56 protein-coding genes (2 of these 56 cut by a window edge) are annotated in these 55,088 nt (G+C 61.5%); 31 read left to right on the top strand and 25 right to left on the bottom strand.

From position 1 onward, the window contains the following. Both C0058_RS07490 and C0058_RS07495 read left to right on the top strand, forming a co-directional pair. A protein-coding gene (locus C0058_RS07490; protein ID WP_003211904.1) for an MFS transporter crosses the window boundary here: on the top strand, positions 1 to 616 show its final stretch. It extends 707 nt beyond the left edge of the window; only the last 616 of its 1,323 coding nucleotides appear in the window; the start codon falls outside the window, past its left edge; it ends in the stop codon at positions 614 to 616. A 59-nt stretch (positions 617 to 675) separates the two neighbouring features. Then, the gene (locus C0058_RS07495) at positions 676 to 2,001 is read left to right on the top strand and encodes an MFS transporter (protein ID WP_102368305.1); all 1,326 of its coding nucleotides are present in this window, start codon (positions 676 to 678) and stop codon (positions 1,999 to 2,001) included. Here C0058_RS07495 and C0058_RS07500 read toward each other — a convergent pair. Next, complete coding sequence (locus tag C0058_RS07500) at positions 1,956 to 2,201, bottom strand: hypothetical protein (RefSeq protein WP_023659101.1); 246 nt, start codon at positions 2,199 to 2,201, stop codon at positions 1,956 to 1,958. The genes C0058_RS07495 and C0058_RS07500 overlap by 46 nt on opposite strands. A gap of 61 nt (positions 2,202 to 2,262) precedes the next feature. On the opposite strand from C0058_RS07500, the gene C0058_RS07505 reads away from it, so the two are divergent. The 3 genes from C0058_RS07505 (at position 2,263) to C0058_RS07515 (ending at position 4,845) form a co-directional block, all read left to right on the top strand. Continuing rightward, positions 2,263 to 3,198 carry a LysR substrate-binding domain-containing protein gene (locus C0058_RS07505; RefSeq protein ID WP_087692586.1) on the top strand — a complete coding sequence of 312 codons (936 nt, stop codon included), beginning with the start codon at positions 2,263 to 2,265 and terminating at the stop codon, positions 3,196 to 3,198. Between the two features lie 26 nt (positions 3,199 to 3,224). Then, positions 3,225 to 4,412, top strand: coding sequence for a low temperature requirement protein A (locus tag C0058_RS07510; RefSeq protein WP_102368306.1), 1,188 nt, complete (start codon positions 3,225 to 3,227; stop codon positions 4,410 to 4,412). Between the two features lie 70 nt (positions 4,413 to 4,482). Beyond that, positions 4,483 to 4,845, top strand: coding sequence for a 5-carboxymethyl-2-hydroxymuconate Delta-isomerase (locus tag C0058_RS07515; protein ID WP_102368307.1), 363 nt, complete (start codon positions 4,483 to 4,485; stop codon positions 4,843 to 4,845). Positions 4,846 to 4,892: 47 nt separating this feature from the next. On the opposite strand, the gene C0058_RS07520 is transcribed toward C0058_RS07515, so the two are convergent. The 4 genes from C0058_RS07520 to C0058_RS07535 form a co-directional block, all read right to left on the bottom strand. Beyond that, positions 4,893 to 5,828 (bottom strand): LysR family transcriptional regulator, encoded by a 936-nt coding sequence (locus C0058_RS07520; RefSeq protein WP_087692583.1) that lies wholly within the window; start codon positions 5,826 to 5,828, stop codon positions 4,893 to 4,895. Positions 5,829 to 5,965: 137 nt separating this feature from the next. Beyond that, the gene (locus tag C0058_RS07525) at positions 5,966 to 7,153 is read right to left on the bottom strand and encodes a cyanate transporter (RefSeq protein WP_102368308.1); all 1,188 of its coding nucleotides are present in this window, start codon (positions 7,151 to 7,153) and stop codon (positions 5,966 to 5,968) included. A gap of 231 nt (positions 7,154 to 7,384) precedes the next feature. Beyond that, entirely contained in the window at positions 7,385 to 8,827 is a 1,443-nt protein-coding gene (locus C0058_RS07530) for an aldehyde dehydrogenase family protein (protein ID WP_102368309.1), read from the bottom strand. After that, positions 8,824 to 10,449, bottom strand: coding sequence for a 5-guanidino-2-oxopentanoate decarboxylase (locus C0058_RS07535; protein WP_102368310.1), 1,626 nt, complete (start codon positions 10,447 to 10,449; stop codon positions 8,824 to 8,826). The genes C0058_RS07530 and C0058_RS07535 overlap by 4 nt, the downstream gene beginning before the upstream one ends. A 111-nt stretch (positions 10,450 to 10,560) precedes the next feature. Here C0058_RS07535 and C0058_RS07540 point away from each other — a divergent pair, with 111 nt between their 5' ends. After that, on the top strand, positions 10,561 to 11,439 hold the full coding sequence (locus C0058_RS07540; protein ID WP_008437911.1) for a LysR substrate-binding domain-containing protein: 879 nt from the start codon (positions 10,561 to 10,563) through the stop codon (positions 11,437 to 11,439). A gap of 118 nt (positions 11,440 to 11,557) precedes the next feature. On the opposite strand, the gene C0058_RS07545 is transcribed toward C0058_RS07540, so the two are convergent. Both C0058_RS07545 and C0058_RS07550 read right to left on the bottom strand, forming a co-directional pair. Then, a complete protein-coding gene (locus tag C0058_RS07545; RefSeq protein ID WP_102368311.1) occupies positions 11,558 to 12,172 on the bottom strand; it encodes an NAD(P)-dependent oxidoreductase in 615 nt (204 codons plus the stop codon). Positions 12,173 to 12,206: 34 nt separating this feature from the next. Further along, entirely contained in the window at positions 12,207 to 13,079 is an 873-nt protein-coding gene (locus C0058_RS07550) for an MBL fold metallo-hydrolase (protein ID WP_102368312.1), read from the bottom strand. A gap of 104 nt (positions 13,080 to 13,183) precedes the next feature. Here C0058_RS07550 and C0058_RS07555 point away from each other — a divergent pair, with 104 nt between their 5' ends. Together C0058_RS07555 and C0058_RS32755 are read left to right on the top strand one after the other, a co-directional pair. Further along, positions 13,184 to 14,089 (top strand): LysR family transcriptional regulator, encoded by a 906-nt coding sequence (locus C0058_RS07555; protein ID WP_003210653.1) that lies wholly within the window; start codon positions 13,184 to 13,186, stop codon positions 14,087 to 14,089. A 100-nt stretch (positions 14,090 to 14,189) separates the two neighbouring features. Beyond that, positions 14,190 to 14,366, top strand: a complete 177-nt coding sequence (locus tag C0058_RS32755) for a hypothetical protein (RefSeq protein ID WP_162835184.1) — start codon at positions 14,190 to 14,192, stop codon at positions 14,364 to 14,366. Here the strand turns inward: C0058_RS32755 and C0058_RS07565 are convergent. Beyond that, positions 14,350 to 15,246: a helix-turn-helix domain-containing protein gene (locus C0058_RS07565; protein ID WP_102368313.1), complete on the bottom strand. Its 897-nt coding sequence runs from the start codon at positions 15,244 to 15,246 to the stop codon at positions 14,350 to 14,352. The two genes, C0058_RS32755 and C0058_RS07565, sit on opposite strands and share 17 nt — an antisense overlap. Before the next feature lie 189 nt (positions 15,247 to 15,435). Between C0058_RS07565 and pobA the strand changes: the two genes are divergently transcribed. Further along, positions 15,436 to 16,620, top strand: coding sequence for a 4-hydroxybenzoate 3-monooxygenase (gene pobA / locus C0058_RS07570; RefSeq protein ID WP_174717795.1), 1,185 nt, complete (start codon positions 15,436 to 15,438; stop codon positions 16,618 to 16,620). A gap of 74 nt (positions 16,621 to 16,694) precedes the next feature. Further along, entirely contained in the window at positions 16,695 to 18,206 is a 1,512-nt protein-coding gene (locus C0058_RS07575) for an MDR family MFS transporter (protein ID WP_008437917.1), read from the top strand. A 144-nt stretch (positions 18,207 to 18,350) separates the two neighbouring features. On the opposite strand, the gene C0058_RS07585 is transcribed toward C0058_RS07575, so the two are convergent. From C0058_RS07585 to C0058_RS07595, 3 genes are read right to left on the bottom strand one after another with little or no spacing between them, the layout of a single operon-like run. Beyond that, positions 18,351 to 19,190: a cache domain-containing protein gene (locus C0058_RS07585; RefSeq protein ID WP_102368316.1), complete on the bottom strand. Its 840-nt coding sequence runs from the start codon at positions 19,188 to 19,190 to the stop codon at positions 18,351 to 18,353. Positions 19,191 to 19,245: 55 nt separating this feature from the next. Further along, complete coding sequence (gene cynS / locus C0058_RS07590; RefSeq protein WP_003210659.1) at positions 19,246 to 19,716, bottom strand: cyanase; 471 nt, start codon at positions 19,714 to 19,716, stop codon at positions 19,246 to 19,248. A gap of 29 nt (positions 19,717 to 19,745) precedes the next feature. Then, the gene (locus C0058_RS07595; RefSeq protein ID WP_003210660.1) at positions 19,746 to 20,387 is read right to left on the bottom strand and encodes a carbonic anhydrase; all 642 of its coding nucleotides are present in this window, start codon (positions 20,385 to 20,387) and stop codon (positions 19,746 to 19,748) included. A 112-nt stretch (positions 20,388 to 20,499) separates the two neighbouring features. On the opposite strand from C0058_RS07595, the gene cynR reads away from it, so the two are divergent. Next, positions 20,500 to 21,366: a transcriptional regulator CynR gene (cynR, locus tag C0058_RS07600; RefSeq protein ID WP_003210662.1), complete on the top strand. Its 867-nt coding sequence runs from the start codon at positions 20,500 to 20,502 to the stop codon at positions 21,364 to 21,366. Here cynR and C0058_RS07605 read toward each other — a convergent pair. Beyond that, positions 21,341 to 22,117 carry a transporter substrate-binding domain-containing protein gene (locus tag C0058_RS07605; protein ID WP_087692574.1) on the bottom strand — a complete coding sequence of 259 codons (777 nt, stop codon included), beginning with the start codon at positions 22,115 to 22,117 and terminating at the stop codon, positions 21,341 to 21,343. The two genes, cynR and C0058_RS07605, sit on opposite strands and share 26 nt — an antisense overlap. 387 nt (positions 22,118 to 22,504) lie before the next feature. Between C0058_RS07605 and C0058_RS07615 the strand changes: the two genes are divergently transcribed. The 6 genes from C0058_RS07615 (at position 22,505) to C0058_RS07640 (ending at position 30,866) form a co-directional block, all read left to right on the top strand. Next, positions 22,505 to 23,878 carry a glutamine synthetase family protein gene (locus tag C0058_RS07615; RefSeq protein ID WP_003210664.1) on the top strand — a complete coding sequence of 458 codons (1,374 nt, stop codon included), beginning with the start codon at positions 22,505 to 22,507 and terminating at the stop codon, positions 23,876 to 23,878. A gap of 145 nt (positions 23,879 to 24,023) precedes the next feature. After that, positions 24,024 to 24,674, top strand: coding sequence for a class I SAM-dependent methyltransferase (locus tag C0058_RS07620; protein ID WP_003210665.1), 651 nt, complete (start codon positions 24,024 to 24,026; stop codon positions 24,672 to 24,674). A 122-nt stretch (positions 24,675 to 24,796) separates the two neighbouring features. Continuing rightward, complete coding sequence (gene rnd / locus C0058_RS07625; protein ID WP_003210666.1) at positions 24,797 to 25,930, top strand: ribonuclease D; 1,134 nt, start codon at positions 24,797 to 24,799, stop codon at positions 25,928 to 25,930. Next, positions 25,927 to 26,220, top strand: coding sequence for a YcgL domain-containing protein (locus tag C0058_RS07630; protein ID WP_003210667.1), 294 nt, complete (start codon positions 25,927 to 25,929; stop codon positions 26,218 to 26,220). Before rnd ends, C0058_RS07630 begins: the two co-directional genes overlap by 4 nt. Before the next feature lie 117 nt (positions 26,221 to 26,337). Further along, positions 26,338 to 27,270 carry a D-2-hydroxyacid dehydrogenase gene (locus C0058_RS07635; protein WP_003210668.1) on the top strand — a complete coding sequence of 311 codons (933 nt, stop codon included), beginning with the start codon at positions 26,338 to 26,340 and terminating at the stop codon, positions 27,268 to 27,270. Between the two features lie 209 nt (positions 27,271 to 27,479). After that, positions 27,480 to 30,866 (top strand): hypothetical protein, encoded by a 3,387-nt coding sequence (locus C0058_RS07640; protein WP_256579561.1) that lies wholly within the window; start codon positions 27,480 to 27,482, stop codon positions 30,864 to 30,866. 80 nt (positions 30,867 to 30,946) lie between these two features. On the opposite strand, the gene C0058_RS07645 is transcribed toward C0058_RS07640, so the two are convergent. Then, a complete protein-coding gene (locus C0058_RS07645; protein WP_102368319.1) occupies positions 30,947 to 31,546 on the bottom strand; it encodes a nitroreductase family protein in 600 nt (199 codons plus the stop codon). Between the two features lie 153 nt (positions 31,547 to 31,699). On the opposite strand from C0058_RS07645, the gene C0058_RS07650 reads away from it, so the two are divergent. Then, a complete protein-coding gene (locus C0058_RS07650; RefSeq protein WP_102368320.1) occupies positions 31,700 to 32,149 on the top strand; it encodes a YcgN family cysteine cluster protein in 450 nt (149 codons plus the stop codon). A gap of 12 nt (positions 32,150 to 32,161) precedes the next feature. Further along, on the top strand, positions 32,162 to 33,400 hold the full coding sequence (locus C0058_RS07655; protein WP_102368321.1) for a hypothetical protein: 1,239 nt from the start codon (positions 32,162 to 32,164) through the stop codon (positions 33,398 to 33,400). A 106-nt stretch (positions 33,401 to 33,506) separates the two neighbouring features. On the opposite strand, the gene C0058_RS07660 is transcribed toward C0058_RS07655, so the two are convergent. From C0058_RS07660 to C0058_RS07675, 3 genes are all read right to left on the bottom strand, one after another. Then, positions 33,507 to 33,857: a DUF2892 domain-containing protein gene (locus C0058_RS07660; protein ID WP_003210673.1), complete on the bottom strand. Its 351-nt coding sequence runs from the start codon at positions 33,855 to 33,857 to the stop codon at positions 33,507 to 33,509. Between the two features lie 69 nt (positions 33,858 to 33,926). Next, a complete protein-coding gene (locus C0058_RS07665; protein WP_003210674.1) occupies positions 33,927 to 34,394 on the bottom strand; it encodes an RNA methyltransferase in 468 nt (155 codons plus the stop codon). 271 nt (positions 34,395 to 34,665) lie between these two features. Beyond that, on the bottom strand, positions 34,666 to 35,040 hold the full coding sequence (locus C0058_RS07675) for a YajD family HNH nuclease (RefSeq protein WP_003210675.1): 375 nt from the start codon (positions 35,038 to 35,040) through the stop codon (positions 34,666 to 34,668). A gap of 148 nt (positions 35,041 to 35,188) precedes the next feature. Between C0058_RS07675 and C0058_RS07680 the strand changes: the two genes are divergently transcribed. Beyond that, entirely contained in the window at positions 35,189 to 36,103 is a 915-nt protein-coding gene (locus tag C0058_RS07680) for a ParB/Srx family N-terminal domain-containing protein (protein WP_102368322.1), read from the top strand. A gap of 573 nt (positions 36,104 to 36,676) precedes the next feature. Beyond that, complete coding sequence (rarD, locus tag C0058_RS07685) at positions 36,677 to 37,561, top strand: EamA family transporter RarD (RefSeq protein ID WP_023659097.1); 885 nt, start codon at positions 36,677 to 36,679, stop codon at positions 37,559 to 37,561. A 34-nt stretch (positions 37,562 to 37,595) separates the two neighbouring features. Here rarD and C0058_RS07690 read toward each other — a convergent pair whose 3' ends face one another. Continuing rightward, positions 37,596 to 38,282 (bottom strand): spermidine synthase, encoded by a 687-nt coding sequence (locus tag C0058_RS07690; protein WP_102368323.1) that lies wholly within the window; start codon positions 38,280 to 38,282, stop codon positions 37,596 to 37,598. A gap of 78 nt (positions 38,283 to 38,360) precedes the next feature. Here C0058_RS07690 and C0058_RS07695 point away from each other — a divergent pair, with 78 nt between their 5' ends. Continuing rightward, positions 38,361 to 38,648 (top strand): hypothetical protein, encoded by a 288-nt coding sequence (locus C0058_RS07695; protein WP_003210679.1) that lies wholly within the window; start codon positions 38,361 to 38,363, stop codon positions 38,646 to 38,648. Here the strand turns inward: C0058_RS07695 and C0058_RS07700 are convergent. After that, complete coding sequence (locus C0058_RS07700) at positions 38,645 to 39,118, bottom strand: cyclic nucleotide-binding domain-containing protein (protein WP_003210680.1); 474 nt, start codon at positions 39,116 to 39,118, stop codon at positions 38,645 to 38,647. The two genes, C0058_RS07695 and C0058_RS07700, sit on opposite strands and share 4 nt — an antisense overlap. A gap of 82 nt (positions 39,119 to 39,200) precedes the next feature. Next, a complete protein-coding gene (locus C0058_RS07705) occupies positions 39,201 to 41,255 on the bottom strand; it encodes a S9 family peptidase (protein ID WP_008437939.1) in 2,055 nt (684 codons plus the stop codon). A 21-nt stretch (positions 41,256 to 41,276) separates the two neighbouring features. Between C0058_RS07705 and C0058_RS07710 the strand changes: the two genes are divergently transcribed. The 3 genes from C0058_RS07710 to C0058_RS07720 are packed head-to-tail and all read left to right on the top strand — an operon-like array spanning position 41,277 to position 43,186. Continuing rightward, the gene (locus C0058_RS07710) at positions 41,277 to 41,825 is read left to right on the top strand and encodes an MFS transporter (RefSeq protein ID WP_102368324.1); all 549 of its coding nucleotides are present in this window, start codon (positions 41,277 to 41,279) and stop codon (positions 41,823 to 41,825) included. Positions 41,826 to 41,855: 30 nt separating this feature from the next. Beyond that, on the top strand, positions 41,856 to 42,632 hold the full coding sequence (locus C0058_RS07715; RefSeq protein ID WP_102368325.1) for a class II glutamine amidotransferase: 777 nt from the start codon (positions 41,856 to 41,858) through the stop codon (positions 42,630 to 42,632). 11 nt (positions 42,633 to 42,643) lie between these two features. Then, positions 42,644 to 43,186, top strand: coding sequence for a DUF2937 family protein (locus tag C0058_RS07720; RefSeq protein ID WP_003210684.1), 543 nt, complete (start codon positions 42,644 to 42,646; stop codon positions 43,184 to 43,186). Positions 43,187 to 43,296: 110 nt separating this feature from the next. Here the strand turns inward: C0058_RS07720 and C0058_RS07725 are convergent, their stop codons facing one another. Continuing rightward, on the bottom strand, positions 43,297 to 44,235 hold the full coding sequence (locus tag C0058_RS07725; RefSeq protein WP_102368326.1) for a LysR family transcriptional regulator: 939 nt from the start codon (positions 44,233 to 44,235) through the stop codon (positions 43,297 to 43,299). A 176-nt stretch (positions 44,236 to 44,411) separates the two neighbouring features. Here C0058_RS07725 and C0058_RS07730 point away from each other — a divergent pair, with 176 nt between their 5' ends. From C0058_RS07730 to C0058_RS07740, 3 genes are read left to right on the top strand one after another with little or no spacing between them, the layout of a single operon-like run. Continuing rightward, the gene (locus tag C0058_RS07730) at positions 44,412 to 45,155 is read left to right on the top strand and encodes a 5-oxoprolinase subunit PxpA (RefSeq protein ID WP_102368327.1); all 744 of its coding nucleotides are present in this window, start codon (positions 44,412 to 44,414) and stop codon (positions 45,153 to 45,155) included. Further along, positions 45,152 to 45,856, top strand: coding sequence for a 5-oxoprolinase subunit PxpB (pxpB, locus tag C0058_RS07735; protein WP_102368328.1), 705 nt, complete (start codon positions 45,152 to 45,154; stop codon positions 45,854 to 45,856). Before C0058_RS07730 ends, pxpB begins: the two co-directional genes overlap by 4 nt. Further along, positions 45,853 to 46,776 (top strand): biotin-dependent carboxyltransferase family protein, encoded by a 924-nt coding sequence (locus C0058_RS07740; protein ID WP_003210688.1) that lies wholly within the window; start codon positions 45,853 to 45,855, stop codon positions 46,774 to 46,776. The genes pxpB and C0058_RS07740 overlap by 4 nt, the downstream gene beginning before the upstream one ends. 136 nt (positions 46,777 to 46,912) lie before the next feature. On the opposite strand, the gene C0058_RS07745 is transcribed toward C0058_RS07740, so the two are convergent. From C0058_RS07745 to C0058_RS07755, 3 genes are all read right to left on the bottom strand, one after another. Next, positions 46,913 to 48,091, bottom strand: coding sequence for a VWA domain-containing protein (locus tag C0058_RS07745; RefSeq protein ID WP_003210689.1), 1,179 nt, complete (start codon positions 48,089 to 48,091; stop codon positions 46,913 to 46,915). 11 nt (positions 48,092 to 48,102) lie between these two features. Then, entirely contained in the window at positions 48,103 to 48,948 is an 846-nt protein-coding gene (locus C0058_RS07750; protein ID WP_003210690.1) for a MoxR family ATPase, read from the bottom strand. A gap of 142 nt (positions 48,949 to 49,090) precedes the next feature. Then, the gene (locus C0058_RS07755; RefSeq protein WP_102368329.1) at positions 49,091 to 50,167 is read right to left on the bottom strand and encodes a DUF748 domain-containing protein; all 1,077 of its coding nucleotides are present in this window, start codon (positions 50,165 to 50,167) and stop codon (positions 49,091 to 49,093) included. Between the two features lie 123 nt (positions 50,168 to 50,290). On the opposite strand from C0058_RS07755, the gene cysK reads away from it, so the two are divergent. The 3 genes from cysK to C0058_RS07770 all read left to right on the top strand — a co-directional run bounded on the left by cysK (position 50,291) and on the right by C0058_RS07770 (position 53,667). Continuing rightward, positions 50,291 to 51,265: a cysteine synthase A gene (cysK, locus tag C0058_RS07760; RefSeq protein ID WP_102368330.1), complete on the top strand. Its 975-nt coding sequence runs from the start codon at positions 50,291 to 50,293 to the stop codon at positions 51,263 to 51,265. A 186-nt stretch (positions 51,266 to 51,451) separates the two neighbouring features. Next, a complete protein-coding gene (locus C0058_RS07765) occupies positions 51,452 to 52,390 on the top strand; it encodes an aspartyl/asparaginyl beta-hydroxylase domain-containing protein (RefSeq protein WP_003210693.1) in 939 nt (312 codons plus the stop codon). 416 nt (positions 52,391 to 52,806) lie between these two features. Beyond that, positions 52,807 to 53,667, top strand: a complete 861-nt coding sequence (locus tag C0058_RS07770) for a DMT family transporter (protein WP_023659095.1) — start codon at positions 52,807 to 52,809, stop codon at positions 53,665 to 53,667. 31 nt (positions 53,668 to 53,698) lie between these two features. Here the strand turns inward: C0058_RS07770 and C0058_RS07775 are convergent, their stop codons facing one another. Both C0058_RS07775 and C0058_RS07780 read right to left on the bottom strand, forming a co-directional pair. After that, complete coding sequence (locus tag C0058_RS07775; RefSeq protein WP_102368331.1) at positions 53,699 to 54,595, bottom strand: DMT family transporter; 897 nt, start codon at positions 54,593 to 54,595, stop codon at positions 53,699 to 53,701. Between the two features lie 72 nt (positions 54,596 to 54,667). Then, positions 54,668 to 55,088 carry the 3' end of a methyl-accepting chemotaxis protein gene (locus C0058_RS07780; protein ID WP_023659094.1) on the bottom strand. Its footprint extends 1,205 nt past the window's final position, so only the last 421 of its 1,626 coding nucleotides appear in the window; its start codon lies off the right edge, out of view; the stop codon is at positions 54,668 to 54,670.

The following is a 55,088-nucleotide window of genomic DNA, read 5'->3' on the forward strand; positions in this document are numbered from 1 at the left end:
GCGCACGTTTATCGCCACATTGCGCAACCGCAATATCGCCCTGACGGCGGGTAATACGATGCTGACCCAAGTGGTGTACATGGGCGTCAACATCGTGCTGCCGGCCTACCTGTACAACATCGCCGGGCTGTCCCTGGCCGAGTCGGCGGGGATGAGCGTGGTGTTCACCTTGACCGGGATTCTCGGGCAACTGGTGTGGCCGTCGCTGTCGGACATCATTGGCCGGCGCGTCACCCTGATCATCTGCGGGGTGTGGATGGCCGCCAGTGTCGGTGCGTTCTACTTCGCCAACACCCTGACCCTGATCATCGTCGTGCAACTGCTGTTCGGCCTGGTGGCCAACGCAGTGTGGCCGATCTACTACGCGGTGGCCTGCGACTCGGCCGAGCCGTCGGCGACCTCCACCGCCAACGGCATCATCACCACCGCGATGTTTATCGGTGGCGGCCTGGCGCCGGTGCTGATGGGCAGCCTGATTGCCATGGGCGGCGGCTGGACCACCTTGCACGGCTACACGGTGTGCTTCTTCGTGATGGCCGGCTGTGCCCTGGGCGGGGCGCTGCTGCAACTGTTTTCCCATCGCCCGCCGGCGCTGGTTGCGCAACTCGAACCCTAGAACAACACCGATGCGTCCCCCAGCCGTTACGCTGGCGGGGCGCCAAGAGGAATTGCCCGATGAAGACTGCCAACACCGCCCGTGAACCACGGGAGTTGAACAAACTGATGTTCGTCAAGCTGATGCCCTTGCTGATCATCGCCTACGTGCTGAGCTTCCTGGACCGCACCAACATCGCCTTGGCCAAGCACCATCTTGACGTTGACCTGGGGATTTCAGCAGCGGCCTATGGCCTGGGCGCCGGGCTGTTTTTCCTGACCTATGCACTGTCGGAAATCCCCAGCAACCTGATCATGCACAAGGTCGGCGCGCGGTTCTGGATCGCCCGGATCATGGTGACCTGGGGCCTGATTTCGGCGGCCATGGCGTTCGTCCAGGGTGAGACCTCGTTCTATATCCTGCGCCTGCTGCTGGGCATTGCCGAAGCCGGCCTGTTTCCCGGGGTGATGCTGTACCTCACCTACTGGTTCAACCGCGAGCAACGGGCGCGGGCTACCGGGTATTTCCTGCTCGGCGTGTGTTTTGCCAACATCATCGGTGGCCCGGTGGGCGCGGCGTTGATGCGCATGGACGGGCTGCTCGGCTGGCACGGCTGGCAGTGGATGTTCCTGCTCGAAGGGCTGCCGGCAGTCGCGTTTGCCTGGGTGGTGTGGTGCAAGTTGCCGGACCGTCCGAGCAAGGCGCCATGGCTCTCGGCCGCAGAGGCGCGCGGGATTGAACAGCGCATCGCGATGGAGACCGAAGAGGGCGCAGGCGAGGGCGGGCATTCCCTGAAGAACTGGCTGACACCGCAGATCCTGCTGGCGATCTTTGTGTATTTTTGCCATCAGATCACCATCTACACCGTGATCTTTTTCCTGCCGAGCATCATCAGCAAATACGGTGAATTGAGCACCATGAGCGTCGGCTTGCTGACCTCATTGCCGTGGATTGCCGCAGCGGCCGGCGCTGTGTTGCTGCCGCGCTTTGCGACCACGCCCACCCGTGCCCGACGGCTGTTGATTACCGGTTTGCTGACCATGGCGTTGGGGCTGGGGATTGCCTCGGTGTCGGGGCCGGTGTTCAGCCTGCTGGGCTTTTGTGTGTCGGCGGTGATGTTCTTTGTGGTGCAGTCGATCATCTTTCTCTACCCGGCCTCGCGCCTCAAGGGCGTGGCGCTGGCGGGCGGGCTGGGCTTCGTCAATGCCTGCGGATTGCTCGGCGGGTTTGTCGGGCCGTCGGTGATGGGCGCGATCGAGATGAGCACCGGCAATGCCACGAATGGCTTGAAAGTGATTGCCGTGGTGCTGGTGGTGGCCGCGTTGGCCGCCTTGCGTTTGCGTCAGGGGCAGGAGCCCGGTCACACCAGCAACGAGGTAGGAAACCCCGAAGCCAGCACCAGGTAAGCCACGACTGCCGCCAGGCACAAACCGACAAATACCCGTAACAGTGTCCTGGCGGTGGGATGAGCGATGAATTTGATGGCCCAGAGCAAAATCCCGGCAACCAGGACGCTCAAGGCAGAAATGACCAGCACGATGGTGTTCTCGCAAGCCTTGGAAGCTGCTTTATAGTCCCAAAGGCCCGTGTTGAACAGTGTGCGCATAGACGCAGGGCCCCGGGTGTTTCTAAACTGCGACTTATCCAGGGCAGTGGGGCGGTCGCCGATGAATCGCAATGAATTACGCAAGGCCGACATCAATTTGATGGTGGTCTTTGAAACCTTGATGCTCGAACGCAACGTGACCCGGGTGGCGGAGAAGCTGTTTCTCGGGCAACCCACCATCAGTTCGGCCCTCAACCGCCTGCGTACGTTGTTCAATGACCCGCTGTTCATTCGTGTCGGCCATCGGATGGAACCTACCGCGCGGGCCGAGGAAATCATCAAGCACCTGTCGCCGGCCCTCGACTCCTTGTCGTCGGCCCTGAGCCTGACCCACGATTTCGACCCGTCCATCAGCACCATGACCTTTCGCATCGGCCTGTCCGATGACGTCGAGTTCGGCCTGCTGCCGCCGCTGCTGCGCGCCTTGCGCCAGGAAGCGCCGCAGGTGGTGTTCGTGGTGCAGCATGTGGATTACTGGCGCATCCCTGACCTGCTGGGTTCCGGGGATATCACCGTCGGCATCACCCAGACCCGCGGCCTGCCGGCCAATGCCAAGCGCAAATTATTGCGGCATATCCGCCCGTGCCTGCTGCGGGCGGATGCCTCGGACAAACCCCTGACCCTCGACGAATATTGCGCACGGCCCCATGTGCTGGTGTCCCACACCGCCAACGTGTCCGGGTTTGCCGATGAGTGGCTGGCGGAAATCGGTCGCAAGCGCCACGTGGTGCTCTCGGTGCCGCAATACAGCGCATTGCCGGCGCTGCTCGCCGGCACCGACATGATCGCCAGCCTGCCGGATTACACCGCCCAGGCCATGGCCGCCGGGGGCAATCTGTTCTGTGAACCGTTCCCGTTCGAAACCCCGACCCTGGATTTGTCGATGGTCTGGCTCAGCCACGTTGACACCGATCCGGCGGAGCGCTGGATGCGTTCGCGGCTGGAGGCGTTCATGAGCGAGCGGGACATGCTGCCGGTGGTCGCATCCAAATCTTGAGATAAAACCTTCAGGGAGATCCAGGCATGGCCCTATCCCGTTCCTTGCTGCGTGGGCGCGGCAGTCATGACAGCGGCAAGGTTGGCATGGTCGAGCTGTTTTTCGACCTGGTGTTCGTGTTTGCCGTGACCCAGTTGTCCCATTCGCTGCTCGCCCACTTGTCCATCGGCGGTGCCGTGCAGGTGGCGTTGGTGATGGTCGCGGTGTGGTGGGTGTGGATCTTCACTTCGTGGGTCACCAACTGGCTGGACCCGGAAAAAATCCCGATCCGCATCGGCCTGTTCGGTTTGATGGTGGCGGGCCTGTTGCTGTCCTCGTCGATCCCCAAGGCGTTTACCGATCGCGGGCTGTTGTTCGCCGGCGCCTATGTGTTCATGCAGGTAGGACGCACGCTGTTTGCGTTGTGGGCGGTGCGCGGCGAGTCGCTGAACATGACCCGCAATTTCCAGCGGATCCTGGCGTGGATGCTGTTTTCCGGGGTGTTCTGGATCACCGGTGCGCTGCTCGAAGGCGAGCAGCGCCTGGCCTTCTGGGCCCTGGCGCTGTTGATCGAGTTGATTTCCCCGTCGGTGTATTTCTGGGTGCCCGGGCTTGGGCCCTCGACGCTTGCGGACTGGAATGTGGAAGGCAACCACATGGCCGAACGCTGCGGCCTGTTTGTGATCATCGCCCTCGGTGAGTCGTTGCTGGTGACCGGTGCGACCTTCGCCGAACTGCCCTGGAGCGTGGACGGGCTGGCGGCATTCCTGGTGGCAGTGGTGGGCAGCATCGCCCTGTGGTGGATCTATTTCGACAGCGGCGCCGAGCGCGCCCACCATCGCATTGCCAGCTCTGCCGACCCGGGCCGTCAGGCGCGGATCGCCTACACCTACCTGCATGTATTGATCGTCGCCGGGATTATCGTCAGCGCCGTGGCCGACGAACTGGTGCTGGTGCATCCGGGGCATGCCAGCCAGGCGGGCGTGGTGGCGATCATCGCCGGCCCGTGGTTGTTCCTGCTGGGCAGTGCGCTGTTCAAGTGGGTGATGAGCGACCGACCGTTGCCACCGTTTTCGCACCTGGGCGGCTTGCTGATGTTACTGGTGTTGCTGCCGCTGGGATTGCAGCAGGTGTTTTCGGCGTTGGTACTGGGGGCGTTGACGTCGGCGGTGTTGGTGATCGTGGCGATCTGGGAAAATCGCTCGCTGCACAGCCTGACCGAAGTTTCACACTGAAAGCGGTCTGATTCCGCTCGGCCCCGTGCTATATGTATGACTCTTTTCCTACAACAACTCGGAGCCTTTCATGCCGCATCTGCATCTGGAATACACCGCCAATCTCACAGAGCTGGCCGTTGAGAAAACCTTGTTGCGGCTCAACAACGTGCTGATGGCGTCCGGGCAGTTCGGTTCCGAGTTCGATATCAAAAGCCGCGCGCTGAAGGTGGAGACATTCCAGGTTGGCACGTCCATCAGCCCGCGCGCTTTTATCGCGGTGAAGCTGTCGCTGCTCAGCGGGCGTTCACCGCAGGTCAAGAAGCAATTGTCGGAAAGCCTGTTGGCGGCGCTGCAGGACCTGGGCGATTGGCCTGCAGACCTGCAGGTACAGCTCAGTGTCTTGCTGGTCGATATGGATCGCGAGTCCTACAGCAAAGTCACCATCGGCTGACGGGCAATACTCTGAGGCGAGGGAGCAAGCTCCCTCGCCACAGGGGGTCATAATAACCCCTGATCCGCACACACCTTCACCACCTGCTCCCTGAACCACGTGTTGGCGCTGTCCTGCGCGCTGTGTTCATTCCACTGCATATCCAGGGTAAACCCCGGCAAACCGTTCGGCGCTTCGCAATGCCCGAACACGGTTGTGTCTGCCAGCAGCTTCAGCACTCGACGGGGCAAGGTGACGATAAAGTCAGTGCCGGTGATCATCTTCAGCGCCGCGCTGTAGCTGTTGGCGCGGGCGATCACCTGGCGTTTGTGGGACTGGCGCGCCAGCCAGCCGTCGATCATGTTGGTGTCGGAACTCCAGGGCGTCGGAAACACATGGCGCCGGGCGACGAAGGATTGCAGGCTGAACGCCGGTTCCCGGGGCGCCGAGTGTTTGTCGAACACGCACACCAGGTCGTCCTCCAGCAGCATCTGGGTCTTGATGTCCTTGTGCTCGCGATGAAAGTGCGGCCCGAAGCAAATCACCAGGTCCAGACGCCCGTCGCGCAAGGCGTCGGCCGGGACCTCGGTTTCGAGCTTCTGCACGTTGACGATCACCGGCAGGTCGGCGCGGTCGAAGTTTTTCAGCAGGCGCGGCAGGATCAACTGTTCGAAGTATTCGGGGGCGCAGACGTTGAAGGTCACAGTTTTCTGGGTGGGGTCGAACGTTTGGCTGCCGGCATGGCACAGGTTGATGCTTTCGAGGATTTTCTGCACATGCCCGTACATGGTGGCGGCTTTGTACGTAGGACGCATGCCCGCCCGGGTGTTGATAAACAACTCGTCTTCGAAGCTCGTGCGCAGCTTCTTCAGGCTGTAGCTCACGGTGGACTGGCTGACGAACAGGGTTTCGGAAACCTCGGTGACGCTGCTTTGGTCGTAAACAGCGACAAACACCATCAGGTCCTGCATATCGAGCTTTCTAAGCAAGTTGCTGTTTAGCATCCGTTCCGTCCGCAAGCGCTTTGTACCGAACTCGGTACAAGACAATACAAAATGTTAACGGAACGCTCGTACCAATAGAAAGCTCTGTCGGACCTTTCTCTGTTTGAGGTGGGACAAATAATGTTTACAACACGACCTCAGCGAATATGCCGCGCGTAATGCCGGGGATCGAAGCGCAGTACGATCAGCAGCATCACCACCACCACGGCCGTCAATGACCACCAGGCCCACTCGAAGCTGCCCAGCTGGTCGCGGATCATCCCGGCAATCAACGGCGACAACCCGGCGATCAGGTAGCCGATGCCCTGCACAAAGGCCGTCAGGCCACCGGCACGGCGCGGGTTGTCGAGGTGGTCGAGGGACAGGATCAGGCTCATCGGAAACAAGCCGCCAATCCCCAGGCCGAGCAAACACGGCCACAGCAGGCTCAGGTATTGCGGGCTCAGGATCAGCCCGCAGAAGCCGGCGATGATCAGCACCAGCAGCACCGCGACCACACCCCGCTTGTCCCTCCGGCGGTTGGCGATGGCCGGGGTAATCAGGCCGGAGACCACTTCCATGGCCGTCAAAAAGCCCAGCAACAGGCCGGCGTTCTGTTCACTCCAGCCTTGTTCCACGTAGTACGGCGCCAGCCAGGCCAGCACGCAGGTGTAGGACGCGGTACCGAGGCCAAAGAAAATCGCCAGCAACCAGGCCCGGCGATTGCCGAAGAATGACGCCTGCGGGCCTGCGCCGGCTTGCGGCAGCGGCGGCAGCACCGAGCGTTGGGCGTACCAGAACACCAGCGCCAATACCGCGAGAACCGCCCAGATGGCCAGGCCGATGCGCCAGCTGCCGGTTTGCACCTGGATAAACGGCGAGAACGAAGCGGCGAGGGCCGCGCCGCCCATGATCGCGGTGACGTACAGGCCCATGAACAGGGAAACGTTGTCGCTGAAGCGCGACTTGATCAAGGCGGGCATCAACGTCTGGATCATCGCGATGCCTACGCCGGCGGCAATGGCGCTGAGGATCAGCTCAACCGCCGAGTCCAGGAACAACCGGGAGACGGTGGCCAGGCCGATCACCACCAGCGACAGCACAATGCTGCGATGCTCGCCGAAGCGTTTGGCCACGGCCATGCCAAAAAACATCGCCAGGCCCATGGCCATGACGGGCAGCATGGTCAGCAGGGAGGCCGTGCTGAAACTCAGGGCCACATCGGCGCGAATCGACGACAACAACGGGCCGACGGCGGCCATTGACGGGCGCAGGTTGAGGGCAACCAGCACAACGCTGATCATCAGCCAAACGGCGGTGGCGGGTTTTGCGCGGACGTTTTCCATGGACGAGCCTTGAACTGACAAGGGCAGTATTAGGCCGGGCGTGGGGGAGGGCGGCAAATGAGAAAGTCGTTGGGGCTATTGAAAAAATGCATCTGCTGACACGGCACAAATCAACAGGTAGGAGCTGGCTTGCCTGCGATAGCGGTGGGTCAGGCAACACATCTGTGTCTGATAGACCGCAATCGCAGGCAAGCCAGCTCCCACAGGTAACAGTGGTGCTCTTGAGTGTTTCTACACCGCCCGGATCACATGCTTGATCTCCTGAAACGCCTGCAACCCCCAAGGCCCCAGTTCACGGCCAATGCTGCTCTGCTTGTAACCACCCCACGCCGTTTGCGGGAAGATCACCTGCGGCGCATTGATCCACACCAAACCCACCTGCAAAGCATTGGCCACTCGCTCAGCCGCTTCCAGGTTGCTGCTCAGCACGCTCGCGACCAGGCCAAACTCACTGTCATTGGCCAGCGCCACCGCCTCGGCCTCATTGGCAAAACTGCGCACGCACAGCACCGGGCCGAAGATCTCCTCGTTCCACAACGCGCTGTCCAACGGCACTTCAGTGAAGACCGTCGGGCGAATGAAATACCCATGAGGCAAATCCGCCGGGCGCCCGCCGCCACACAGCAGCTTCGCGCCGGCTTGCACGCCACGTTCGATATGCCCCAGCACCCGCTGGTACTGCGCACGGTTGACCAATGCGCCCATTTCCACGTCTTCGGCAAACGGGTCCGCCACGCGAATGCTCTCGGCCCTGGCCTGCAAGCGGGTGAGAAACTCGTCCGCCAGTTCGTCGGCCACCAACACCCGGCTGGTGGCGGAACACATCTGCCCGGCGTTGAAGAAACCACCGCCGCAGGCCAGTTCCACGGCCAGGTCGAGGTCGGCGTCCGCCAGTACCAGCAACGCGGATTTGCCGCCCAGTTCCAGGCTCACACCCTTGACCGTTTCGGCGGCGCGCTGCATCACCTGCACGCCCACGGCATTGCTGCCGGTGAAGGAGATTTTCGCGATCCGTGGGTCAGCCGCCATCGGCGCGCCCACCGCCAGGCCAGTGCCGCAGACCAGGTTGAACACACCGGCAGGCAAGCCCACCGAGGCGATGATCCTGGCCAGTTCCAGCTCTGCCAGCGGCGTCACTTCCGAAGGCTTGAGCACCACGCAGCAACCGGCCGCCAGCGCGGGGGCGAGTTTCCAGGCGGTGGTCACCATCGGGAAATTCCACGGCACGATCAGGCCCACCACGCCGCAGGGTTCACGGCGTACACGGGCGCTGAAATCCTCAGTGGGCAGTACCACCGGACGGTCCTGGGTGGCGTCCATTTCGTCGGCCAGGTTCGCGTAATAGGCAAAGGTGGCGATCACGTCATCCACATCGATGCCGGCTTCAAACAGCGGCTTGCCATTGTTGCTCGATTGCAGTTGCATCAGGTGTTCACGCTCTGCGCTCACACCCTCGGCGATCTTGCGCAACAGCGCGGCGCGGTCGCGGCCTGTGCTTTTTGACCAGCTCGGGAAGGCCGCGCTGGCGGCGCCGATGGCCTCAGTCACCGCGCCTGCATCACCCACGCTCACTTGGGCCAGGGTGGCCTCGGTGGCCGGGTTGATCACGTCCAGCACGTCATGGCCGGCACGCCACGCGCCATTGATAAACAGCCCATTCAATACCGCGCTCATACCGCCACCTCCTTCATCCAAAGCCCCTGGTCGATTTCAATCAGCGTCGGGCCCTGGCGATCAGTCGCGGCACGCAAGGCGCTGCGTAATTCCTCAACACCCTGGATGCGCTGGGCAGCAGCGCCGAGGGCCTTGGCCACGCCGATAAAGTCCGGGGTGTAGATGTCCACGCCCACCGGTTCGATGGCGCGGTTGACCATGTATTTCTTGATCTCCTCATAGCCCTGGTTATTCCACAGCAGCACGATCACCGGCGTGCGCGCTTCCACGGCGCTGGCCAGTTCCGGCAGGGTGAATTGCAGGCCGCCGTCGCCGATCAGGCACACCACCGGCGCACCGTTGCCGCGCCCCAGCCACGCACCGATGGCCGCCGGCAAGGCGTAGCCGAGGGTGCCGTAGCCGGTGGAGGAGTTGAACCAGCGGCGCGGCTGGTCGAGGTTCAGGGTCAGGTTGCCGGTGTACACCGGTTGAGTGGAGTCGCCCACCAGTACGGCGTCGGGCAGTTCGTCCAGGACGGTGTTGAGGAACAGGGTTTGCGCGCGGGTGGCGGCGTCCCAGGTGGGTTCCAGTTCGCTCCACAGGCGGGCGACGCGGTGGGCGCCCCAGTTGCTGTCGCGGGCGGCCAGGGGTTTGTTGCCCAGCTCGGCAAGCAGTGCCTGCGCAGCGATTTGCGCGTCGGCTACCAGCGCGACTTGCGGCGGGTAATTGCGCACGGTCTGGTCGGAATCGATGTCGATGCGCAGCAGGGCGCCGGGAATGTCGAAGCCGCCGGCGAAGGTCACGTCGTAGTCGGTTTCGGCCAGCTCGGTGCCGATCGCCAGCACCACGTCTGCCTCGGCCACCAGCGCGCGGGTGGCGACCAGGGTTTGGGTCGAGCCGATCAGCAGCGGGTGGTTGGCGGCCAGCATGCCCTTGGCATTGATGGTCAGCGCCACCGGCGCGCCGAGGGCTTCGGCCAGCTGCGTCACCTCGGGGGCTGCGTCGATGGCACCGCCACCGGCGAGGATCAGCGGACGTTTCGCCGCTGCGAGCAACTGGCTCATCTGCTTGACCGCCGACGGCGCAGCGCCAGCGCGGGAAACGCTGACCGGTTCACTGCCGAGCAACGCGTCGGCGTTTTCCACCAGCACGTCCAGCGGGATTTCGATGTGCACCGGGCGCGGTCGTCCGGCCTGGAACAGCGCAAATGCCCGGGCCAGTACACCGGGCAATTCGGCCGCCGACATCAAGGTATGGGAGAACGCCGCCACGCCCGCGATCATCGCGTTCTGGTTCGGCAGCTCGTGCAGCTTGCCGCGCCCGCCGCCCAGCTGGCTGCGGGACTGCACGCTGGAGATCACCAGCATCGGGATCGAGTCGGCGTAGGCCTGGCCCATGGCGGTGGTGATGTTGGTCATGCCGGGGCCGGTGATGATGAAGCACACGCCGGGCTTGCCGCTGGTGCGCGCATAGCCGTCGGCCATGAAACCGGCGCCCTGTTCGTGGCGCGGGGTGACGTGGCGGATGCTCGAGCGCGCCAGGCCCCGGTAGAGTTCCACGGTGTGCACGCCGGGGATGCCAAACACCTGGTCCACGCCGTAGCCTTCCAGCAGGTTGACCAATACTTCGCCGCAGGTCGCCATTGTCGTCGCTCTTATTGTTGATAAAGGCCCGTATTGGAACGGCTGGCCCGTAGCGGCAACAATCGATAAAAAGTCATACTAGCCATGTCCTCACGTCATGGCTACGCCCTTATGAAACGTCTTCCGCCGCTGCCGGCCCTGCACACCTTTTGGGTCACGGCCCAGTGCTGCAACTTCACCCGAGCCGCCGAGCAATTGCACATCACCCAGGGCGCGGTGAGTCGGCAGATCGCCGGGCTGGAAAGTCATCTGGGCTATGCGCTGTTCCAGCGCCAGGCTCGTGGCTTGAGCCTCACCGAAGAGGGCCGCGAATGGTCACTGCGGGCGCAGCAGGTGTTCGGCCTGATCGGCGAGGCGGTTGAGCAGATCGGCACCCGCCGCGAGACCTTGCAGCTCAAGGCCTCCACCTGCGTGATGCGCTGGCTGTTGCCGCGCCTGATGCAGTGGCAGCAGGAACGCCCGGATGTGCCGGTGGAGTTGACCACCACCGTGGCCTACACCGTCGACTTTCGCCGCGAGCAGTTCGATGCCGCGGTGATCTACGCGCCGATTGCCGAGCAGTCGGCCCAGGCCCGGCATCTGTTCGATGAGCGCCTGACACCGGTGTGCGCGCCGGCCTTGCTCGGTGGCTTGCACACGCCCGCCGATTTGCAGCAACAGGTGTTGTTGCACCCTACGCGGGATGAGCGGGATTGGGCGTTGTGGTTGAAAGCGGCGAATACACGCTTGAGCAATCTGGCCCAGGGGCATCATTTTGAAACCCTGGACCTGGCGATGACGGTGGCGTCCCAAGGCTCGGGCGTGGCAATTGGCGACAGCGCGCTGATTGGCGAGGACCTGAAGGCGGGGCGGTTGGCCACGCCGTTTGAACTACGGGTGCCGACGGGGATGGGGTATTACCTGGTGTACCCGCCGGGCACTGAGCCCTCGGCGGGGTTGGAGCAGCTTATGGACTGGCTGGTGAGCCAGGCACAGTCGCCGTCACAATGAAGATCAAAATGTGGGAGGGGACTTGCTCGCGAAGGCGCCGGGTCAGCCAATCCATCTGTTGACTGACACACCGCATTCGCGAGCAAGCCCGCTCCCACATTTTTAGTGCGCGTCAGCCTTAGTAGCCGACGGTGAACCGCTGGCGCGAATGCTTCGGTGTTTCCACTTCATCAATCAGCGCAATCGCAAAGTCGGCAAAGCTGATCCAGCTGCGGCCTTCACTGCTCACCAGCAATTCATCCTGGCCCAGGCGGAATGTGCCGGTGCGTGCGGTCTCGACGAACTCCGCCGAAGGCGACAGGAAGGTCCAGTCCAGGTCTTTTTCCTGGCGCAGGGTATCGAGGAAAACACTGCCGGCGCTGGCTTCGGCTTTGTATTCCTCGGGGAAGCCCGGGCTGTCGATCACTCGGCTGCCGCCCGGCAACAACAGCGAACCGGCACCGCCGACCACCAGCAGGCGCTTCACGCCGGCTTTTTTCACCGGGTTGATCACCGCTTCCGGCGGCAGGGTGGCGAAGTGCGCCGCACTGATCACCACGTCGTTGCCGCGGATGGCCTGTTCCAGCGCCTGGGCATCCAGCGCATCGACTTGCTTGGCGGTGACGCCAGGGCGCGCCCCGATCTTGTCGGTATTACGTGCGATGGCCGTGACGGTGTGCCCGCGACGCAGCGCTTCTTCCAGCAGTTGGCTACCGGCACGACCGGTGGCACCAATGATTGCGATCTTGCTCATGACGTTCTCCAGTACGGTTAAGGGTTGAATCAACTCACCACTGCATTTCGCCCTTGGCGACTTTGGCGCCCAGTTCCAGGGTGCTCTCGTCACCCAGGTTCGGGTAACGCTTTTGCATCGCCGCAATCAGGGCGGCGGAGTCCTTGGCCTTGGCGGTTTCTTCGTCAAAGGCTTTGATGTAGTCGGCGGTGAACGCCACGGATTTGAGCGACGGCGTGCCCAGGTAGTGACCCGGAATCACCGTGCGCGGTTTCAAGTCCTGGATACGTTGCAGGGTGGCCAGCCAATCGGTGTGGGACTTCGCGGTCTGCGTATCGGCCATCCACACATGAATGTTTTCCGCGACGACTACACCACCGACCACCGCCTTGATCGACGGGATCCACACAAAGGTGCGGTCCGGTTGTGCGCCGTCGAGGCCGATCACCTCCAACTGCTTGCCTTCGAGGGTCAGGCTGTGGCCCTCAAGCACCTGGGGAATGACGGCTTTGCCAGGCTTGTCCGCGCCCAGTTTCGGGCCCCAGAACGCCAGTTTGTGTTCAACGGTGGCCTTGATATGGTCCACCACCGGCTGCGGTGCCAGGACTTTGGCCTGGGGGAAGGCGGCGGTCAGGGTATCGAGGCCGAAGTAGTAGTCCGGGTCGCCGTGGCTGATGTAGATGGTCGTCAGGCGCTTGCCGCTGGCGCGGATTTTTTGCACCAGTTGCTCGGCCTGGGTCTTGCCGAATTGGGCGTCCACCAGGATCGCATCTTTGTCGCCGCTGACCAGTACCGAGGTGACCGGCATCATCGCGGTTTCGCCCGGGTTGTAGGCGTCCAGAGTCAAGTCGGCCGCCATGGCGTGCGCGGCGAAGGCCAGGGAGGCGGCGGCCAGGGCCACGCGCTTGAGCGGGGAGAATCCAAACATGTGCTGCTCCAGTCATCGGTAAGGTGTGGACAGAGCTTAGTTGCACCAAACGCTACAAAAAATGCGATGCTTGGACATAGTTTGTTTCTAAAAGCGGGCAAATCATGGATCGTCTTCAAGCAATGCGCGTGTTTGTCGCGGTGGTGGACTTGGGCAGCCAGTCGGCGGCAGCCGACCATCTGGACCTGTCGCGCCCGGTGGTGTCGCGCTACCTGGCGGAGCTGGAAGACTGGGTCGGCGCGCGCCTGATGCACCGCACCACCCGCAAGCTCAGCCTGACCGCCGCCGGCAGCGAAACCCTGCCCCGTTGCCGGCAGATGCTGGAGTTGTGCAGCGACATGCAGGCCGCCGTCAGCGAACCCGACGAAGCGCCTCGCGGCCTGCTGCGCCTGAGTGTCAGCACCTCGTTCGGCCAGGCGCAACTGGCCGATGCCATGGCCGAATACGTCAAGCGCTACCCGCTGGTCAACATCGATATGCAGATGCTTGATCGCACGGTGAACCTGGTGGATGAGCGCATCGACCTGGCGATCCGTACCAGCTTCGAACTGGACCCCAACCTGATCGCCCGCCGCCTCACGCTGTGCCGTTCGGTGATCTGCGCATCGCCCGCTTACCTGCTGGAGCATCCGCAACCGCGGCAGGTACAGGACCTGGCCCGGCACAATTGCCTGACCCACTCCTACTTCGGCAAAAGCCTGTGGCACTTCATGGAAAACGGCGAGCCGGTGTCGGTGCCGGTGCAGGGCAATATCAGCGCCAACGAGGCCAGTACCTTATTGCGGGTGACGCTGGCGGGGGCAGGGGTGTCGCGGCTGCCGAGTTATCAGGCGGGCGACTACATCCGCAGTGGCGAGTTGATCCGCTTGTTGCCCGAGGCCGAGCCGCAGCAGATGAACATCTACGCGGTGTACGCCTCGCGCAAGCATATGCCGGCGGCGCTTCGCAGCCTGCTGGATTTCCTGGTATTGAGGTTTCCGGAAGAGCCGGTGTGGGACGTCGGTCTCTAAGCCTGCATAAACAGGTTGAATGTCGCCCGATAATGGCGACTTGCCCCAGCTGACCTATGCTTATCAAAGCACCTTCTTGATCGGATCAGAGGTCAGCATCATGTCGATCAAAACAAGAAAGTACCTGATGATTTTCACCCTGTGCGCCGCCGCCACCGCGCTCTATGGCACTGCCGCCTACCGCGTCGAACAGACCCGCATGCAGCCGGGGTTCGCCTCCAGCTGCAATCACGGTCAATGCGTTGGCCACATGGCTGCCTTCAGTTCGCTTCGCTAGCGTCCTGGTCGGCTTTCAACTGCTCCCGAAACGCCTTCGGGGAGAACCCGACGCGTCGGCGAAACAGCCGTGAGAAGTTGGTCGGGTCGGAAAAGCCCAACACCTCCGACATTTCATTGATGGTCATGCTGGTGTAGGTCAGCAGGCGCTTGGCTTCCAGCAACTGGCGGTCGTGCATGATCTGCAACGCGGGCTGCCCGCCCAACTCCCGACACGTCCCGTTCAGGTGTGAGACCGAGATCCCGAGCTTGTGGGCCAGGTCTTCGATTTTCGGGTGCTCGCGATAATGTTGCTCTACCAGCAGGGTGAACCGGCGGAAGTATTCGCGGCCCCGCGGTGCCCGTGGATGGCGACGCTGGATGGCCTGGCGGCTGATCCACACCAGCAGTACGCTGACCAGGGCGTGCATCATCATGTCTCGCGCCGGTTGGTCGCTGGCGTACTCCTCCTGCAGGCGCGCAAACAGGCTGTTGAGGTAGTCACTGTCGTTGCCGGCAGGGTAGCTGCCCAGGGCATTCAGGCCATCCAGCGCCGCGCCCAGTTGCCCCTGCAGGTGCGCCATCAGCGGCGCGGCCAGGGTGACCACAAACCCCTCGACGTCTTCGGAAAAGCGAAAGCCATGCACGCATAACGGCGGCAGCACCTGCAGCGTCGATTCATTCAGGGTGCTGCGCTGCCCCTCGATCTCCAGTTGTGCCTGGCCTTTGTGCACGTAAAGCAACTGGCACAGGTCCGCATGCCGGTGGGGCTGGATTTCCCACTGGTACTCACGGCTGCGCCGGGAGATGGTTTCACAGTGCAACAAATCCGGGGTCGGCCATTGCTGGCTCTCACCGTAGAGTTTGAACACTGGAATCGCGGCACTGGCAGTTTTGGTCATGGCTTCATCCGATACTTCGGGAGAGTTGTGCGGTAATCGCCCCAATTGGCGAAAAGCGCAGCTTTGGGCTCAGTTTTCACCTTCTTATGCCGGGCACTCAAGTGAAAAATGCCAGCAACACCTTCAATGACAACTCTTTCACCGGATACGTTCGGGTGAAGCTTGCGGGCCATAAAAATAATGAAAACGCTGAAAACCCAAGTCGCCATCATCGGCGCCGGTCCCTCGGGGCTGCTGCTCGGTCAACTGTTGCACAACGCCGGGATCGAAACCCTGATTCTTGAGCGCCAGACGCCGGATTACGTGCAAGGGCGCATCCGTGCCGGGGTGCTGGAACAAGGCATGGTCGACCTGCTGCGCCAGGCCGGCGTGAGTGCGCGGATGGATGCCGAAGGCCTGGTGCATGAGGGCTTTGAGCTGGCGCTGAATGGGCAACTGACCCATCTCGACCTCAAGACGCTGACCGGCGGCAAGACGGTGATGATCTACGGGCAAACCGAAGTCACCCGCGACCTGATGGCCGCGCGCCAGGCCAGCGGCGCGACAACGTTGTATGAAGCCGGCAACGTGCAGCCCCATGATCTGAAAAGCCCGGAGCCGTGGCTGAGCTTCGAACATAAAGGCGAGCATTACCGGCTGGACTGCGACTACATCGCTGGCTGCGATGGTTTTCACGGTGTGGCGCGCCAGTCGATTCCCACCGAGGCATTGAAAGTCTTTGAACGGGTCTATCCGTTTGGCTGGCTGGGCATCCTCGCCGACACCCCGCCGATCCACGATGAACTGGTGTACGCCAAACACGAACGTGGCTTTGCCCTGTGCAGCATGCGTTCACCGACCCGCAGCCGTTATTACCTGCAGGTGCCGGCCGATGAGTCGGTGGACGACTGGTCCGATGAGCGCTTCTGGGATGAACTGAAAACCCGTTTGCCCAACTCACTCACCGAGCAACTGGTGACCGGCCCGTCCATCGAAAAGAGCATCGCGCCGCTGCGCAGTTTTGTGGTGGAGCCGATGCAGTACGGTCGCCTGTTCCTGCTGGGCGACGCCGCCCACATCGTGCCGCCCACCGGCGCCAAGGGTTTGAACCTGGCGGCCAGCGATGTCAGCACCTTGTTCAATATCCTGCTCAAGGTGTACCGCGAGGGCCGAGTGGAATTGCTGGAGAAGTACTCGCAGATTTGCCTGCGAAGGATCTGGAAGGCCGAACGGTTTTCCTGGTGGATGACCTCGATGCTGCATCAGTTTCCTGAGGCAGACGGCTTCAGCCAGCGCATCGCCCAGAGCGAACTGGAATACTTCGTCGACTCCGAAGCCGGTCGTAAAACCATTGCAGAAAATTACGTCGGACTTCCTTACGAGACTATCGAATAGTCAGCTATCTAGTACACTGACGAGCATTCCCGTGGGCCTCCTTTTCCCGCGGGCCCTTGCTCGCAGGTTCTGCCGTGACCAACCTCAATCAGCCCGCCACACCCGCCGTGCGCAGTGTCCTTGTCGCCTTGATGATGGCGATCTTTCTCGGGGCTTTGGACCAGACCATCGTCGCCGTCTCCATGCCGGCGATTTCCGCCCAGTTCCATGACGTCAACCTGCTGGCCTGGGTGATCTCCGGCTACATGGTGGCGATGACCGTGGCGGTGCCGATCTACGGCAAGCTCGGCGACCTGTACGGGCGCCGGCCGATGATGCTGATCGGCATGGGCCTGTTCACCCTTGCTTCGCTGTTCTGCGGCATGGCCCAGAGCATGGAGCAACTGGTGCTGGCGCGGATCCTCCAGGGCATCGGTGCTGGCGGGATGATTTCGGTCAGCCAGGCGATTATCGGCGACATTATTCCGCCCCGTGAGCGCGGGCGCTACCAGGGTTACTTCAGCAGCATGTACGCGGTGGCGAGCGTGGCCGGCCCGGTGTTGGGCGGCTACATGACCGAGTACCTGTCGTGGCGCTGGGTGTTCCTGATCAACCTGCCGCTGGGCGCGGGCGCCTGGTGGGTGGCCCATCGCACGCTGGTGGGGCTGCCGGTGCCGCAACGCAAGCCGGTGATCGACTACCTCGGCACTGTGCTGATGATCGTCGGTTTGACGGCGCTGTTGCTGGGTATCACCGAAATCGGCCAGGGCCATCATTGGCGCGACGATGAAGTGCTGGGGCTGTTGGTCTGTGCCGTGGTGGCGTTGACGGTGTTTGTGTGGCACGAGCGTCGGGCGCGGGAGCCCTTGTTGCCGATGCACCTGTTTGCCAACCGCAGCGCGGTGTTGTGCTGGTGCACGATTTTCTTTACCAGTTTCCAGGCGATTTCCCTGACGGTGCTGATGCCGCTGCGCTACCAGACCGTCACCGGTTCCGGTGCCGACAGTGCCGCCTTGCATTTGCTGCCGCTGGCGATGGGTTTGCCGATGGGGGCGTATTTTGCCGGGCGCATGACCTCGGTGACCGGGCGTTATAAACCGATGATCCTGATTGGCGCCTTCCTGAGCCCGATCGCGATTTTCGGCATGGCGTTGAGTGCGCCTCAGGCGGTGGCGGTCACCAGTCTGTTTATGTTGCTGTGCGGGATTGCCGCCGGGATGCAGTTTCCGACTTCCCTGGTGGGTACGCAGAACTCGGTGGAGCAGCGGGATATCGGGGTGGCGACCAGCACCACCAACCTGTTCCGTTCCCTGGGCGGTGCGGTTGGGGTGGCATGCATGTCGGCGCTGTTGCTGGCGTTGTTGCAGGACTCCAGTTTTGCGCACCTGGCCAGTGGGGCGCTGGTCGCGGAAGGGAGTTCGGGGAATGTGCTGCTGGATGGCTTGAATGCGGCGCCTGGGCCGGCGCAGGATGCCTTGCGGGGGGAGTTGTTGATTACCTTCAGGCATTTGCTGATGGTCAGTGCCGGGGTGTCGTTGTTGGGGTTGGCGGCGGCGATTGCCATGCCTAATCGGGTGTTGCGGGGGCGGGAAGACAAGGCCAAATAGTCGAAAAAATGAAGATTAAATGTGGGAGCGGGCTTGCTCGCGAATGCGGTCTGTCAGTTGATAAATAGGTTGGCTGATACACCGCATTCGCGAGCAAGCCCGCTCCCACATTCGATTGCGTTCCAGCATTTAAATAGCTGACCTTCACGGGCTGTAATACCCCACAGCCACCATGAAATGTCCGGTTTTGCGCAAATACGCATGCTTGTTCTCAACCTTTCCGGTCACCGGATTTTTCCAGCGGTACTTGTATTCCCCCTGATCCTGCTCGGCCATGACCGCCAGGATCGGCTCACCCACCGGCTTCCCGTCGGGATCCTTGATCTTGCTGAAATCCGTATTCACCAGCCGCGGAGTCGTGCCATGGGCCACGTAGCGCTGGGTGTCGAGGTCAACCACAAACACATACAAATCGTCCTGTAGAAAACCACCCTGCATGGCGTTGATCGCATTGAGCGTCCCAACCGGGTCTTTCTCCAGCGCCTTGACGGCTTTGTTTCGCAGCGCTCTGGCATGTTCCGGCGTCGCCCGCGGCAGGTAGTAGCCAACGGCCAAAATCCGCTGCCCGACGCGCTGGTAATACACATGTTTGCGTTCCACCTTGCCGTCATTCCAGTTCTGCCACCGGTAATCGGCCTGCTGGATGCCACTGCCTTCCGGCACCGTCAACGCCTCCTTGAACGACTTGTTCAAATCCGGCCCCAGTACCTCGGAAACATCGCGCCCGATCAACGCAGAAGAGGGCCCGCCACTCGCCAGCAGCACGCCCTTGGTGTTGACCACGAACACGTAACGGTCCTGATCGACGAATTCACCCTGGCGGCTGAACGCCGCAAAAGCCTTGTCACCATTCGTCTGGTAATACGCCAAGGCCTTTTCCAGCAAGGCCTTGGCGGCTTGGGCATCCGCCTCCTCAGCGGTGGCGGCGTGCACCTGGCCAACACATAACAGCAGCAGCCAGGTGGCTCGGAGCATTGCCTTCATTACCCGTCCCTCGATCTTGTTGGTGTGCCAAGAGCGTAGACGGTTTGCCGGCAAATCAGAACGGTTTGGTCGGCAGGTATTTGCCATCCAGGGTGATCACCGCGCGGGAGCCGCCGTCCGGGTCTTCGACCTTCTTGATGTCCAGCTTGAAGTTGATCGCGCTGATGATGCCGTCGCCAAATTGTTCGTGCACCAGGGCCTTGAGGGTCGAACCGTAGACCTGCAGCATTTCATAGAAACGGTACATGGTCGGGTCCGTCGGCACGCCGCCCGGGAAGCTGCCGCGCAGGGGCACGGTTTGCAGCAGGCGGCTGGCGTCCTGGTCGAGGCCAAGCTTGTCGCAGACCACATCGGCAGCGTCCTTGGGCAGCGGATGCTGGCCGAGCAGGGCGGCGGTGACGAACGCCAGGCTCAGGCCGGTGCCGTCGGTGAGGTCCTGCCATGACAGGTTCTTGCGCGCCTTGATGTCGATGACGGTGTCGGCCAGGGCCAGGCGTGGGGATTGGGCGAATTGGGATTGCAACATGGTGATGTCCTCTTGGGTTTGAATAAGGTTCAGGCGGCGTGGGCACGGGTGGCCGGGTGGTCGAGCAGCGACACGAAGCGCCCGCTGCGGCCATCCAGGGCGTCGATGGCGCCGCTTTCGATGTCGTAGACCCAGCCGTGCAGGCTCAGCCGGCCTTGTTCCAGGGCCAGGGCCACGGAAGGGTGGGTCTTGAGGTTGGCCAGTTGGGCGACCACGTTTTCCCGTACCAGCGAGTTCAGCCGGTCGGCATCCGATGCGTGAGTGCGGGCGGCATTGATCACCTTGGCCGACTCGGCGTGGCGCAGCCAGTTGGCCACGGCGGGCAAGTGGTCGAGGCATTTGCAGGTGGAGATCGCGGTCATGGCACCGCAGTCGGAGTGGCCGCAGATCACGATGTCGCTGACGCCGAGAACGGCTACTGCGTATTCGACGGTGGCCGACACGCCGCCAGGCTCCGGCCCGTAGGACGGGACGATGTTGCCGGCGTTACGGATCACAAACAGGTCACCGGGTTCCTGCTGGGTCAGCAGTTCCGGGACTACGCGGCTGTCGGAACAGGACACGAACAACGTGCCGGGGTTTTGCGTGGTAGCCAGGTGTTTGAACAGGTCGCTGCGTTGAGTGAAGGCTTCACCCTGGAACTTGCGGAAGCCGTCGATGAGATCTTGCATGGTGGTTCTCCTTGCGTCGCTGATGGGGCAAGGATGGAAGTTTTCAGCTATAGCGTCCAAGACCGGCTTATTATGGTTTCTATAAGTCATGCCTATAGTTGGAGCGCCTTCCATGTTGCTGCGTCATATCCGCTACCTGCTGGCCGTTGCCGAGCACCGTAATTTCACCCGGGCGGCGGAGGCGCTGCATGTGTCGCAGCCGACCTTGTCGCAGCAGATCCGGCAACTGGAAGACACTCTCGGTGCGCCACTGCTGGACCGTTCCGGCAGAAGCGTCAGCCTGACCGATGCAGGCGAGGCCTATGTGCGGTTTGCGCGCCTGGCCTTGCAGGATCTGCAGGCCGGCACCCGCGCCATGCATGACGTGCAGGACCTGAGCCGTGGCAGCTTGCGCCTGGCGATGACGCCGACATTTACCGCCTACCTGATCGGGCCGCTGCTGGCGCGATTTAACGGGCTGTATCCGGGGATTACAGTGAGTGTCGAGGAGCTGACCCAGGACCGCATGGAGGCGGCACTGACGGAGGATTTGCTGGATATCGGCATCGGTTTTACCGGCGAGCATTTGCCGGATATCGAGTGTGAAGGGGTGTTTGTCGAGGCGTTGAGCGTAGTGGTGAGCGCCGGTCATCCCGGCATTGATCGACAGTCGTGGCTCCAGCAGCCGTTGGTGCTGCTGAATGCCGGCTTCGCCACGCGTCGCTATATCGATGAGTATTTTCGCAGCCAGGCGGTGAAACCGCTGATTACCATGGAGGCCAATTCCATCAGCGCGATTATCGAAATCGTACGAAATACGCAGTTGGCGACCATCCTGCCCAGCGCGATTGCCCAGGTGCAGCCGGGGTTGCAGGCGGTGCCGCTGAGCCCGCCGTTGCCGCAACGCACGGCGGCGTTGCTCAGCCGCAAGGGAGGCTATCGCAGTGCGGCGTGCAGGGCGTTTGTCGAGCTGGTCAGGGCGCAGCCAGCCACTGATTGATGATGCCGTCGTACACGCCGGTCACCGTGCTCAAGTGCAGCCACTGGTCCACGTAACTCTTCCATGCGACATCATCGCGGGGCAGCAGGAACGCTTTTTCGCTGTACTGCATGTACCGCTCGGGATTCACCGCGCACAGTCCCGGCTTGAGCTTCTGCTGATACCGCGCCTCGCTGGCGTCGGTGATCATCACGTCCGCCTTGTTCGCCAGCAGTTCCTCGAAAATCGTCACGTTATCCGGGAACAGCGTCAGTTGTGCCTTGCCCAAATGCGCCCGCGCAAATACTTCATTGGTGCCGCCCGCAGGCTCGATCACGCGTACCTGCGGCTGGTTGATCTGCTCCACCGTCTGATAGCGCTGCACATCGGCGCAACGCACCAGCGGGATCTTGCCGTCGACGCCCAATGGTTGGCTGAAAAACGCCTTTTTCTGCCGCTCCAGGGACACTGAAATACCACCCACCGCAATATCACAGCGCTGGGCCAGGAAGTCCGGCATCAGGGTTTTCCAGGTGGTCGGCACCCACTTCACCTGCACCGCAAGGCTCTTGGCCAGGGACTGGGCCATCGAAATGTCGATGCCTTCGTAGCTGCCGTCCGGGCGTAAATAGCTGTAGGGCTTGTAGTCGCCGGTGGTACAGACGCTCATTTCGCCGCGCTGGAGCACTTCATCCAGACGCGACGCAGGGCTGTCGGCCAGGGCCTGGGCAGACAGGCCGGCCAGCAGGGAAAGGGTCAGCAATGCTTTCATGCGGTCGGGTCCTTGGGCATGGGCAGGGCCGCCATTATTTGCAAATGTTTAGCCACGGCACAACCAAACTCCATCAAGACTGGATTTAACGGCTTAACCTCGCGTGTGAGGCTGCCCGGCATCTCCTTACTGTGAATCCCGCATGGACGGTTCCCCCGACACACACCCTGAGACATCGCCAGGCGCCACCGCGTCCAGCCGTCCGGATGGTCGTCGAGTCACCGCTGATGCCCTCCCTTCCGAACTCGCCTTCTGGGCGCTCTGGCACTGCCGCCACGCGCGCCCACCGGACACCTTTCTCCTACGTTGATTTGCCCGAATGGATGCCCCGCGCATCTGCCCGGCAGCGCCCGCGCGCCTGCCTGACGCGAACGTATGAGAATGCCCATGAGCACGCCCTTTGCCACCCTGCACGAAGCCCAGTCCTTTCTTGAGCAGAACCCGGATATCGAGATGTTCGAGCTGTTCATCCTCGACAACAACGGTGTGCCTCGCGGCAAACTGCTGCACCGCGATGAACTGCTGGCGGTCTATGAAAGTGGCCGGCCGCTGCCGAGTACCATCCTCGGCCTGACCATCAATGGCGACGACGTGGAGAACTCCGGGCTGGTCTGGGAAGTCGGTGATATCGACTGCCGCGCCTACCCGGTCAGCGGCAGTTTGCAGCGCATGCCGTGGCGCCTGATCCCGACGGCAGCAGTGCAAGTCAGCATGCACCCCACCGAAGGCATGCCCGCTACCGTGGCCGATCCCCGGCACCTGCTGGCCAGGGTGATTGACGACCTCAAGGCCGACGGCTATTACCCGGTGATGGCGGCGGAGCTGGAGTTCTATTTGCTCGACCAGAAACCCGACAGCAACGGCCGCCCGCAACCGGCGCGGGATGTCGACGGCGGGCGCCCGCGCTCGACCCAGGTCTACGGCCTGCGGGAGCTGGAGCAGATCGAACCGTTCCTCGCCGACCTCTACAGCGCCTGCAAACTCCAGGGCATCCCGGCGCGCACGGCGATTTCCGAATACGCCCCGGGCCAGGTGGAAATCACCCTGGAACATCGCAGCGATGCCCTGCAAGCCATGGACGAGGCGGTGCGTTACAAGCGCCTGGTCAAGGGCGTAGCCCACAAGCACGGGATGACCGCGTGTTTCATGGCCAAGCCGTTTGACGATCTGGCCGGCACCGGCATGCACATGCACGTCAGCCTGGCCGACCGCGACGGCAATAACCTGTTTGCCAGCGAAGCGCCCGACGGCACGCCGCTGTTGCGCCACGCGGTGGGCGGCATGCTCAGCACCTTGCTCGACTCGTTGCTGATGTTCTGCCCCAACGCCAACTCCTATCGACGCTTCCAGACCAACAGCTACGCGCCGCTGGCCGCGACCTGGGGCGTGGACAACCGCACCGTCACGCTGCGGGTGCCCGGCGGGCCGGCGTTTTCCCGGCATATCGAACACCGTATCTGCGGCGCCGACGCCAACCCGTACCTCGCGGCGGCCGCGATTCTGGCCGGTATCCACCGGGGCATCCGCGAACAGCGCGACCCCGGCGCGCCGGTGGAAGGCAACGGTTATGCCCAGGCCAAGGAGTTGCTGCCCACCGATTGGCTGACCACCTTGCGTGCGCTTGAAGGCTCGGTTTGGGCGCGGGAGGCGTTCGGCGGCGAATTCCTCGGCGTGTACCTGGCGGTCAAGCGGGCCGAATACCGTCAGTTCATGGGCGAGGTGGGCGAGCAGGATTGGCGCTGGTATCTGCACCAGGCCTGAAGATGAAGGCGCTGATCACAGACAGTTAACAGACAGGCAGCGGGCTGGATACTGGTTCTGCATTAACGGCGAACAATCCTTCGACCTTTTTTTCACGAGACGGTGGTTAAGCTGCGAATGTCTGATCCATTAACAGAGTCGTGTGATGCCGTCGCAACCGCCGTCTTCCATCGAGATTGAATTTGCCGAACGCGCTGGCCAGCAGCATGCCCTGGTCTGCGCCGACACGCGTCCGCCGGGGCTGTTGCGGCGCCTGGGGTTGTGGCGCGATGAGCAATTGGTGCGCCGTGCACTGAAGATCGCCGGCGAGCCAGGGCTGATTCTCGACCTGGCGTGCGGCTCCGGGCGCTTTTGGCCGGTGCTGGCCGAGCACAGCAACCGGGTGATCCTGGCGTCGGACAATTCCCAGGACATGCTCGACCACGCCCGTACCCACCACGCGCCGGGCTTGCTCAAGCGCATCAAGACCTTCCAGGGCTCGGCATTTTCCATCGGCCTTTCGGCCAACGCGGTGGACTGCATTTTTTGCCTGGAGTTGTTTCGCCATGTGCCAACGGCAGAAGGGCGACTGGCCCTGCTCGGTGAGTTTCATCGGGTAAGCCGCGACACGGTAATCGTCTCGGTCAACAGCGACAGCGGCTACCGGGCGTTGCAGCCTGGCCCGGCGGCAGTTGCCAGCCACCGGGCGCAAGTGGAGGCGGAGTTTCGCCTGGCGGGTTTCAAGGTCCTCGGTCAACAGGAGTTCATGCCCGGCTCAGCCATGTGGCGGGTGTATGTCCTGCGTAAGAGAGGATAAGTACCGACTGTCGGACTATTCTTCAGCTCCTATAAGAGTTTTCATGGCGGATGCTGTACTGCGAATGCTCGCAACTCCCTTTCGCGATATATACTGCGCGCCATTCTTCAAGGGAGAGCCGTGTGGCCATCGATATTCACTGGATCTGCGACAACGATAGCCTCGGCCAGCACTGCGCCGAATGGCAGCAGTTGCCATTCGTCGCCCTCGACACCGAATTCATGCGGGTCGACACTTTTTATCCCATTGCCGGGCTGATCCAGATCGGTGATGGCGTGCGCGCTTACCTGATCGACCCCCTGACCATCGACAACTGGCAACCCCTGGCCGCCTTGCTGGAGAACCCGGCGGTGATCAAGGTGGTACACGCGTGCAGCGAAGACCTGGAAGTGTTGCTGCGCCTGACCGGCAGCCTGCCGGTGCCGTTGTTCGACACGCAACTGGCGGCGGCCTACCTGAACCTCGGTTTCTCCATGGGCTATTCGCGGTTGGTGCAAGCCGTCCTCGATATCGAGTTGCCCAAGGGCGAGACCCGCTCCGACTGGTTGCAGCGGCCATTGTCCGAGACGCAAATCAGCTACGCCGCCGAAGACGCGGTGCACCTGGCAGAAGTCTACACACGCCTGCGGCCGAAGCTTTCCGACGACAAATACGCCTGGGTCCTGGAAGACGGTGCCGAACTGGTGGCCAACCTGCGCCGCGAAGTCGACCCGTACGAGGTTTACCGCGACGCCAAGCTCGCCTGGAAACTCTCCCGTGCCCAGCTCGCCGTATTGCGCGAACTGTGCGCCTGGCGCGAACAGCAAGCCCGTGCCCGTGACCTGCCGCGCAACCGGATCATCCGTGAGCACTCGTTATGGCCCCTGGCCAAATCCCAGCCGGATAACCTCGCCGCGCTGGGCAAGATCGAAGACATGCACCCGCGCACCGTGCGCCAGGACGGCGAGTTCCTGCTGGGCCTGATCAAGCGCGCCGGCAGCGTGCCCATGGACCAGTGGCCACCGGCGGTTGCCGAGCCATTGCCGGTGGACGCCGCCACGCTGATCAAGCAACTACGCGCCCTGGGCCAGGCCGAGGCCGAACGCCTGGACATGGCGCCGGAACTGATGCTGCGCAAGAAAACCCTTGAAGCCCTGGTCAAGAGCGGCTACCCCGAGGGGCCTTACCAATTGCCAGATTCGCTGCGTGGCTGGCGCCGCGAACTGATGGGCCAGGCGCTGCTGGACAGCCTGGCCACTGCCGGAGAACAGCCTTGAAACGTATTTGCTCCATCTATCGCAGCCTCAAACGAAACGAGATGTACCTCTACGTGCTGAAAAGCGATGCACTGGAGCGTGTGCCGGAAAGTCTGCTGGCCGCCTTCGGCAAGCCGCACCACGCCTTCGACCTGGTGCTGAGCCCGGAGCGCAAGCTGTCCCGCGAGGACATCACCGTGGTTCTGGAGAACCTCGAAAAGCAGGGTTACCACCTGCAAATGCCGCCGGCCGAGGACGAGTACATCGAACACTTGCCCGAAGAGCTGCTGCGACGCAATGACCCGATGTGATCGGTCAGTGCCCCGTCCGGGGCACATTCATCAATGGAATTCAATTTTTGGCGGCGGCCGCACGGTACAGTGAACTGGACCGGCGGCCGCCTGCAGTGTTTTTGAAAGGTTTGAACCATGCGCGTTCTGATTGCTGAACACGATCACCCGCTGTACGCCCGGCTGCTGCGCGAAGCGGCGCCGGACCTTGAGGTCATGACCAGCGGCGACTCCGCCGAATTGTCGCGCCTGGCGGCCGATTGCCCGGTGTGGCTGGGCCAGCCGGATCTTCTGGCCACCTTGCTGCGCCAGGGGCACCAGCCACAATGGCTGCAATCCACCTGGGCCGGCATTACGCCGCTGCTGGCCGACGGCCTGCCGCGGGATTACCGCCTGACCCGCGCCGTGGGCATTTTTGGCCAGGTGATGGCCGAATACGTGCTGACTTACATGCTTGGCCATGAGCGTGAAGTGCTGGCGCGGCTGGTCAGCCAGGTCGAGCGCAAGTGGGATAACCGCATGGGCCAGAGCCTGGCGGGGCGCAAAGTGCTGATCGTCGGTACCGGTGATATCGGCCGCAGCGTTGCGCAATTCCTGCAGCCGTTTGGCGTTGAGCTGTACGGCATTGCCAGTGAGGCCCGTGAGCAGGCGCCGTTTGTCGAAGTTGCCGGACTCGACGCGTTGCCGCGCCTGGTGGGTGAGGTGGACTACGTGGTCAACCTGCTGCCCAACACGCCGAATACCCACGATTTGTACAATGCGGCGCTGTTCAAGCAGTTCAAGCCGACCGGGTTGTTCATCAATGTCGGGCGCGGTGTGGCGGTGGTCGATGCGGACCTGGTGGAAGCGTTGAAGGAAGGCCATCTGGCCGGCGCGGTGATTGACGTTTGCCGTCAGGAACCATTGCCACAGCGCCATCCGTTCTGGACCGCCTGGGGGTTGCTGCTGACCGGGCACAGCTCGGCGCCGACTTCGCCGGGGATGATGGTGCAATTATTTGTCGAGAATTTGCGCGCGTACCAGGCGCAGGAAACGTTGCGCGGCGAAGTGAGTTTCGAGCGCGGTTACTGACAGCGCGAAGGCCCGGCAACGCGTGTTGCCGGGCGCTTACAAATTTCTGCAAACACTAATCAGATGTTCGTTTCGCAGGCCGTATGTGAGGCTCGTACCCCTCTCCAGATGGGTACATTCTCATGTTGAATGCTGGCACTGTGTCTCTCCCTCCACGGGTAACTTCGCAACTTTCCCTGCTTTCTACCGAGCCGGCGGCGCTCCCTCTATTGCCCTCTGCTCTGGGTGCTACGGCCGATCTCAATACGCAGGCCCTCGCCCCAGTCCCCCGGCAATCCGGTCTCACCGCGGCGTTGGGCGACCGCGAGAATCTGCGGACACTGGGCCAGAAGCTCAACGAAATCGCCAGCCGTCTTGGCGTGAATGCCAGTCCTCAAGCGGTGCTGGCCGCGCTGCAAACGACACCGATGCAAATACACCCCGACTCGTCCTACCCGACCCAGGCGGGTAAAGCGGCGACGGTAGAGACCTTTCTCGGAAGTATCGGCTTGGGGTTGCCCACCAATCATTTTCAGCTGACCGGTCATGCCCACGCGGTGAGTGACAGGGCACTGGAGCATCCGCTCGGCAATTTTGGCGGCGGGTTGTCCTGGCCTGTTCCCATGAGCGCCGCTGAACAACGCAGGGTACTGGCGGCGGCTACCGACCATGGCAGCCAGAACCCCAATGCACCGCACATCGGCGCAAGCGTGGGTGTACTGGAATATCTGAACGCGAACCAGCCGTTGTCGGGCGAGGCATTGGCTGATCCTGCCAAGGCACTCGAAACCCTCGTCAGCTCCACCCGCGGGCAGGCACTGGGGCAAGCCATACAGGACCAGCTTGGGGGCGCCGCCTCCGAGACCAGCGTGAACGAATACGCACTGAGCGCAATCCACCTGCTGCTGGATCCCGAGTCCATTACGGCGCCGCACCGAAACCGTGTGGCAGGTTTCGACCTCGCGCAACAGGCCCATTGGGGCAGGCCGGCTTCGGCAGTGCTCGAGCGCCTGAGCACTTTCCTGCACGAAAATCACCAGACCAGTCCCGAGATGGCCAAGGCCGGCGCCTATTTGTTACTGGCACGAAAGGCGCCCGAGTTTTTGATCAAGGACATCCCCGACCGCGTGACCTACGGCAGCCCTGCCTGGGTAAGCCTCGCGGTCGCAGCGGCGGCCATAGAGGCGCAGTTCCCCGGAAAGGTGGCGCACATGACCTTTGCCCAAGTCATGTCCAGCGCGGAAAACGCGATCCTGACGAATCGAGCCGCCGCCGAACATGCACAAAAGGCGGCATTGGTGGACTGGGCCGTGGTCAACGGGGTCGTCACATGCCAGCCAGGTGATCGTTACAGCGACGATGAGATAGACCGTGCAAGGACGGCATTCAACGCACAACTGAAGTCGACGCTTGCGGCTACCGGTTTGTTGGAAGCCGAGATTCCAAGCCGTAAAGACATTGCGTTGGCCCATTTGAAGGAGCGGTTTGGCGAACACGTACCTTTTGAAGAGAAACGACTGAAGGTCGTTGACTCGAAACAACCGTCAGCCCAACCACTTTATGATCCGAACCGGGCGCCCGGCGGGCTTTTCTCGTTGTTGGACATCGCCATGAGCGGACTTGGCCAATACCCATGGGAAACCAGGGACTCGAGCATTGCCGAGGCAATCAAAGGCAAGAGCCTGGATTTCAGCGTGAACAAAATCTTCAACGAAGAATTTGAACAAGCAATCACTTCTCGCCAGCAAGGGGTTCGCCGCGTCATCAGGCACCTTGTCGCAACACTGCCCTTGGTCGACCGGGAAAACCTGGAGTTTGCAAAGCTCGAGTTTTTTCAGAAAAACACTTATGAACTGGGCCTCGACTTCACCTCTAAAAAACGACAGGGCGCGGAAAACAAACTGTGGGTCAAGGCCACCGGAAGGAATGGCAACACTGTTTATGAAATTGATTTGAACGCAGGTGCAATCAAGTCGGTGCCGACCTCGGAGTTAACAACAAAACGCGAGCGGCAGGCCAACAAGGAGTTCAAGACGGAGCCCTTCAAGCCCAAGACCGTGAGCGAGGCTGCCCTTGGCCAAAAGAGCCAGGACGGCTTGTCAACGCCGCCCCCCAGTTTTTCCAGTGCGCGAACCCTGCACATCGCCGATGCTTTTGTTGAGCATCTTGATCTCGACAGTGATGACATAAAAACCTATGCCCGGGGTGTCACCTCGTTCGATAAACAAATGGCAACCGAGTGGAACGTCACCCACTTTTTTCTTGACCTGATTCCGCTCAGGTCAGCCATCGTGAATTTTTCCAGGGGCAACCACCTGGAAGGGGCCAGTGACCTGGCGCTGGATGTCTTTGGTTTTGTCACGGCGGGCGCGGGTGTGGCGGCGAAAGTCACGAAGGCGGGAGCCAAGGTCGCGAGCGCCGCCGCCAAGGCCATTCAAGTGGCAAAAGTCATCGGTGTGGCTGCCATTCAAGCATTCAACCCATTGGATGGCTTCAGCGAACTGGTCGCGGGCGGTGCCCGATTGCTGGGCAAAGGCGCCAACTTTGTACGCGCCACGGGTGCAGAGGTGGTCAACAAGCTCAGGGGCGCGAGCGGCAGCTATGACCTGTTGAAGGCTGCCAGTAAACACTATGACGCAGCAGCGACGGGTACCTTCAAGGTCGCCGGGCAAAGCGTTGATGGAGGCGCGGTACTCCAGAACGGTCGATGGTATGCGTTTGATGTGGACAGGATGCGGCCTTACGGCAGCCCTCTTGAAGGCTTCACCGCAAAAACGAGTGCGATGGATGGGGCGATCATCACCACGCCTGCCGAGCCGGGCAGCGCCCTGAACAACCGGTTGCTTGGCGATTACAGCGTGGCCGAATCGAAAATAGCCGGGCTTGCGCGCAACAGTCAGGGGATCTATGTGGCGGCGGACGGTCACTTGTCCCACATCCGCCATACCGATACTGCCGGCAACACTGCGGTCTACGAAGTGCGGCAAGTGACTCGCACCGCCGACGGTGCCGTACAGGCGCAGATTTATCACAACAACCGGCAAACGCCGCTGCTGGTGCAGCACCTTCAGGGGGACCAATGGCAGCGCCTGGGGGCACGCGGCGGTAACCGGCCCTCTGTGGCATCAGACCTGGGGCCGGAAATTGGCGGGGGCGGTGAGGGGACGATCTACGACAGTCTCGACGGGAAAAGTGTCTATAAGGACTATGGCCCTTCATCCATGACTTCTGCCGACGACTTTGTCGATAACGAGACCCTGTGCCTGAACAGCTATTACGGTGACGGCTTTGCAACCACGATATTTGAAAATGGTCGCCGTTATTTGAAAATGGGCAAGCTGGACGGGGTGGATGTAAATACCCTAGCAAGGGGAAGTTTGCCCCCAGAGGCCAGGCTTTTACTGGATGACGCATTTCGGCGCATGGAACAGAAAAATCTTTACCACAACGATCTGCAGTTAAGTAATTTCCTGTATTCAGCGAGGGATAATAAAATCTATCCAGTGGACTTGAACGCAAACGGTCTTGAAGACATGACACCGTTTCTCGCCAATATGTACAAGCGTGATCGAGACGAGCTGCGCAGGGCCTATTACGCGCTGATCGCCAAGGCGTAGCTGCACTTGTGGCGGGTGTACCCTGCTGTGATCGCAGCAGCAGGGTTTTGACGTGACCGTCAACGACTGCCAGAGCGTGTTCAGTCCTGGTGGTTGAAGTCGCCTTCGGACACCAGCTCGTTCAATGGACGACGCGGGCTCGGGGTTTCCCGGGCTTGCAGGTAGTCGGCCAGGGTCGATTTGTCGCCGAGCTTGCCAATCGCCACCGCAGCGTGCAGGGCGTAACCTTCAGGAATCTTCAGTTCCTTGCGGGTCAGTTCCTGGTCGAAACCGGCCATGCCGTGGGTGTGCCAGCCGCTGAGGCTGGCTTGCAGCGCCAGGTGGCCCCAGGCCGAGCCGGTGTCAAAGGTGTGCCACAGGGCCGGGGTTTCTTCGGTGGCACCAGGCACGGCAAAGGTCGTCTTCGACGCGACGATCACCAGGGCCGAGGCATGCTGTGCCCAGCCACAGTTGAATTCGTTCAGCAGGCCCAGGAAACGTTCCCAGTTCGGCGTGTCGCGGCGCGCATAGAGAAAACGCCATGGCTGCGAGTTGTAGGCCGAAGGTGACCAGCGCGCGGCTTCGAAGAAGCTCAACAGGGTGTCCACCGGGATGCTTTCGCCGGTGAAGGCGCGCGGCGACCAGCGGTCGGTGAATTGTGGGTGGATCGGATAGTCGGCGACGCGTGGGTTGCTGCTCATTGGGCTGATCCTGATGAAAAACCGGGGTTCAAAACTACTTCGCCGCCGGGTGGCTGACAAGTCTTGTTCTACCGACAGTCGTAAGCGCTTGGCCCCGGGGGCCATGGGCACTAGACTGGCGGCCTTTTAACATACCGATATTGATGTAGAGCCATGGCCGCCAAAGTCGAACCTTTCTGGATCCGCAAAACCCTCGAACAACTCGACCAGGATGAGTGGGAGTCGTTGTGCGACGGCTGCGGCCTGTGCTGCCTGCAAAAGCTCGAGGATGAAGACGACAACAGCGTCTACTACACGCGCATCGCCTGCAAACTGCTGGACCTGAAAACCTGCCAGTGCACCGATTACCCCAACCGTCGCGCCTCGGTGCCCGATTGCATCCAGCTCACTCCGGGCCAGGCCGACCAGTTCAAATGGCTGCCGCCCACCTGCGGTTACCGGCTGGTCAGCGAGCGCAAGAACTTGCCGCTGTGGCACCACCTGGTCTGCGGCGATCGCGACGCTGTGCACCAGGAACGCATTTCCCAGTCCGGGCGCATGCTCAGCGAAGGCAGCGTGCCCGAGGATGACTGGGAGGATTACCTGATTTTTCGTGCAGGCTGAGAAGGAGTGTGTATGACGGTTGGAGCCAGGCTGGCGGCGAGCCTGCTGTTGTTGGTATTGAGTGCGCCGGCGTGGGCAGCGAAGAAAGTTGACCTGGACTATTACGTCAAGCTGTTGCCCCAAAGTGATCAGGCCGAAGTGCGCCTGAGCCTGTCCCAGGGCTCGGCGGTGCGCAGCCTCAACTTTGACCTGGGCCGCGACGGCGACTACAGCGACTTCAAGGCCGATGGCCAGTGGCAAGTGTTGCCGGGCAATACCCCGGGTGACAGCCGCGGCCTGTGGCAACCGAGTGCCGACAAGGCCAGCCTGACCTACCGTGTACGCCTCACCCACGCGCGCAAGAAAGGCGTCTACGAAGCGCGGATGACCCCGAGTTGGGCGCTGTTTCGCGGCGAAGACCTGGTGCCCACTGCACGTCTGGATCAACAGGACGGCATTGAACTGGTGTCGCGCCTGGTGTTTGAACTGCCTGCCGGCTGGAAAAGCGTCGAGACGTCCTGGCCGCGCATCGGCAAGAACAAATTCCGCATCGATAACGTTTCCCGCCTGTTTGACCGGCCCACCGGCTGGATGCTCGCGGGTACGCTGGGCAGTCGCAGGATGCGCCTGGGGGAAACCGAAATCACCGTGGCGTCGCCCAAAGGGCAAGGCATGCATCGCATGGATGTGCTGACCTTGCTGACGTTTGTCTGGCCGCAAGTGCAAGCGGCATTCCCACGGCACCCGGCGAAATTGCTGGTGGTGGGCGCCAGTGACCCGATGCGCCGCGGTGCGTATTCGGCGCGGGACTCGATCTACCTCAACAGCCGTACGCCGTTGGTCAGCGAGAACGGCAGCAGCCCGTTGATCCGTGAAGTGGTGCAGGCTATCGGCCGCTTCAACGACCACCAGGGCAGCGATTGGATCAGCGAGGGCTTGGCGCAGTACTACGCCATTGAGCTGATGCGCCGCGCAGGGGGGATCAGCGACGATCGTTATGCCGCCCTGCAGGCCCGGCTGGCCAGCGAAGGCAAGGACGTGACCACTCTGCGGGTCGAGCACGCCAGTAGCGCGACCGTCTCACGAGCGGTGGTGTTGTTGCAGGAGCTGGACCGCGAGATTCGTGTGAAAACCCACAACAAGCGTTCGCTGGATGATTTGACCCAGGCGGTGATGCGCTTGAACAGCATCAGCACAAAGGAATTCGTGCAGCTGGGGGAGAGCATTATTGGCGAGTCGTCGGTAGTACTCGATACCAAACTGCTGCACTGAAACCAAGGTGGGAGCGGGCTTGCTCGCGAAAGCGGTGTATCAGAAACACAGTCAGTGACTGACACTCCGCTTTCACGAGCAAGCCCGCTCCCACTTTTGATCGGGGTTAACCCACAGTTTTGCTGGCGTTTTCAGCCGCCACTTCAGCCTTGGTCTTGAGGTTTTTCAGTTCCTCACCGGCGCGTTCGATCTTGGTTCGCACGCTGTTCATTTCCTGGCGGCTGCGCTCCAGCAACTCTTTCGCCGAGCTATGCCCGCTGATCCCGCGTGCCAGCGCTACGCCGCCAATCGCCACCTGGATCAAACCGAAAAAGCCGCCACGGCGCAGGCCTTTGCCCATCATCACCACACCGCCAGCCAGGGAGCCGATGCGTTCCCAGCCCTGGACGTTTTGCGTGGGTTGGGGCTCGAACGGGGTGGACCGGATAACGGGTCGCAGGGTTTTGCTGTCGCTCATGATCTGTCTCCAATAAGGGCTGATTGATATGCAGCTGACTGCACACAGGCCGCGGATGTTCCCAAAAAATCAGTATTTGGGGCCCGAACGGGTGTTGTTGCCCTTGGCCAGACGGTCGTAAAGCACCACGTTGACGGTGGCGGCGAGGTTCATGCAACCGGTGGTCGGGATGTAGATCACGTCTTCACACCAGTCGCGAATCTCTTTGTCGAGGGAGCCGTCTTCCGGACCGAAGATATACAGCGCACGGTCCGGATGGGTGTATTCGGGGAGAGGGCGGGCGCCTTCCACCAGCTCGACGGCGACGGGGATGCAGCCCAGGGGCAGGATCTTTTTCAGGTCGTCGATACCGATCAGCGGAATGTCGTGGTGGACCTTCTTGGTGTCGGTAATAAAGTCCCGGGCCCGCTCATAGCGCTTGCCGGTGTAGAACACCGAGGCCACGCCGTAGCAGCCGGCGGCGCGCATCACCGAGCCGACGTTTTCGGGGGATTTGGGGTTGTACAGACCGATGCAGCTGTAGCGTTTATTGCCCACGGGAAAGGGTGCCTTCGAGAAAAACCGCGATTATACGGGGATTGCTCGAAAGGCGGTCAGTTTGAGCGGCACGTGTTGCAACACTGTGGCAAGGGAGCTTGCTATGGCAAAGGGGCTTGCTGTGGCGAGGGAGCTTGCTCCCGCTGGAGTGCGAAGCGCTCCCAAAAAACGTGGGGCCGCTACGCAGCCCAGCGGGAGCAAGCTCCCTCGCCACAACAAGCCTTCTCCCACTGCGAGCCATCTCCCACAGCAGGTCGTTCATTACATCGCTTCAGTCGTCTTTCTTCATCAACCCGGCCAACGCCGCAAACGGGTTGTGCGTCGCCTTGGCGATCGTCGGGCTGCTGGTGGAGCCTTCGCCGAAATACTGCTGGTCGGTATAACGCGAGTGTTCGTTGTCGTGGCAATACAGGCACAGCAACTCCCAGTTGGAGCCGTCCTGGGGGTTGTCGTCATGGTTGTGGTTGCGGTGGTGCACGGTCAGTTCGCTCAGGCGCTTGCCGGCGAATTCACGGGCGCAGCGGCCACACACGTGGGGGTACATCTTCAGGGCTTTGTCGCGGTAGCCCATTTCCCGGTCGCGCTGGGCATCGGCGAGGATGCGGTCCAGCTTGGCGGTGTGGGAGGGCGGGTTGGTCGAGCTCATCATGGCTCCTGTCTTTTAGTGGATCACGGATAGCGTTGATTCTAGCTGCTTGCGGGCTAATAAACCTCCGGCTTTTTCAGGCGCAGTCATGCCGGTGAGGGGGATTGTTTGTAGTATCGACGAACTGAATTCATAAGGAGCGGTACTCATGCGGATGCATTCATGGTTGTGGGCGCTGCTGTTGTGCGCCGTCAGTGTTCAGGTCCAGGCGTTTTCCACGCCCCAGCCAGGCGAGGTGATCGATGTGGCGCTGGAGCAGCTCCACCCTACCCAGGCCGTCATCGGTTTTGATCAGATACATTACAAGCTGGGGGTATTTGCCGAGTCGCCCAAAAAAGTGTTCGACGAATACTGTGAAACCAACGGCCAGGGCGGTGTCGACAAGGTGCCTGAAGATGCCGATCTGCATAAGCCGGGCAGCTTCACCTGCAAAGACCCGGTAGGCGCCCACCCGGCGGACATGAAAACCGTGGTGGTCGGCCCCGCTGGCCAGTTGTACCTCACTGACGGCCACCACTCGTTCAGTACCTTGTGGGAGCAGCCAGGTGCCGGCGCCAAACTGAAGATGTGGGTGCGGGTCACCGATAACTTCAGCGACAGTCCCGACCTGGTGACTTTCTGGAAACGTATGGAGCAGGGCCGCAAGGTCTGGCTCAAGGACGGCCAGGGCAAGACCATCACGCCTGAGCAAATTCCGACACACCTGGGCTTCAAGGACCTCGGCGACGATATGTTCCGCAGCCTGGTTTACTTCTCCCGCAAGGCGTCCTACGGCAAGCCGACCTCTGGTGAGGTGGTGCCGGAATTCCTGGAGTTTTACTGGGGAGGGTGGTTGCGCACGCAGATTGACCTCGGCGCGTTCATCCTGAACAAGCAAGGCGGGTATGAAAAGGCAATCGAGGCGGTAGCCAAGCGCATGGTCAGCCTGGCGCCCGAGGCACCGGTAGGAGACAGCGGCTTCAGCGCCCGGCAGTTGGGCGGCTTCACGTCACTTGACCGCAAAGAACTGAACGATACGTTCAAGAAGAAAGTGCCCTACGTTATCGACAGTAGAAGTAACTAAGTGACGAACCGGCAGGGGCGGCCTTGTGCTGTTTCTGTCGGGCGTATAACGGCTGAATATACAGTAAAGATCCGGCAGATATCGATTTAAATGCCGTGGGGCATTTAATTGGCTTCAGGGTGATAAAGTGTTGGACTAACTTTGCCAGTTTGTTTAATGTGGCGCCTCTTGGCCTACTGCCGTTAGTGTGTTCTGTGGTGGCGTCAGGTAGTCAATACGTCAGGTCTTTCCTGGCGACTGTCAGTTTCCCGCAAGCCGGGCTTTCCTTTCACGATATCAACCCCCATGGTTGACGTTGTGGCGTTTCAAATCAGAAGCGCTCATCCAGAGCGTACTGCTTCCAATAACCGAAGTCGGGTGGTTGAAGTGTCTGATGATCGTCGTGCAAATAATAAAAAATCGACGCGTTACCCTGTTGTTATAACTTGATGATTCGGGATAAGTGTCCTGTGCAAGTTATAAGTTTATGGTGCCCGTTAATAAACTTCTGATGTTCATCTCACTGACATTCACACTGCGTGAATGCAACGGCCTGCTTCAATTGAATACATGCAATTTTTTGTAGAGGCTGTTGTGTCTAAAGGCGTTGTTCTGGCGGTTTCCGCTTCCTTCCTGTTTGGTGTGCTGTATTTCTTTACCTCCCTTCTTGAACCCTTGAATGGCCAGCAGATATTTGGCTGGCGAATGCTCATCTCCTTGCCCTTCATGACGTTGCTGCTGTGCCTGTCCGGGGATTGGAAGTGGGTGCCGTTGATCTACAAGCGTCTGCGGGAGAAACCCGCGTTGCTGCCCTGTGTCGTGCTCACCAGTGCCCTGGTGGGTGTGCAGTTGTGGATCTTCATGTGGGCGCCCCTCAATGGCCACGGCCTGGATGTGTCGCTGGGCTATTTCCTGTTACCGCTGACCATGGTCATCACCGGGCGCATCGTTTACGGCGAACGCCTTTCCCATCTGCAAAAAATTGCCGCAGCGCTGGCGGCGGTGGGCGTGGCCAACGAGCTGTATCGCACGGGCGGGTTCTCCTGGACCACCCTGGTGGTGTGCGTCGGTTATCCGCTGTATTTCGTGCTGCGCAGGCGTTGTGGCACCGACAACCTCGGCGGGCTGTGGCTGGACATGATGCTGATGATTCCGGTCGCGCTGTGGTTCGTCCTCGGTAGTGAGCCCATCAACGAGACCCTGGCGCAGCGCCCGGCGCTCTATTGGCTGGTGCCACTCATGGGGTTGGTCAGCGCGGCGGCGGGTTATTCCTACATCCTGGCCAGCCGGCTGTTGCCGTTCAGCCTGTTCGGTTTGCTCAGTTACGCGGAACCGGTGCTGCTGGTGGCCGTGTCTCTGATGCTGGGAGACGCTCTCAAACCGGGCCAATGGATGACCTACCTGCCGATCTGGCTGGCCGTGGTGGTGTTGGTGCTGGAAGGCTTGAGGCATTTGAATCGACTGCGCCGGTCGATCTGACCTACGACCCGCGCAGTGAATTCAGGCGGCTGTTTCAGCCCTTGAGTTTCTCGGCAATCCAGATGGTATGCCGCGTGCCCTTGTTGCCATGGGCAAACACTTGCACTTCCTCGGCCTTGAAGCCGGCCTTGCGCAGTTTGTCGCTGAACTGCTTGTCGGCGCTGGCCGACCATACCGCCAGCACGCCCTTGGGCCGTAGCGCCTTGGCGCAGGCGCTTAGGCCACCGGCGGAATACAGCCAGCTGTTGGCTTTTTGCGTCAGGCCTTCGGGGCCGTTGTCGACGTCCAGCATGATTGCGTCAAACCCCTGGGGCTCGGCCTGCAGCACCTTGGCCACGTCTTCCAGACGGATCACGGTGCGCGGGTCCAGCAGCGGGCGGCCGGACTTTTCCCCCAGAGGGCCGCGATTCCACTCGACCACGCCGGGCACCAGCTCGGCAACCACCACTTCGGCAGTCTTGCCCAAATGCTTGAGCGCTGCCGCCAGGGTAAAACCCATGCCCAGGCCGCCAATCAACACCCTGGAGCCGGGCCGACCGGCGACTTTGCGGCACGGAATATCCGCCAGCGCATCCTCGGAACCGTGCATGCGCGTGTTCATCAACTGGCCACCGTCACCGCCCTGAATCTTGATGACAAAATCCTCACCGTACTCGAACAGGCACAAGGCACCGCCGTTGTCGGGGATCGGGGTGGTGTCCAGCAGAACGAAACGTTTCATGGAAATCTCATTGGGAAGGGCATTCTTGCGCGGTTGGGAGTAGCCTTACGACTTTACGGTCAGGCCATGGAGCCATCGATGAAGTGCAGCATTCTAACGGTCATTGTGTGGAGCGCGCTCGCCCTTGGCGGTGTGGCCCAGGCTCAGGAGTCGCAAACCGTGCCGATTACCCCCGCGCCTACGGCGGGTTCACCGGGTACTGCAACGCCCACGCCTTATCCGCAAGTCACGCCACCGGCAACGCCAAAGGCGGCCGGCAGCGGTGAGCCATTGTTGGCGCCGATCGTGCTGCCCGCGCCGCCGAAGGACCAGACGATCCCCGGCTTGCAGCAAAACGACATCAAGCCCAAGACCCCGGGCGGCTAAAACTGCTGGGACAGCAATTGCCCGTCCGCCATGCGCAGGCGCCTGGACAGGGCGATAGCAATCGCACGAATGATCTTGGCCGCGATTTTCGGTGCATCGTTGAGCATCTTTTCCAGGGAATCCTTGCCCAGGTTCAATAGCACGCAATCGCTGGCCGCCACACAGCTGGCGGAGCGGCGCTCGCCGTCCAGCACAGCCATCTCGCCAAAGGTCCGTCCGCTGCGCAAGGTGGCGATAGTCAGGCGCTGGCCTGCATGGTTGGTCTTCTGCACCGCCACCTGGCCTGAGTGAATGATGCACATGAAGGTGCCCGCGTCGCCCTCGAGGAAAATCACCTCATCGCGGGCGATGCTGCTGATGTTGAAATAGCCCGCCGCTACGTGGAAGTCTTCCGGCAGCAACGGGTCGAACAGGCCGCAATCCATCAGCATGTCGCGGATTTCGTTATTGAGTAAGGTCGGTTCTGGCATGAGGCTTACAGTCTTTGTCCATAAATCGTGCAGGGCGCGCCCGGCGGTCAAGTGTTCAGACCGGCCCGCCAGGCGGAGTTCCTTAAATCAGCCCCAGCGCCTTGAAAACAAATGCATATTCGAGTGCTACGTCACGTAATCCCTGGTAACGACCACTCATGCCGCCGTGGCCGGCGCCCAGCTCGGTCTTGAGCAGCAACAGGTTGTCGTCGGTCCTGGTGTCGCGCAGCTTGGCCACCCACTTCGCCGCTTCCCAATACTGCACGCGGCTGTCGTTGTAGCCGGCGATCACCAGCGTGGCCGGATAGGCCTGGGCGCTGACGTTTTCGTACGGTGCGTACGCCTTGATCCGCTCATACACCTCGGGCTCCTGCGGGTTGCCCCATTCGTCGTACTCGGTGATGGTCAGCGGCAACTCGGGGTCGAGCATGGTGTTGAGCACATCGACGAACGGCACTTCGGCAATCGCCGCCTGGAACAGCTCCGGGCGTTGATTGAGCACCGCGCCGATCAACAGGCCACCGGCGCTGCCGCCGCTGATGGCCAGTTGCTTGGAGGTGGTCAGGCCCTGGGCGATCAAGTGTTCGGCGCACGCGATAAAGTCGCTGAAGGTGTTTTGCTTGTGCTCCTGCTTGCCGCCGCGATACCAGGCCTCACCCAGTTCGCCGCCGCCGCGTACATGGGCAATGGCGAAGGCCACGCCACGGTCCAGCAGGCTCAGGCGGGCGTGGGAGAACCACGGGTCGAGGCTGTGGCCGTAGGCGCCGTAGCCGTACAGATACAGGGGCGTCGGCTTACCCAACTGGTCGCGTCGGACGACAAGACTGATCGGCACCTGAGTGCCATCGGCCGACGTTGCCCACAGGCGTTGGCTGACGTAGTCGTCGGCGTTGAACACGCCCAGCACCGGGGTTTCCTTGAGCACTTGTTGTGCGCCGCCGGCCAGTTCCAGCTGACGAACCTGGGCCGGGCGGTTCAGCGCCTCATAGCGCAGGCGGATCTTGTCGCTGGCAAATTCCAGGCTGTTTTGCACATAGAGGCTGTAGGCCGCGTCCGGTAACTCCACGCGATAAGCGGCTTGCCCCTGTGGGTGCACTTCGATGATCGGCAGGCCGCCGATCCGCAGGCTCAGGGTCATGGCCCGGGCATTGAGGCTTACGCCATCGAGCATTACCGCGTCGTCGTGGGGGATCAGGTTCAGCCAGTCGTCCTGGGTCGGCACACTGCCGGTGTCGGCCGCCTGGAACAGCGCAAAGTTGATGCCGTCACGGTTGCTGCGGATAAACCAGGTCCACTGGTCGTCCAGCTTGCCGTGGTCGACGTCATATTCATGGCCTTCGACCCGTGGCGCCATGCAGGTAAACGCCTGCTGCGGCTTTTCGGCGTCCAGGGCCCAGATCTCGCTGGTGGTCTTGCTGCCCAGGGCCAGCAGCAACTGACGCTCGGAGCTGGAGCGGTAGCAGTGCAGGAAGAAACGTCCGTCAGGCTCGTGGAACACTTCTTCGGCGGCAGTGCCGTCCAGGCGATAGCGATACAGCTTGTGCGGGCGATGGGTGTCGTCCAGTTCGGTGAAGAACAGGGTCAGGCTGTCGTTGGCCCAGGTCATGCTGCCATCGCAGTCTTCAAACTCCAGTTCGCTGACCTTGCCGGTGGCCAATTCCTTCACGTAGAGGGTGTAGATCTCTTCGCCGCTGGTATCCAGGCTGTAGGCCAGGCGCTGGTGGTCCGGGCTGATGCTGAAGGCGCCGAGGGAGAAAAAGCCGCCATTGGCCAGTACGTTCGGATCCAGCAGCAGCTCTTCCGCGCTTTCGTCGACCTGTTGGCTGTCGTCCGCCGGGCGCGGGCAGCGGTAGTGGCGGGCGTATTCGTCGCCGGCGGTGGTGCGGGTGTAATACAGGTACGGGCCCCAGGGCGAGGGCAGGGACAGGTCGGTTTCGAGAATGCGGCCCTTGATCTCCTCGAACAGGGTCTCGCGCAGCGCCTGCTGGTCGGACAATTGTGCTTCTTGCCAGGCATTTTCCGCCTTGAGGTAATCGAGCACCTCGGCGCTGTCACGCGCTTGCAGCCAGGCATACGGGTCGGTGCCTGGGGCCTTGCGGGCGATCGGGGCGGCAGTGATGTGGGTCGATGGGGGCATGGATCACTCTCTGTCTGGCGGTTGGCCGACGGCATTGCAGCCTCGGCACTGAAAAGCCGTTATCATAGCGGCCTGTTTGCCTACCTTGCCATGGACACCATGACCGAGAACGACTATCTGATCGCTTGGGGCCTCTACGCCTTCGCAGCCCTGGGTTGCCTGTTGGTGTGGTTTGCCATGACCCGCTGGATGTGGCGCTGGCTGCGCGAGCCGCTGCGGTTGCTGGTGGCGGTGCTGCTGTTCAGCCCGACCATCGTCGACCCGGTGAAGACCCAGTTCGCCCCGGCCGTGGCCATCACCGCCCTGGACCTGGTGCTCAAGGTCGGCAACAACGCCTGGCGGGCGATTTCCGATCTGTTCATGTATTGCATGATCGCGTTCGGCGTGTACCTGGTGTTCGTGCTGATCCGCTGGCCCATCGAGCGTGCCGCCAGGGTTCGTCGTGAGCAGAAGGCCGCCGCTGCGGCAGCCGCTGCTGCCGAGCCGGAGGATGACGACGAACCCTTCGCCGATGGGCGTTACGGTCGCCCGGCACCTGTCAGCGGTATGCGGGTCGAACCGCGCCTTTAACGTTGTACGCCCTGTATCGAGAAGCCTGGCATGTGTGAATTATTGGGCATGAGTGCCAACGTACCGACCGATATCGTCTTCAGCTTCACCGGGCTGATGCAGCGCGGCGGACGTACCGGGCCCCACCGCGACGGTTGGGGCATCGCCTTCTACGAGGGCCGTGGCCTGCGGTTGTTCCAGGACCCGGCGGCCAGCAGCGAATCGGAAGTCGCGCTGCTGGTGCAGCGTTATCCCATCAAGAGTGAAGTGGTGATTGGCCATATCCGCCAGGCCAATGTGGGCAAGGTGTGCCTGTCCAATACCCATCCGTTCGTCCGTGAGCTGTGGGGCCGCAACTGGTGCTTTGCCCATAACGGTCAACTGGCGGACTTCAACCCCCGCGCCACGTTCTACCGCCCGGTGGGCGATACCGATAGCGAAGCGGCGTTCTGCGATTTGCTCAACCGTATCCGTGAAGCGTTCCCGGAACCGGTGGACATCGAACAGGTGCTGCCGGACCTGATCGCCGCCTGCAGCGAATACCGCAGCAAGGGCGTGTTCAACTGCCTGCTCAGCGACGGTGACTGGCTGTTCTGCTATTGCTCGACCAAACTGGCACAGATCACCCGGCGTGCGCCATTTGGCCCTGCACGGTTGAAAGATGTCGACGTGATCGTCGATTTTCAGGCCGAAACCACCCCCAATGACGTGGTGACGGTAATTGCCACCGAACCCCTGACCGAAAACGAGACCTGGACCCGCTACGAACCGGGCCAGTGGAGCCTGTGGCGACGCGGCGAATGTGTCAGCCAAGGTAAAACGGAATAAGGACGTCGAATATGTTGCTCAGCTATTTGCGACTGGTGTTGTTTGCCGTGGGTCTGTTGGTCGGTGTGCAGGTGCCGGGGTTTATCAGCGACTACGCCAAGCGCGTCGAAGCCCACTTGATCGAAGCCCAGACCGGCTTGCGCGGCTTCGATGCCACGGCGCAACAGTTCTTCAACGGTGACTTGCAGGCGCTGGTGGCCCATTACCGTGCCAGTGACGACCCGGTGTTTCGCAGCGATGCCAACAGCCTGGGCACCTTGCTCGACCGCCAGGTAGCGCTGGATAAGCAGTTCCAGGCGATGCAGGGCCCGTGGTACATCCGCGCGCTGCAAGTGGCGGTGGCCGCCGACCCGGCGATTCGCCAGGAAACCTGGAACGGCTACAGCTACATGCTGTTGCTGACCCCGGAAGCCATGGGCTGGGGCCTGGGCGGGGCGATGTTGTTGTCGTTCGGCATCGAGTGCCTGTTCCGCCTGATCGACTGGGTGGTGTTGGGCGGCAAGCGCCTGCGCCAGAGCCGACCGATTGAAGAGCGGGACCTCAAGGGGCTTTAAAGGCTGACGCGGTCAAATTGTGGGAGCGGGCTTGCTCGCGAATGCGGTGCGTCAGTGACATATGGGGTGGCTGGCACACCGCATTCGCGCGCAAGCCCGCTCCCACAGTTTTAAATCGGTTCCTTCAGTGGCATGGGGTTGCTCAACACCATCAAGTCCTCGCCCACCTTCTGCGCGTACTGCTGCACCACGCTCTGGCACAGCGCCACAATCTCCTCCACCAACTCCACGCCCACTCGCCACGACACCACCACCTGCAGGTTCGGCGGCCGTTGTTCCATGGGCAGCATGGTCAATTCACCTCGTGCCAGCTCTTCACTGACCAATACGGGCGGGAACGCACCAATCCCGAACCCGTCCCGCAGCAGGCGGGTGATCGCTGACACCGAGTTCACACAGTTCATCCGTGGGGCGGATACGCCGTTAGCCTGCATCAGGCTGAGCACGTCCTGGTGCGGACAGGAGTTTTTCGAGTAGGTGATGATGCGCTCCTGGGCCAGTTCGGCGAGGGACGCGTAGTCGCGGTTGTAGATCGAGTGGCTGGCGACGATCCAGCCCATGGGGTGGCTGGCCAGTTCCAGGCTGCGCAAGGTTTCCTGGCGCAGCAGGTCGGTTTGCAGGATCAGGTCGAGAAAGCCTTTTTGCAACTGATCGCTGAGGTTCAGCGCGGTATCGGCGACCAACTCGATTTCTACCCGCGGAAAGTTGTCCGTCAGTTCTGCCACCAGCGCGCTCAGCCAGGTGTGAATCACCGTGTCCATCACTCCGATGCGGATACGCCCGACCTTGCTGCTGGTGGTTTCCAGGGACTGCTTGAGCCCTTGCATGGTCGCCATCATCTGCTCGGCATAATCGAGCACCTTCAAGCCTTCCGGCGTCAGGCTCACACCTCGGGAATCGCGCAGGAACAGCTTCACCCCCAACTCGCCTTCCAGCACGGCGATGCGGCTGGAGATCGAGGCCTGGGTGGTGAACAGCTTCTCTGCCGTGAGGCGAAAGCTCTTGAGCTTGGCCACCCAGACGAAGGTTTCGAGGAACTTCAAATTCATGGGATCAACTTTTCTTATGCATGGATTGTTTTTTATTAGTTGGACGCAGCGTGCCGCAACCGCCAAAAATCGAGCTGTCTCACGATAAGCGTCGTTGGGGCTCGGGACAACATCGTTGCGAGATCTTGGTAAAAGATCCCACACTACAAAAAAATAAAGCCTACAGGAGCCCTACCGTGAGCCGCCTGCTATTGAACTGCGACATCGGCGAAAGCTTTGGCAACTGGACCTTGGGGCTGGACGCCGAAGTCATGCCGTTCATTGATTGCGCCAACGTAGCCTGCGGTTTCCACGCCGGCGACCCGAGCATCATGCGCAAGACCGTCAGCCTGGCCTTCGAGCATGGCGTGCAGGTGGGCGCGCACCCGGCGTACCAGGACCTGCAGGGTTTCGGCCGCCGCTCCATGGCCTACACCCCGCAGGAAATCCAGGACCTGTTGCACTACCAGGTCGGCGCCCTCGACGGTATTTGCCGGGCCCAGGGCGGGCGGGTCAGCTACGTCAAACCCCATGGCGCGATGTACAACGACATGATGGCCAAGCCTGCGCAATTGCGAGCGGTGATCCAGGCCGTGGCGGCCTACGACGCCAGCCTGCCATTGATGCTGATGGCCACCCGTGACAACAGCGCCGCCCAGGCCTTGGGTGACGAATATGGCGTGACCCTGTGGTTCGAAGCCTTTGCCGACCGTGCCTACGACAGCGCCGGCCATCTGGTCTCCCGCCAGTTGCCGGGCGCGGTGCATCATGACCCGGAAAAGATCATCCAGCAGGCCTTGATCATCGCCCGGGGAGAACAGTTGGTCGCCAGTGATGGCAGTCCGTTGCACCTGCAAGCCAATACCTTGTGCGTGCATGGCGATAACACCAGCTCAGTGGCTGCCGTGCAGCGCATCCGCGAGGCGTTGACCCCAGCATGAAGCCACGGATTGAAGTGGTGGCCATCGACTGCCTGATGGTGCGCCTGTTTGAGGTGATCGCCGAAGACAACATGCCCTGGATGCTCGCCGCCACCCGCCGTTTGCGCGAAGGTTTTGGCCCGGCGCTGGTGGACCTGGTGCCGTCCTACACGACCCTGATGGTGCACTACGACCTGCTGGCGCTGGACCCTGGCCAGGCACGGGCGTTGATCGACCAGGCGCTCAAGGAATTGCAGCCCGAACCCCAGGGCAGCGGGCGATGCCATGTGTTGCCGGTCTGGTATGACCTGAGTGTCGGCCCGGAGTTGGCGTTGCTGGCGCAGCGCAGTGGCCTGGCAGTGGAGGAGGTGATTCGCCGTCACAGCCAGCATGAGTACCAGGTATTCGCCTTGGGCTTCGCCCCGGGGTTTGCCTTTATGGGGCTGGTGGATGAACAGCTCGCGACACCGCGGCTCAACACCCCGCGCAAGCGGGTGGCGGCGGGCAGCGTGGGCATCGCCGAGCGGCAGACGGCGGCTTATCCGGTGGTCTCGCCAGGTGGCTGGAACCTGATCGGCCGCACACCGGCCAAGTTGTTTGACCGCGAACGCGACGGCTACAGTCTGATGCAGCCGGGGGACACCGTGCGTTACGAAGCGGTCAGCCATCGCGAATTCATCAACCTGGGTGGCGATGACACACCGTTGGAGGCCCAGGCATGAGCCGCTTGTTGATCGAGGCCAGCACCCCGCTCTGCTTGTTGCAGGACGCTGGACGTTTTGGCGTAAGGCACTTGGGCGTGACCCAGGGCGGCGCGCTGGATTGGGTGTCGATGTCGTGGGCCAATTGGTTGCTGGGCAATGCCCTGGATGCGCCGGTGGTGGAAATCACCTTGGGTGGCTTCACCGTGCAGGCCGAGGCCTATTGCCTGCTGGCGCTGGCCGGGGCGGACTTGGGCGCGTATGTCGACGAGCGCGCGATCAGCCCGGGGCGCAGCTTTATTCTGCAAAAGGGCCAGCGCTTGCGTTTTACCCAGCCATTCAGCGGTGCGCGGGCTTACCTGGCAGCGCCGGGCGGGTTTGATGCGCCGCAGGTGCTGGGCAGCTGCGCCACGGTGGGCCGTGAAGAACTGGGCGGGCTGGATGGCTTTGGCCGGTCACTGGCCGAAGGTGCGCAATTGACCTATTCGGGCGTGGGCGGTGCGATGCAGGTGTTGTCCGCCGGGCAATTGCCGAAGCTGGATTCCAAGGCGCCACTTGAGGTGATCCTCGGGGCGCAGATCGGTCAGTTTGGCGGGCAGAGTCTGTTTGATGTGTTCAACAGCGAGTGGACCCTCGACAGCCGTGCCGACCGCATGGGCATGCGCTTGCTGGGTACGCCGCTGGAATATCAGGGGCCGTCGCTGATCTCGGAAGGCATCCCGCTGGGGGCGATCCAGGTGCCGCCGGACGGGCAGCCGATTGTGTTGCTCAATGACCGGCAGACCATTGGCGGCTACCCACGATTGGGCGCGTTGACGCCATTGGCGTTGGCGCGGCTGGCGCAGTGCTTGCCGGGGGAGAAGGTGAGGTTGGCGCCGGTGGTGCAGGAGACGGCGCATCGCCAGCAAGTGGAGTATTTGCAGTACCTTGCCAGAAACTAAAGACCGCCGCAGGACAAAATGTGGGAGCGGGCTTGCTCGCGAAGGCGGTGTATCAGCCAATATATTCGGTGACTGACACTGCGCTTTCGCGAGCAAGCCCGCTCCCACATTTGATCGTGGTTGTCTGGGAAACAACTTACTTCGACAAAAAGCGCATCCCTTCCTCAAGCCCGCGCAACGTCAACGGAAACATCTGGTCTTCGATCAAGTCCCGGACAATCCCGGTGGACGCCGTATAGCCCCAGGTATCTTTCGGGTACGGATTAATCCAGATCAGCTTCTTGTACTTCTCCATGAACCGCTGCATCCACACATACCCGGGCTCTTCATTCCAGTGCTCGACGCTGCCGCCGGCCTGGGTGATTTCATACGGCGCCATGGCCGCATCGCCGATAAAGATCACTTTGTAGTCGGCACCGTACTTGTGCAGCAAATCCTGGGTCGAGGTGCGTTCCGAGCCCCGGCGCATGTTGTTCTTCCACACCGATTCATAGATGAAGTTGTGGAAGTAGAAATACTCCAGGTGCTTGAACTCGGTCTTGCACGCCGAGAACAACTCTTCGCAAGTCTTCACATGGGCATCCATCGAGCCGCCGATGTCGAACAGCAGCAACAGCTTGATGGTGTTGCGCCGCTCCGGGCGCATCTGGATATTCAGCAGCCCGGCATCGCGGGCCGTATGGTCGATGGTGCCGTCAATGTCGAGCTCTTCCGCCGCACCCTGGCGTGCGAACTTGCGCAGGCGGCGCAGGGCGATCTTGATGTTGCGCGTGCCCAGTTCCACCGAATCATCGAGGTTCTTGTACTCGCGCTGGTCCCAGACCTTGACCGCCTTGCCCTGGCGCTTGCCGGCATCCCCCACGCGTATGCCTTCGGGGTTGAAGCCGCCGGAGCCGAAGGGGCTGGTACCGCCGGTGCCGATCCACTTGTTGCCGCCGGCGTGGCGTTCCTTCTGTTCTTCGAGACGTTTCTTGAATTCTTCGATGAGCTTGTCGAGGCCGCCGAGGGACTGGATCTGTGCGCGTTCCTCGTCGGTCAGCGAGCGTTCGAATTCCTTGCGCAGCCAGTCTTCGGGGATCAGTGCCTGCAGGTGATCGTCGAGTTTTTCCAGGCCGTTGAAGTAGGCGCCGAAGGCCCGGTCGAACTTGTCGAAATGCCGTTCGTCCTTCACCAGGATCGCCCGGGCCAGGTAGTAGAACTCGTCCATGTCGGCGAAGGTCACGCGCTGTTTCAGCGCGTTGATCAGGTCCAGCAGCTCACGCACCGACACCGGCACCTTGGCTGCACGCATTTCATTGAACAGGTTGAGCAGCATGGCAATCGCCCTTATCGGTTACCGCGACGGCTCATGAACGCCAGGCGTTCCAGCAACTGCACGTCCTGCTCGTTCTTCACCAGGGCACCGGCCAGGGGCGGGATGGCCTTGGTGGGGTCGCGCTCGCGCAGCACCGCTTCGCCGATGTTGTCGGCCATCAGCAGTTTCAGCCAGTCCACCAGTTCGGAGGTGGACGGTTTTTTCTTCAGGCCCGGTACTTTGCGCACGTCAAAGAATACGTCGAGGGCTTCGCTGACCAGGTCTTTCTTGATGTCCGGGTAGTGCACGTCGACGATCTTTTGCAGGGTGGTGCGGTCCGGGAAGGCGATGTAGTGGAAGAAGCAGCGGCGCAGGAACGCGTCCGGCAGCTCTTTTTCGTTGTTGGAAGTAATGATGATGATCGGGCGCTTCTTGGCCTTGATGGTCTCGTCGATTTCGTAGACGTAGAACTCCATCTTGTCGAGTTCTTGCAGCAGGTCGTTGGGGAACTCGATGTCGGCCTTGTCGATTTCGTCGATCAGCAGGATGACCCGCTCCTCGGACTCGAAGGCTTCCCAGAGCTTGCCCTTTTTCAGGTAGTTGCGTACGTCGTGCACCTTGTCCACGCCCAGCTGCGAGTCCCGCAGGCGGCTCACCGCGTCGTACTCGTACAGGCCCTGGTGCGCCTTGGTGGTGGACTTGATGTGCCAGGTGATCAGCTTGGCGCCAAAGGATTCGGCCAGTTGCTCGGCGAGCATGGTCTTGCCGGTGCCCGGTTCGCCCTTGACCAGCAGTGGCCGCTCCAATGTGATGGCGGCGTTGACGGCCAGTTTCAGGTCATCGGTGGCAACGTAGGCCTGGGTGCCTTCGAACTTCATCTATCAATCCTCGAACGTGACGCCGAACGGTGCAGGACCGAAGCGGGCGAGTAATCAGCTTGGCCCGACTATACCGCGCAGCCCCGGCGACTGTGAACGCAGACGGGCTATTCAGTCTCTGAATGGGCAGTCACGTTGAAGATCAATCTGTCGAGGGCTTGGGTTGTTCATAGCGGGCGTTGAAGGCCTGGACAAAACCATTGCGCAAAATCTGCAAAAACGCCTGGAACGCGCTGATATCTTGCTGGTGCACGTTGCCGCTGAGCTCCACGCGGGTGGCGAACTGGTTTTTCTGCTGGTTCTTCAGCACGGTTTCGCTGACGCCAACCACCGCCTCCCAGATCGACCGGAAGATGCCCTTGTCCTTGTTCTCGACATCCTGCTGCCAGTTGAACACTTCGACATTGCGCAGCAAAGGCTTGATGTAGCCGGTCAACTGGCCTTTTTCGGCCTGGGCTTCCACCACCAGGTCGCCGTTGCCGGCATTGAAGTCGAACTTGCCGTAGGCCGAGGCGAAGTCATTCATGCGCTTGAGTTCGATATCCCGGGCCCGGAAGCGGAATTCGAAGTTTTCGAAATTGCTCAGGGGGTCGAACGTGGCGGTGGCTTCCAGCGGTGCCTGGCCCAGAAACAGCGCCTTGCCGTCGAAGCGCGCGTCGCGCTGGCCTTTGACATCCACCACGTTGGTCAGGTTGTAGAAGCTGGCGTTGACCTGGGTTGCGTACATATTGACCGGCGGTTTCGAACTGAAGTTATGGAACGCGATCTTGCCGTCGTCGATGCGTACCTCGTTGAGGGTGATCGGCAACAGTTTGCTCAGTTGTGCCCGCCAGTCGGTGCCCTGACCGGTCTGGGACGCCTGTTTGTTGGTGCCGCCGTCGACGAAGTTCAGCTCCGGCTTGATGAACTGTGCCTCGGCCACCACTGCGTGGTCGTACCACAGCGAATGCCAGCTGACCGACAGGTCGATCACCGGCGCCTTGACGAACGGTACCGGCACCTTGCCGTCGACCTTGACGATCTGCAGGCCGTTGATCCGATAGGCGCCGCGCCACAGTGCGAGGTCGACATCGGTGACCTGGCCGCGGTAATCGCCCATGTCGGCGAGTTTGTCATTCAGGTAATTGCGCACCAGATAGGGCAGGGCGATATCCAGGACGACCAGCAGTACCACGACCCCGACGAGGGTCCAGAGCGGCCAACTGTAGCGACGTTTCATAGGAAAATTCTCCATCCGTGTAGGCGATTGACTGCTGGCGCCGCCGGACGTTCGCTTGACTGGACGCCTTGCAGCACGAGGCATACCCTTGGGGCCTTCCTGAAATTGCCTTAAGGACCCGTCATGAGCCGCATTTTTGCAGACAACGCGCACTCCATCGGTAACACGCCCCTGGTTCAGATCAACCGTATCGCGCCGCGTGGCGTGACTATCCTGGCCAAGATCGAAGGGCGTAACCCGGGGTATTCGGTGAAGTGCCGGATTGGCGCAAACATGATCTGGGATGCCGAAGGCAGCGGCAAACTCAAGCCGGGCATGACCATTGTCGAGCCGACTTCCGGCAACACCGGGATCGGCCTGGCATTTGTCGCCGCCGCCCGTGGTTACAAGCTGTTGCTGACCATGCCCGCCTCCATGAGCATCGAGCGCCGCAAGGTGCTCAAGGCCCTCGGTGCCGAACTGGTGTTGACCGAGCCGGCCAAGGGCATGAAGGGCGCGATTGAAAAAGCCGGCGAAATCCTTGCCAGCGACCCGGCCAGGTACTTTATGCCGGCCCAGTTCGAAAACCCGGCCAACCCGGCGATCCACGAGAAAACCACCGGTCCGGAAATCTGGAATGACACTGATGGCGCGGTGGACGTGCTGGTAGCGGGCGTGGGCACTGGCGGCACCATCACCGGGGTGTCGCGCTATATCAAGAACATCCAGGGCAAGCCGATCCTGTCGGTGGCGGTGGAGCCGATCAGTTCGCCAGTGATTACCCAGGCGCTGGCCGGTGAAGAGATCAAGCCCAGCCCCCACAAGATCCAGGGTATCGGCGCCGGTTTTGTGCCGAAGAACCTCGACCTGTCGATGGTCGACCGGGTCGAACTGGTCAGCGACGAAGAATCCAAGGCCATGGCGTTGCGCCTGATGCAGGAGGAGGGGATTCTGTGTGGTATCTCCTGCGGCGCGGCGATGGCCGTGGCGGTGCGCCTGGCGGAGAAGCCGGAAATGCAGGGCAAGACCATCGTCGTGGTGCTGCCGGACTCCGGTGAACGCTACCTGTCGAGCATGCTGTTCGCCGATTTGTTCACCGATCAGGAAAACCAGGCTTGATTCAAATCAGCGCGATGGCGTGGCCCTTATGCATAATTGGCCCGTTATCGCGCACCGCTAGATGCTGATTGTTGGAGTGCGCGGGTTTTTCCCGAGGCCCGGAGTGTTTATCATGGCCGGCTGCTACGTCTGGTTTCCCCTTAACGGGAGGCTAATGGCCAGACGCCTATTTCCAGGAGTTGCTGCATGACCTTTTCTTTGGCCGCCAAACTGTCGGTGTTGCTGCTGTTTATCGGCAGCACGCTGTATGTGCATTTGCGTGGCAAGGCCCGTTTGCCGATGTTGCGTCAGTTCGTCAACCATTCAGCGCTGTTCGCCCCGTACAACGCCTTGATGTACATCTTCTCCGCCGTGCCGTCCAAGCCGTACCTGGACCGCAGCAAGTTCCCGGAGCTGGACGTGCTCAAGGACAACTGGGAAGTGATTCGCGAAGAGGCCATGCACCTGTTCGACGAGGGCTACATCCGCGCCGCGGAGAAGAACAACGACGCCGGTTTCGGCTCGTTCTTCAAGAAGGGCTGGAAGCGTTTCTACCTCAAGTGGTACGACAAACCGTTGCCGTCGGCTGAACTGCTGTGCCCGAAAACCGTGGCCCTGGTCAGCAGTATTCCCAACGTCAAGGGCGCGATGTTCGCCCTGTTGCCAGGTGGCAGCCACCTCAACCCGCATCGCGACCCGTTTGCCGGTTCCCTGCGTTATCACCTGGGGCTGTCCACGCCGAACTCCGATGACTGCCGTATTTTCGTCGACGGCCAGGTGTACGCCTGGCGCGACGGTGAAGATGTAATGTTCGACGAGACCTACGTGCACTGGGTGAAGAACGAAACCGAGCACACCCGGGTGATCCTGTTCTGCGACATCGAACGCCCGCTGAGCAACCGCCTGATGACCCGCATCAACCGTTGGGTCAGCGCGCAACTGGGGCGCGCCACCGCGCCGCAGAACCTGGATGACGAACGCGTTGGCGGGATCAACCAGGCGTATGCCTGGAGCAAGCGCTTCAGCGACAGCTTCAGTGGCGTGGTCAAGCAGTGGAAGCGCAAGCATCCGAAGGCTTATCGCATCCTGCGGCCAGTGCTGGCGGTGGTGGTGCTGACGGCGCTGGGGTATTGGTTGTTTGGTTAAGGCGTTTGCAGGCTCGAAAAAACCGCTCCGATGAGCGGTTTTTTTATGCGCTGGATTTGTGCGGGCGAAGTTATTGCAAAGCATGTCCCCAGCTGGTTATAGTCGGCCGCAGGTGTTTCCAGACACCTTGTTCATCCCTCCATAAAAGATCAGCACATGCCAGCTTCCCTGCGCATAGCGGTAGTCGATTCAGCGGTCAACGCTGCGGTCGTGCCGTGCGGGAGCCAGCAGCCTGCGCAGATCAGTCACTACCCCCCACCTGTCAGTAGCACGCCGGTGTACGCAGTCGTATCACCGCCGGGTGTTGGCATTTCGGGCTGATCAGCTGATGGCTGTTCCCCTGTGCCCGCCTGAAAAAACCTACTGAATTTCAGCTGTTGCTGAGTTGGCTTTTTGCCTGATCACAGGTGGTATCCATGTCTGTTCTTTCGAAACAATCCGTGGCCGCGGCGGCCTCGACGAGCCTGTTTGTCTTGCTGTGGAGCAGCGGGGCGATTTTCTCCAAATGGGGCCTGGCCCACGCTTCACCCTTTGCGTTTCTGCTGATCCGTTTCGCCATCGCCCTGGCGGGGTTGGTGATACTGGTACCGATCCTCAAGCTGAAGTTGCCGCGTCCCGGCAAGCCGATGCTTTACGCGGCGGCTACCGGGCTGGTGCTGTTGGGGGCCTACCAGATTTTCTATCTGCTGGCCCTGGACCTCAAAGTCACGCCCGGCATGATGGCAACCATCATGGGCGTGCAGCCGATCCTGACCGTGGTGTTGATGGAGCGCCGGCGCTCCTGGAGCCGGATGTTCGGCCTCGCGCTGGGATTGGCGGGGTTGATCATGGTGGTGTACCAGGGCATCGGGATGTCCGGCATGTCCCTGGCAGGCATGCTTTTTGGCCTGTTGGCCCTGGCCAGCATGACCTTTGGTTCGATCATGCAGAAGCGCATCACCGATAACCCGTTGGGCACGCTGCCTGTGCAATACCTGGCAGGCTTGCTGTTGTGCTCGGTGTTTGTGCCGTTCCAGCCGTTCCACTTTGAACACAACACCGGCTTTTTCGTGCCGGTGCTGTGGATGGGGCTGGTGGTGTCGTTGCTGGCGACGCTGTTGCTGTACCGGCTGATTGCCCGGGGCAACCTGGTGAATGTCACCAGCTTGTTCTACCTGGTGCCCGCGGTGACGGCGGTGATGGACTACCTGATCTTCGGCAACAAGCTGGCAATGTTGAGCTTGCTGGGGATGGGCTTGATCATCGTCGGATTGGCTTTTGTGTTCCGTAAGGGCTGATAAACCCAACGCTGTAGGAGCCAAAAAGCTCCTACAGCTTGCGGGCCAATTTCCCCGGACGAAGCACCAGCCACAACGCCCCCGCAATCAACAACCCGCCATACAGATGCGCCATGGACAACGGCTCATCCAGCAGCAACGCGCCCCACAACACCCCGAACGGCGGAATCATGAAGGTCACGGTCATCGACTTCACCGGGCCGATGGAGGTCAGCAAGCGGAAGTACAGGATGTAGGCAAACGCCGTACACACCAGCCCCAATCCCAGCAACGACAACCACACAGGCCAGCCACCCCAACTGGCCGGTGGATGGCTGACGGCACTCCAGACAAACAGTGGCAACAGGAACAGCGTGGCCCCGAGCATGCTGCCCAGGGCCGCCAGGCGACTGTCCAGCCCGCCCTGTTGATCGAGCCAGCGGCGTGCCAAAAAGCCGGCAAAGCCATAGCAGGTGGTCGCCAACAGGCATGCCAGCGCACCCATCAGCAATTCCATGTCGAAGGCCACCGGCCCGGCGCGGGTCAGGATGCCAACGCCGAACAGGCCCAGGCATACCCCGGCAATTTTCGACGGCGTGAGGCGCTCACTGAAGAACAACCCGCCAATCAGCACGCCCATCAGTGGCGTCGTGGCATTGAAGATCGCCGAGTAACCGGCCGGCAGCACTTGGGCCGCCACTGAATACATGGTCGCAGGAATGCCCGAGTTGATCACCCCGAGCAACAGGACTGTCTTGAACTTGCCCTGGAAATCCCAACTCACCCGCATCATGGCGAGGATCACCAGCAGGCCGGTGGCGGCAATCGACACCCGGAAAAACGCGGTAGGAAGGGTGCCGATTTCCGGCGCGATAATTCGCATGAACAAAAAACTCGCGCCCCAGATAGCGGCCAGCACCAACAGGTGCAGGGTGTCGACAGGTCTCACGGAGGAACTCCAGTTTGATAAGGGCGGAAGTGTTGCCCACCGACCTGTCTGACACAATCGCTAATACATGTTTTACAGCACGAAACGCGTCACCAAGCCATTGAGGTCCACCGCCAGCCGCGACAGTTCCTGGCTGGCCGCCGAGGTCTGGGTGGCACCGGCGGCGGTTTGCGTCGACAGGTCCCGGATGTTCACCAGGCTGCGGTCCACCTCACGAGCCACCAACGCTTGCTGCTCGGCGGCGCTGGCGATCACCAGGTTGCGCTGGCTGATCTGTGAGATTGCCGCCGTGATTTTCTCCAGTGCACTGCCGGCGCTGTTGGCCCGCTGCAAGGTCTGGCCGGCGTGTTCGGCGCTGCTGTTCAGGGCGCCGACGGTGTCCTGGGTACCTTGCTGGATACCGTTGATCATCTGCTCGATTTCTTCGGTGGAGTCCTGGGTGCGTTGTGCCAGGGAGCGCACTTCGTCAGCCACCACGGCAAAACCACGACCG

The sequence above is a fragment of the Pseudomonas sp. NC02 genome (assembly GCF_002874965.1).
GTDB lineage: Bacteria > Pseudomonadota > Gammaproteobacteria > Pseudomonadales > Pseudomonadaceae > Aquipseudomonas.

What these genes read in the sequence shown, in the direction of transcription:
- C0058_RS07720 (WP_003210684.1), top strand. Translation starts at nt 42,644, where the DNA reads ATGTTGCTCAGCTATTTGCGACTGGTGTTGTTTGCCGTGGGTCTGTTG.
- C0058_RS07620 (WP_003210665.1), top strand. Translation starts at nt 24,024, where the DNA reads ATGCCGTCGCAACCGCCGTCTTCCATCGAGATTGAATTTGCCGAACGC.
- C0058_RS07690 (WP_102368323.1), bottom strand. Translation starts at nt 38,282, where the DNA reads ATGAAACGTTTCGTTCTGCTGGACACCACCCCGATCCCCGACAACGGC.
- cynR (WP_003210662.1), top strand. Translation starts at nt 20,500, where the DNA reads ATGTTGCTGCGTCATATCCGCTACCTGCTGGCCGTTGCCGAGCACCGT.
- C0058_RS07495 (WP_102368305.1), top strand. Translation starts at nt 676, where the DNA reads ATGAAGACTGCCAACACCGCCCGTGAACCACGGGAGTTGAACAAACTG.
- C0058_RS07645 (WP_102368319.1), bottom strand. Translation starts at nt 31,546, where the DNA reads ATGAGCAGCAACCCACGCGTCGCCGACTATCCGATCCACCCACAATTC.
- C0058_RS07605 (WP_087692574.1), bottom strand. Translation starts at nt 22,117, where the DNA reads ATGAAAGCATTGCTGACCCTTTCCCTGCTGGCCGGCCTGTCTGCCCAG.
- C0058_RS07660 (WP_003210673.1), bottom strand. Translation starts at nt 33,857, where the DNA reads ATGAGCGACAGCAAAACCCTGCGACCCGTTATCCGGTCCACCCCGTTC.
- C0058_RS07535 (WP_102368310.1), bottom strand. Translation starts at nt 10,449, where the DNA reads ATGGCGACCTGCGGCGAAGTATTGGTCAACCTGCTGGAAGGCTACGGC.
- pxpB (WP_102368328.1), top strand. Translation starts at nt 45,152, where the DNA reads ATGAAGCCACGGATTGAAGTGGTGGCCATCGACTGCCTGATGGTGCGC.
- C0058_RS07595 (WP_003210660.1), bottom strand. Translation starts at nt 20,387, where the DNA reads ATGCAAGATCTCATCGACGGCTTCCGCAAGTTCCAGGGTGAAGCCTTC.
- C0058_RS07530 (WP_102368309.1), bottom strand. Translation starts at nt 8,827, where the DNA reads ATGAGCGCGGTATTGAATGGGCTGTTTATCAATGGCGCGTGGCGTGCC.
- C0058_RS07705 (WP_008437939.1), bottom strand. Translation starts at nt 41,255, where the DNA reads ATGCCCCCATCGACCCACATCACTGCCGCCCCGATCGCCCGCAAGGCC.
- C0058_RS07635 (WP_003210668.1), top strand. Translation starts at nt 26,338, where the DNA reads ATGCGCGTTCTGATTGCTGAACACGATCACCCGCTGTACGCCCGGCTG.
- C0058_RS07585 (WP_102368316.1), bottom strand. Translation starts at nt 19,190, where the DNA reads ATGAAGGCAATGCTCCGAGCCACCTGGCTGCTGCTGTTATGTGTTGGC.
- C0058_RS07650 (WP_102368320.1), top strand. Translation starts at nt 31,700, where the DNA reads ATGGCCGCCAAAGTCGAACCTTTCTGGATCCGCAAAACCCTCGAACAA.
- cysK (WP_102368330.1), top strand. Translation starts at nt 50,291, where the DNA reads ATGAGCCGCATTTTTGCAGACAACGCGCACTCCATCGGTAACACGCCC.
- C0058_RS07510 (WP_102368306.1), top strand. Translation starts at nt 3,225, where the DNA reads ATGGCCCTATCCCGTTCCTTGCTGCGTGGGCGCGGCAGTCATGACAGC.
- C0058_RS07525 (WP_102368308.1), bottom strand. Translation starts at nt 7,153, where the DNA reads ATGGAAAACGTCCGCGCAAAACCCGCCACCGCCGTTTGGCTGATGATC.
- C0058_RS07695 (WP_003210679.1), top strand. Translation starts at nt 38,361, where the DNA reads ATGAAGTGCAGCATTCTAACGGTCATTGTGTGGAGCGCGCTCGCCCTT.
- C0058_RS07540 (WP_008437911.1), top strand. Translation starts at nt 10,561, where the DNA reads ATGAAACGTCTTCCGCCGCTGCCGGCCCTGCACACCTTTTGGGTCACG.
- C0058_RS07555 (WP_003210653.1), top strand. Translation starts at nt 13,184, where the DNA reads ATGGATCGTCTTCAAGCAATGCGCGTGTTTGTCGCGGTGGTGGACTTG.
- C0058_RS07550 (WP_102368312.1), bottom strand. Translation starts at nt 13,079, where the DNA reads ATGTTTGGATTCTCCCCGCTCAAGCGCGTGGCCCTGGCCGCCGCCTCC.
- C0058_RS07700 (WP_003210680.1), bottom strand. Translation starts at nt 39,118, where the DNA reads ATGCCAGAACCGACCTTACTCAATAACGAAATCCGCGACATGCTGATG.
- C0058_RS07755 (WP_102368329.1), bottom strand. Translation starts at nt 50,167, where the DNA reads ATGAAACGTCGCTACAGTTGGCCGCTCTGGACCCTCGTCGGGGTCGTG.
- C0058_RS07515 (WP_102368307.1), top strand. Translation starts at nt 4,483, where the DNA reads ATGCCGCATCTGCATCTGGAATACACCGCCAATCTCACAGAGCTGGCC.
- C0058_RS07770 (WP_023659095.1), top strand. Translation starts at nt 52,807, where the DNA reads ATGTCTGTTCTTTCGAAACAATCCGTGGCCGCGGCGGCCTCGACGAGC.
- C0058_RS07750 (WP_003210690.1), bottom strand. Translation starts at nt 48,948, where the DNA reads ATGAAGTTCGAAGGCACCCAGGCCTACGTTGCCACCGATGACCTGAAA.
- C0058_RS07765 (WP_003210693.1), top strand. Translation starts at nt 51,452, where the DNA reads ATGACCTTTTCTTTGGCCGCCAAACTGTCGGTGTTGCTGCTGTTTATC.
- C0058_RS07675 (WP_003210675.1), bottom strand. Translation starts at nt 35,040, where the DNA reads ATGAGCTCGACCAACCCGCCCTCCCACACCGCCAAGCTGGACCGCATC.
- C0058_RS07740 (WP_003210688.1), top strand. Translation starts at nt 45,853, where the DNA reads ATGAGCCGCTTGTTGATCGAGGCCAGCACCCCGCTCTGCTTGTTGCAG.
- C0058_RS32755 (WP_162835184.1), top strand. Translation starts at nt 14,190, where the DNA reads ATGTCGATCAAAACAAGAAAGTACCTGATGATTTTCACCCTGTGCGCC.
- C0058_RS07715 (WP_102368325.1), top strand. Translation starts at nt 41,856, where the DNA reads ATGTGTGAATTATTGGGCATGAGTGCCAACGTACCGACCGATATCGTC.
- C0058_RS07505 (WP_087692586.1), top strand. Translation starts at nt 2,263, where the DNA reads ATGAATCGCAATGAATTACGCAAGGCCGACATCAATTTGATGGTGGTC.
- C0058_RS07655 (WP_102368321.1), top strand. Translation starts at nt 32,162, where the DNA reads ATGACGGTTGGAGCCAGGCTGGCGGCGAGCCTGCTGTTGTTGGTATTG.
- C0058_RS07520 (WP_087692583.1), bottom strand. Translation starts at nt 5,828, where the DNA reads ATGCTAAACAGCAACTTGCTTAGAAAGCTCGATATGCAGGACCTGATG.
- C0058_RS07725 (WP_102368326.1), bottom strand. Translation starts at nt 44,235, where the DNA reads ATGAATTTGAAGTTCCTCGAAACCTTCGTCTGGGTGGCCAAGCTCAAG.
- C0058_RS07615 (WP_003210664.1), top strand. Translation starts at nt 22,505, where the DNA reads ATGAGCACGCCCTTTGCCACCCTGCACGAAGCCCAGTCCTTTCTTGAG.
- C0058_RS07545 (WP_102368311.1), bottom strand. Translation starts at nt 12,172, where the DNA reads ATGAGCAAGATCGCAATCATTGGTGCCACCGGTCGTGCCGGTAGCCAA.
- C0058_RS07500 (WP_023659101.1), bottom strand. Translation starts at nt 2,201, where the DNA reads ATGCGCACACTGTTCAACACGGGCCTTTGGGACTATAAAGCAGCTTCC.
- C0058_RS07680 (WP_102368322.1), top strand. Translation starts at nt 35,189, where the DNA reads ATGCGGATGCATTCATGGTTGTGGGCGCTGCTGTTGTGCGCCGTCAGT.
- C0058_RS07565 (WP_102368313.1), bottom strand. Translation starts at nt 15,246, where the DNA reads ATGACCAAAACTGCCAGTGCCGCGATTCCAGTGTTCAAACTCTACGGT.
- C0058_RS07745 (WP_003210689.1), bottom strand. Translation starts at nt 48,091, where the DNA reads ATGCTGCTCAACCTGTTCAATGAAATGCGTGCAGCCAAGGTGCCGGTG.
- cynS (WP_003210659.1), bottom strand. Translation starts at nt 19,716, where the DNA reads ATGTTGCAATCCCAATTCGCCCAATCCCCACGCCTGGCCCTGGCCGAC.